We start from the raw sequence: 54,508 nt of genomic DNA, 5'->3' as shown, positions 1-54,508 counted from the left end.
AGCCACTCCCGGTGGCGCTCGACGGGCCATCCCCTCCATCAAGGGCTGGCCCCGGAAGGTCGCGTCAGCAGAGGCCCAGGTCTTGCCAGACTCCCCATTCGGAGGGCGCGGGCGTCTCGCCCTGCGTCCACCACTTGGCGCGCCACTCGTGCCCGCCGTGCGACACCGTGTTCCCGCCCACGTAGACCGCCGACGCGCTCCAGGCCGCCGAGGCGCACGCGTCACCCGGCGGGTCGGTCGGCGGGTCCGTCGGCGGATCGGTGGGCGGGTCCGTCGGGTCGGTCGAGCCGCCGTCCTCCACGGGACCCGGCGTCCCGCTGCCGAGCACGCCCTGCAGGGCGCCGGTCAGCGTGCCGGACCGGTCGCCCGACAGGTCCCACCACATGGCCCCGCCCAGGCCCTGCGCCCGGATGTAGTTCGCCTTCGTGGTGATCGACTGGGCGTTGTCGTACGACCACCACGTGTTGCCGTCGTGCCGCCAGGCCGCCCCGAGCTCGGCGTCGTAGTACCCGGTGCCGACGTTCTTGATGACGTCGTAGTCGTTGATGCCCGCCTCCCACTGCCCGGGCGCAGGACCGGTGGCGGTCCCCCACGGCTCGGACGACGTCGCGCCGGTCCAGCCACGCCCGTACATCGCCAGGCCGAGGCCGAGCTGCGCCGGGTCGATCCCGGCGTCCACGTACGACTGCACGGCGAGGTCGGCGCTGAACTGCCGCGCGGGCTCCCGCGGGTCGTCGGGGTCGTGGTAGAGGTTGCCCTGGTGCCCGGTCAGCGCGGGGTCCCAGGCCCCGTGCAGGTCGTAGCCCTGGACGTTGCCGAAGTCGAGGGACTGGAAGATCTGCGGGTCGTTCCAGCCGCCGTCCTCGATGTCGGCGGGGTTCGCCGGCAGGAACGCGGAGAGCTGGTAGTGCTTGCCCGTCGTCGCGCCGAGGGCATCGAGCTGCTTGCGGAACTCGGCGAGCAGGAGCTTGAAGTTGCGCGCGTCGTTCACCTCGTCGACGTGGTTGCCCACGTTGCCGTTCTGCGAGCCGGGCCACTCCCAGTCGATGTCGAACCCGTCGAAGACGCCTGCGGCGGCACCGGCGCCGCCGCGGCCGTCGATGACCGGCAGGTTGCCCTTGATGAACATGTTGATGCAGCTCGACACGAGCTTCTGGCGCGAGGCGTCCGTCGCGGCCGCGAGCGAGAAGTTCTTGGACCAGGTCCACCCGCCGATCGACATCATGACCTTGAGGTCGGGGTGCTTGGCCTTGAGCTGCTTGAGCTGGTTGAACGAGCCGGCCAGCGGCTGGTCCCAGGCGTCGGCGGCTCCCGACACCGAGTTCGCGGCCGTGTAGCCCATGCCGTAGTCGGCCCAGGCGTCGCCCGCGCCGTCGGACCCGGTGGGGCCCTCGCCCTGCGCCTTGTTGGCCTCGAAGCACTCGAGGTTCTGGTGGTGGATGTTGGCGAAGGCGTAGTTGATGTGGGTCAGCTCGTCGGCCACGCCGGACGTGTCGACCTGCTTGACCTGGTAGCCACGCCCGTACACGCCCCATTGCGTGAAGTAGCCGACGCTGCGGAAGCCGTTGATCGCGGAGTCGCGGGTGGCGGTCTTCGCGGGCTTGTCCTTGGCCTGGGCAGCCTCGGACAGGCTCGCCCCCGCAACGACGGCGGAGGCCGCCACGGCGAGCGCGGCCGCTCCCGCGAGGATTCGTCGGGTGAGCCGTCTCGTGCCCGACGGCGGAGCGTAGGTCGGTCCCATGTGCGTCCCTCTCGTCTGCGGCCCGGTTGGCCGGCATCCCTAAAGTAAGGACACCTCGCATAACCGGGGAATGAGGGAAATCCCCTACGTAGGTAGTCGTGCGGCCGATATTGCAGATCCGGTCAAAAGTCGCAGGCCGAAGTTGATGCGGGTGAAACCTCTGACGGTCATACTTGCGAGCACCGTGAACGAATCCGGGAGGCTCGACGATGACCGCGCTGCCGCTGCAAGTCGTTTTTCCGCTCGCCCTCGGTGACCGCACCGTGGCACCCCACGTCGCGTGCGAGCTCAGCCGAGTCGTGGGTGACGAACCTGGATGTGTGGACCAGACAGCCCGGATGCTCGACGAAGAGCATCTCCTCGGGACGGCGCTGATGCCGGACCCGCTCCCCGCCGCGCGCGCTGTCCGCGAGGCAGCAGGCCCGCTCGGCCTCGACGACGACGCGCGCCGCGTGCTGCTCGTCGCCGCCGTCGCCGTGGTGGACCGCACCGAGGTGCTGCTCGCCGCGTCGGGCATCGACATCGACACCCTCATGGCCGGCCCCGCCGGGCGCCACCTGCACCTGGTCGGCGGCCGGTTCCGGTTCCACCATCCGCGCATCCGCTCGATCGTGCACGAGGACGCCGACCTCGCCACCCGCACCGCCGCCCACGTCGCCCTGGCCGACGTGCACCGCAAGGCCGACGAGCCGCTCATCGCCATCTGGCACACGGCCCTGAGCACGCTCGCGGGCGACCCTCTGCTCGCGGACGGCCTGGTCGAGCTCGCCGAGCAGCACCTCGCGCGCGGCGACGTCCACCGCGCGCACGAGGTGGCCCGCGAGGCTGCGAGCCACGGCACCGACACGGTGCGGGCCCGTGCCTTCGCCGTGGCCGGCCGGGCCGCGCTGTGGGCGGGGCACGTGCACGACGCCGTCGTGCACCTCCGCCGCGCCACCCACCCCTCCGGCAACGTCGGGCCCGCGGGCGGCGCGCCCGACGCCGCCCGGCCGCTCGGCATCGCGCTCTCCCTCCTCGAGGGCCGGCCCGACGCCGTACTGCCCGGCGACGCGAGCGGGCCCGACCGTGCGGCGATCGCCGCCGCGCGCAAGACGATCCGCCTGCTCGACGCCGCCCCCGGGGACGCCGCGGCGATCCTGTCCGAGGTCGCGGAGCTCGCCCCCGCACGACCTCCCGGCTGGTGGTTCGACGGCCCGGACGAGGCCATGACGCCGCTCGCGGAGGCGCACCTCCGGGTGGCGCAGTCGTACCTGGCCCTGCGCCTCGGCGACGTCACCGGGGCTGCGTCCGTGCTCGACGACGCCGTCGAGCGCCTCCCCGTGGCCCTCGCGTTCGGCGGGCTCGGCATCGCGCTCGCGCGCCGCCTCGACCTGGTCCGGGAGGGGCACCTGAGCCGGCCGACCGCCGCACTCGAGGCGTCGGTGCCGGGACAGGTGGCGCCCGTCGTGCGGGCGGCGACGCTCGGCGACCGGGCCCAGACCGCAGTGTTCGACGGCCGCTGGGTCGAGGCCGCCACCCTGCTGGGTCTCGCCGCCGAGCGCGGCGGCGACGACCTGCGCCGGCTCTGGCTGCCCACCCCCGACCCGGTGGAGCTGCTGGTGCTCGCCGGCCAGGACCGGGCGGCCCGCCGCACGCACGAACGGCTGCGGCTGCGCGTGCTGCCGTCCGTGGGCCCGGAGGCGACGGGCGGCCACCCTGGCGGCCCGGCCGGCTCCGCACTGTCCGGGGGCGGGTCCGCGAACGGGTCCGCGGGGACCAGCCTGCCCGGCGGCGCCGGGATCTCGGGCGGCCCGGTGCGCCGACGTCGGCTCGACCTGGCTCGCGCCGAGCTCGCCCTCGCCGACGCCTCCGGCGTCAACCGGGCGCGCGAGCGCGCCGTGGAGGCGTCGCTCCGCGTGGGCTCCACGTTCGAGCGCGGCCTCACCGAGCTGGTTGCCGCCCGGGCATTCGCGCGCCTCGGCCTGCCCGGCGACGCCGCCGCCCACCTGCTCGGCGCGCACGAGCTGTTCGAGGAGTCCGGCGCCAAGGCGTGGGAGCACATCGCCGAGCGCGCCCTGCAGGCGTCGGGCTTCGTACCCGGCGGCCGGGTCTCGACAGGCTCGACCACCGAGGCCGCGGGCTCGTCCACCGGTCCCGCCGAAGCGCAGGGCGAGACGGCGGGAGACCCCGCCGTCGGGCAGGAGGAGCTCTGCGGGCAGTGGAACGGCCTGCTCACCGAACGGGAGCTCGACGTGGCGCGGCTGGTGGTGCAGGGCCGGACCAACCGGCAGGTGGCCGCGAGCCTCTATGTGTCGGTACGCACCGTGGAGGTGCACCTGGGGCGGGTCTTCCGCAAGCTCGGGGTGCGCTCCCGCACGGAGCTGGCGGTGCTGGCGCTGCGCGGCTGAGCCGGCGGACGGCCCGGCGGGCGCGGGCTCACGCCTCGAGCAGGATCGTCACCGGGCCGTCGTTGACGAGCTCCACCCGCATGTCGGCGCCGAACCGCCCGGTCTCGACGGTCAGCCCGCGCTCGCGGAGCGCGGCGACGACGGCGTCCACCAGCGGCTCGGCGACCGGGCCCGGCGCCGCCTGGTTCCACGTCGGGCGGCGCCCCTTGCGGGCGTCGCCGTAGAGCGTGAACTGGCTGACGACGAGCACCGGCGCGCCGACGTCGGCCACGGACTTCTCGTCGTGCAGGATCCGCAGGTCGGCGATCTTGCGGGCGATCGTCTCGACCTGGGCCGCGCCGTCGTCGTGCGTCACGCCGACCAGCGCCAGGATGCCGGGCTTGTCGATGGCGCCGACCACCTCGCCGTCGACCACCACCGACGCGCGGGTGACGCGCTGGAGCACGGCCCTCATCGGCGGCCCTCGGGGTAGCCGTCGGCGAAGACCGCCCGGACCTCCCCGACCGGTCGCCCGCCGCCGAGCACCGGCATGCGGCCCAGCCCGTCCAGCCCGCCCGGGTACACGCCCGGCAGGCCCGCCGCGCCGGCCGCGCGCAGGGCGGCGGCGAGGATGGCCGGGCGGGCCCGGGCCGAGCCGTCGAGCACCTTGAACGCGATGGCGGAGCCGTCGGGCAGGCCGGCGGCGTAGACGCCCTCGGCGCCGTCCTTGGCGACCAGGCCCGGCACGGCCTGCATCGCGAGCGTGACGTCGCGGCCGGTGCCGCCCACCATGTCGGGGTGCGCGGAGATCGCGCGGGCGGCGCGCGCCTCGTGCGAGCGGACGTCGACCGTGGGCGCGGCGCCCAGGATCGAGAACGCGCGCGCCAGGCCCAGCAGCGTCGTGGAGAACAGGGGCGCGCCGCAGCCGTCGACGGTGGTGCGCATGACCACCTCGGCGTCGCCGGTCATCTCCAGGACGGTGGCGCGGACGGCCCGCTGCAGCGGGTGCTCGGGCGACAGGTAGGTCTGGATGTCCCAGCCCTGCGTGAGGCAGGTGGCGAGCATCGCCGCGTGCTTGCCCGAGCAGTTCTGGGCCAGCGACGCCGGGCCCGGGCCGCCGGCCAGCGGCGCCATGTGCCACTCGAGCGCGGCGGGCGGGTAGATCGGCAGGTCGGGCGCGTTCTGCAGCGCGCCGGGGCCGAGCCCCACGGAGCCGAGGATCTGCAGCACTCCCTCCAGGTGGAAGGCCTCGCCGTTGTGGCTCGCTGAGGCGAGCGCGAGCAGGCGGTCCGGCAGCTCCAGCCCGGCGCGCAGCATCGCCACGAGCTGCACCGGCTTGAGCGACGACCGCGGCCAGACCGGCGTGGTCGGGTTGCCCACCTGGACGACCGGCCGGCCGGAGGGGTCGAGCACCACGAGGTGCCCCAGGTGCACCGACTCCACGAGGTCGCCGCGGATCACCTCGGCCAGCGGCGCGGCGTCGTCGAGCACGCTGCCCGACCCCGGGCTGCCGGTCCGGGCCATCGTCGCCCCCACCCGGCCGGACGCCATGTTGGCCGTCACCATCCGCCCTGCGGGCCGCGCGGCTTGTTGCCCGTGCCGTACGGCTGCAGGCGGGGACGCACGTCCGCCCAGTAGATGATGGCCGGGACCACCGCGATCACGTTGAGGAAGGAGTCGGCCGTGAAGTAGCTCGGCGGCAGCCCGAGCAGGCCGAAGACGGCCGCGGCACCGAGGATCGCGAGCCATATCGGCTTCGAGAGCTTGCCCTCGGACTTGTAGGCGTGGGCAGGGCGGCGGGCCGCGTCGACCAGGGCGACGACCTGGACCGCGAAGACGATGAGGCCCAGCCCGATGAACACGAACTGTTGGAGAGCTCCGAACACGGGACGAGCCTACGGCAACAGAGCGGGCGAAGTCCCTGGTCCGACGGCGGGGCGGAATGCCGTCCGCCCCGCCGCCGTGCGGGTCAGACGGACGCGCGGTAGGCCCGGAAAGCGCCAGTGGCCAGCCACGTCATGATCAGCACCGCCGCGGCGAGCAGGCCGAGCCGGCCGCCCACCAGGGCCCAGTCGGCCGAGCCGGAGAGCGCCTCGCGGCCGGCCACCACCGCCCAGTCGAACGGGTTGAACCGGGCGGCGGTCTCGACCCAGCCGGCCGACAGCCGCGTGTCCATCACCGCCGACGACAGGAACATCAGCGGCAGCACGATGAGCTGCGACAGCCCGATCACGGGCCTCCTGCGACCGCGCCAGCAGCGCGAACGCGTTCGACATCGCCGCGAACAGGCAGGTGAGCAGCACCGCGGCGAGCAGGAGGACCAGGATGCCGAGCGGGCCGCCGTCGAACCGCGCGCCGCACAGCCAGGCGACGCCGAGCACCACCAGCCCCTGCACCAGGGCCACGGCCGCGTACCAGACCATGGTCGCGACCTGCATGGCGGCGCGGCTGGCCGGCGAGGCGAGCAGCCGGTCCATCACCCCGCGGTCCATGTCCTGGATGAACGACGTGCCGGCCCACGCCGCGCCGAACATCGCGGTCATCATGACCACGCCCGGCGCGATGAACTCCAGGTAGGTGTCGCCGGGCGCGGCGAACCCCGGGATCTCGACGACACGACGGAAGAGCTGCCCGAACAGCAGCAGCCAGATCATCGGCTGGACGAGGTTCATCACCGCGAACACGGGGATCCGGATCGTCCCCCGGTAGGCCCGCCCGAAGAGCAGCCCGGCATGCACGACGGCGCTCATGCCGCCACCCCCCGCTCGTCGAACACGCGGCCGGTGTGGTGCAGGTACACGTCGTCCAGGCTCGGCCGGGTCGCGCCGTCGCTCTGGAGCCGGTCCTTGAGCTCGTCGGGCGTGCCTCTGGTGACCACGCGGCCCTCGTCGACGATGACCACCTGGTCCGAGAGCCGGTCGGCTTCGTCCAGGTAGTGGGTCGTGAGCAGCACCGTCATGCGCTCGTGGCGCGCCATGGCCTCGATCTCGGCCCACAGCTCGGTGCGCGCCTCGGGGTCGAGGCCGGTGGTCGGCTCGTCGAGGAACAGCACCTGCGGCCGGTGGACCAGCCCGACGGCGACGTCCAGCTTGCGCGCCATGCCGCCCGAGTAGGTGCGGACCAGGCGGCCGGCGGCCTCCGTCAGCCCGAACCGGGCCAGCAGCTCGGTGGCTGGCCCGGTCCCCCGCCGCGCGGCGGGACAGGCCCTGGATCCGGCCGGCCAGCACCAGGTTCTCGTGGCCGGTGTCCATCGGGTCGCAGACCGGCTTCTGGGCCACGTAGCCGATGGCCCGGCGCACGGCCGCCGCGTCGCGGACGACGTCGCACCCCGCGACGCGCGCCGTGCCGGCGTCGGGTGCGGACAGCGTGGCCAGGATCTTGACGGTGGTGGACTTGCCTGCCCCGTTGGGGCCGAGCAGGCCCAGGACGGTGCCGGGCTCGACCCGTAGGTCGATGCCGGCGAGCGCGCGGACCTCGCGGCCGCGCGAGCGATAGGTCTTGGTCAGGCCGGCGACCTCGATCGCGGGCCCCTTGTCTTGGGAAATAGAGTCTCTGGACATGTTTCTCCCTCGGTGGGGAGCCCCGCGCGCACCCGTAGGCTGGGAGTGCGTCTCGCGTCCGGTCACGCACCGGGCTCGGATTGCGGTCCCCGGGCGATGGCAGTCGCCCGGGGGCCTTTTCTTGCCCGACGTCGGCGGTGGCAGCCGTCGACGTCGGAAGTTCAGTTCTTGCTCTGCTGGCCGAACAGCATGCGGGCGAGCACGAGCATGAAGACGACGAAGCCGACAGCCGCCGGAACACCCGCCCACAGCCAGCCGACAGCAAGGCCGACGATCAGGCAGGCGAGGCCGGAGAGCGTCCAGATCACCAGCGCGTAGATGCCGAACCGGGCGGCGGCGGCCGGGTCCTCCTCGAAGCGGTTGGTCGCCTGGAGTGCGGCGTCGGCCTGCAGCACCCACGGCTTCTTACGGTTCGTCTGCGTGGTCAGGAGGTAGACGAGGTAGGCGAGCCCGAGCAGGACCCACACCGCGCCGCCGATCACGACGCCCGCCAGCCGCCCGGTCATGAGGTACAGGTACCCGCCGAGCATCAGGCCGATCACGACGAGCGCCGCGGCGACGCCGTACGCGGCCGCCCGCCGCCGCGGGAGGGCGTAGTTGGTCGAGGTCTCGCGCGCCAGCGACGACGCGACGATCCACCCGGTGGCCGGCCCGGCGATGGCCATCAGGACCGGGACACCCCAGATCACCTCGGGCTCCACCTCCCGCCGCAGCACACCGACAAGCAGCGCGGCCGCACCAGCCACGGCCAGCAGTATGATCAGCGACGCGCCGACGACTCCGGCCACGTAGCGCGGTGATGGCGTCACGTGATTCCGGTGCGCCAGCTCGGCGAGCGTCTCGCGGCGGGCCGGGCCGTGCTCAGGGACGCCCGAGCCGAGTTCAGCGCCCGCGTCCGTCGTCGCGCCCGTTCCGAGCAGCTCGCGCACGTCGCCCAGCTCGTCCACCGCCCGCCGGGCGGCCTCGCCGGGCGCGACGCCCGACGCTGTCAGCTCGCTGACGCGGTCCAGCAGGTTCGCCCGGATCTCCTCCTTGAGGTCCTGGGTCTCCGGCGTCATCTCGACGTCGGCGAACGCCTCGTCGAGGAGCCGGTGCACGGTGTTGTCACTCATCGGCTTTCGCCTTTCAGGTCGAGGAGGGAGTCGATGGTGCGCCGCGTGACCACCCACGCGTCCACGTTGCGCCGGTACACGGCCCGGCCCGCATCGGTGATGCGGTAGTACTTGCGGCGTCCGCCCTGGGACTCGTCGCCCCAGTAGGCCTCGACCAGCCCGTCCTTCACGAGCCGCCGGTAGGCCGCGTAGAGCGTGGCCTCCTTGATCTCGTAGTCGCCGCCGGTCGCGTCGCGGATCGCCTTGTAGATCTCGAACCCGTAGCGGTCCCGGCGCCGCAGCACGCCGAGCACGATCGTGTCCGTGTGGCCGCGCAGGAGGTCGGCGGCGAAGGCGTCCGCCCCGCCGTCCGACGTCGAACCGCTCGCTTTCTGCATCACAGCAGGTACTGTATCTGATCAACTACCTGATGACAACAAGTCCAGACTCCTGACCTTGGTTCAACAGGCCCGGGAGAACCAGAAAGAGCTCAGCAATGGTCGCCGGCGACCTGTTGAACCTGAGTCAGCGCGGGACGCGCCCGGCTACAGCGCCGGCAGCGCGGGACCCGGCTACAGCTCCGGCAGCGCGGCGCGCGCCTCGCCCGGGGAGGCGCCCGCGGCCTCCAGCGCGTCGACGACCGGCGAGCGCAGCAGCATGACCAGCGACTGCACCTGCCAGTCGCCCTCCCCGACGGTCCGCGGGTCCACGCGGGCCGCCACGGTGGTCAGCGCCTCGCGTCCGCGGGCGCCGTCCGCCCCCGATCCGACGTCGGAGGCGAGCTGCCGCGCACCCGTCGCGAAACCCTCGACGAGCCCGGCGACCGGCTGCACGTCGTGCTCGCCCTCGAGCACGGGAAGCACGCGGCGGGCCAGCACCCGCACCGACCGCATGGTCCGGTCCACCAGTACCGCCTGTCCCTCCAGCCGGGCGAGCTCCCCGCGGTACACCCGCCCTACGGAGATCCGCGCGAGCTCGCGGGCGTCCCGGGCCGCCTCCTGCCACTCGGCGAGCACGGGCTCGGAGGCCCGGCCGCGCACGAGGGCGGCCTGGACGTCGTCGATGTCGCGCGAGCGCAGGCCGCGGGCGAGCGTCTCCAGGGTCTCGGCGAGCTCGGTCACGGCCCGCTCGGCGAGGGCGCGCGGACGGCGTCGGGTGTCGCCGGGCGTGAGCAGCGCGACGAGGAGGGCGACGGCGCCGCCGACCAGGGCGTCGGTCCAGCGCCCGAGCGGCCCGCCGGAGACCGAGGGCAGGCCGACCACGATGATCGCCTGCACCCCCGCCTGCGTGACGAGGAGGGCGCCGCGGTCGATGAACCGGGCGGCGATCGCGGAGATGAACAGCACGAGGGAGAGCTGCCACCAGCCTGATCCGATGAGGTGCACGATCAGGTCGCCCATGGCGACGCCGACGGCTACCCCCACGGCCAGCTCGGACACCCGGCGGACGTCCCGCTGCGCGGAGAAGCCGAGGAGGACCCAGGCCGCGACCGGCGCGAAGAAGGGCTGCTCGTGCCCCAGCAGGTAGCGCGCGACGAGGTAGGCGGCGCCGGCGGCGAGCGATGCCTGGGCGATGGGGATCAGGCCCGCTCGCGCGCGCGTCCAGCCCTGTCGCAACCGGGTGCGCAGCATGAGCGTGCGCATGGCCTGGCGCCACATCTCGTCGGCCGAGCCGGGCAGTGAGGTCACGGGTGCATCCTCGCACCCACCCACCATCAGTTGAGTGCGGGCTATTTGCGCTCTTCGGTGTGCCAGAAGCGCAAATAGCCCGCACTCAACGGGGTCGACTGGGTCAGATCAGGCTGGTGGGGCCGCGCAGGCCTCTCGTGAGGGGGCCGTGGGACTCCGGGCGGTCGACCGATACGCCGTCGCCCGGGACCACCACCTCCTGGGCCGCCGTCACCTCGATGCCCTGCCCCGAGATCTCGCCGGAGACCAGCAGCTCCGCCTCCTCGGGGACGCTGCGCTTGAGCACGGCGAGGCCGATCGGCCCCAGCTCGTGGTGGCGGGCCATCGAGGTGAGCATCCCGACGACCTTGCCCGCGCCGCCGTCCGACGCCGGGAGGCGCACCTCCGCGCCCGGCTCGGGGAGGAGGTGCTGCGAGCCGTCGAGGTGCAGCATCACGAGCCGGCGCGGCGGCCGGCCGAGGTTGTGCACGCGCGCGACGGTCTCCTGGCCGCGGTAGCAGCCCTTGTTGATGTGGACGGCGGTGCGCAGCCAGTCCAGCTCGTGCGGGATCGTGCGCTCGTCGACCTCGCGCGCGTACCGCGGGCGCCACGCCTCGACGCGGAGGGCCTCGGTGGCCCAGGTGCCGGCGAGCGGCCAGCCGGCGGCCTCGCGCGCCGCGACCTCGGCATCCAGGTCCGCACGGGGCACCAGGACGAGGCGCCACGGGCGCGCGGAACCCGGGTGCTCGGACTCGGGCGGCCCGTACCGGGTGCCCCCGCCGACGACGTTCGGCCAGGTGTCGTGCCAGGTCACCGGCTCGCCCTCGATGCCGTCGGCGGCGACGGGCTCGCCGATGGCGGCCCACTCGTCAGTGGCGTCGGTGATCTCGACGCGGAGCATGAACTTCATGCGGTCGAGCCAGCCGGCCAGGCCGGGCGCCGACGCGCGCTCGGTGATCAGCCAGGTGGCCTCGCCGTCGTCCACGACGCCGGCCGCGTGCTCGATGTGGCCCTGCGGCGACAGGACGAGCAGCTCCGTGCTGACCCGGGGCGCCAGGCCTTCGAGCTGCTGGGAGGTGATCGAGTGCAGCCAGCTCAGCCGGTCCGGCCCGGCGACCTTGACGATCCCCAGGTGCGACTGGTCGACCACGGCGCCGCCGCGCGACAGCGCGCGCTGCTCGGCCGTCGGGTCGCCGTAGTGCCAGGCGACGCCGGCGTCGGGACCAGAGGCGGCGACCGCGCCGTGCCGGCTCAACAGGGGGCTCTCGTAATCCATGCTCACCTCAGGTGCAGCGTCGTGAACGGACGAGGCATTCCCGCCCGCGATACTCACTGCCGGTCCAGCTCCGCCGACGCGTACGAGCGCAGCGGCTCGCCGAACGCGGCGAGCTCCTCGACCCACAGCAGGCGGCCCTGGACCAGCCCGTACAGCCGCTTCGACGCACGCACCTCGGCCGCCGTCGATGTCCGCGCTATCGCGTCCGACGCCAGGTCGATACGTCCGTTGCCCGCGGCGCCGACGTAGACCGCGATGCGCCCGGAGGCGTCGGCCACGAGCACCTCGAGCGCGTGCTTGTCGTCCTCGAGCCCGTCGGGCCGGTCCGTGGACACGCGCCAGTAGCCGGTCTCCGTGGACCAGACGGTTGCGGCCGCCGCGATGTGGGCGGGCTCAGCGGGTTCCGGAGCGACGACGTCGGACTCGGTCGGGTCCGGCACGGGGGCCGGCCACTCGCCGGGACCGGGCAGCTTGTCCGGGACGGCGCCGTCGAGCACGCGCAGCGTCGACTCGAACCGGAGGTACGGGCCGCCGTCGTGGTCGAAGACCAGGTCCTGCACGAACGTCTTCTTGCCGATGCTCGGGTACTCGATCACACCCTCACCACGCCATCGGCCGACCAGCCAGGCCAGCGGGTACACCTCGGGCGAGAGGCCGTCAGGGAAGGTGAACGCCATCAGCGCTGGCCGGTGTACAGCTTGTAGACGACGTAGCCGGCGAACCAGGCGACAGCGACGGCTACCGCCACGATGAGGCCGGTGAAGATGAGCTCAAGGGCATGGATCGACATGCTGCCGATCCTAACGGTCGACGGCATACAGTCAGCGGCATGCGCCAGCTCGTGATCAAGACCACTGCAGGCCTGGACCGGCCCGAGGCCACCAACCAGGCATTCACCGTCGCCGCGGCCGCGGTGGCGTCCGGGGCCGAGGTGAGCCTCTGGCTCACCGGGGAGTCGGCCTGGTTCGCGCTGCCCGGCCGGGCGGCGGACCTCGCGCTCGAGCACGCGACGCCGCTGCCCGACCTGCTCGACGTCATCCTGGCCGCCGGGACCGTCACGCTCTGCACCCAGTGCGCCGCGCGCCGCGACATCACCGAGGCGGACGTGCTGCCCGGCATCCGCATAGCGGGCTCGGCTCTGTTCACGGAGGAGATCCTCCGCGACGGCGCCCAGGCTCTGGTCTACTGACCAGTACGCCGTCCGCTCAGGCTCGGACCAGGCCCGACCGGCGCATCAGCAGGTAGAGCTCGCACCCGAGGCACAGGCCGACGACGGCGTTCAGCGCCGCGGCGACGAAGGCCACGGCAGCCGCGATCGGCACCGCAGGGAGCACCCCGAAGAAGCCGAGGATCACGCCCACCGCGGTGACGAACAGGCCGACGCCCTGCGCGAAGCGCGGCGGCCGCCGGTCCTCCATCTCCGCGGGCGGGCCGAGGCGCGGGCGCACGAACTTCTTGAACAGCAGGCCCTGCCACGAGCCCTCGGCACCGCGCAGCGTGCCGAGCAGGAAGCTCAGCATGACGAACGTCAGCAGCCACAGGCCGGCCGGGCTCGGGCCGAGCAGCACCACGGCCGCCAGCAGCACCGCCGTGATGCTCGCCCCGACGCGCGGTCCGCGCGGGTCGATCCCCTTGCTCACACTCATGACTGTCCTTCCCCGTCTGCTTCGGCCACCGCAGTGGAGACCCGGTTCAGTGCTTGACGTGCCTGGGTGTCGGAGACGACGCCGCTCATGCGGGCCACCTCGCGCCCGCCGCCGTCGACCACGAGCACCGTGGGGGTGCGCAGCACGCCCAGGGTGCGGACGAGGTCGAGATGATCGTCCACGAGCAGCTCACGGTGACCGACGTCGGGGCTCGACCCGGTGAGGCCCCCGAGGACGCGGGACGTGGACCGGCACGCGGCGCACACCTCGGCCGAGAACTGCACGAACGTCACCCGGTCCGCGAGTGCGATCCCCGACGCCGACCAGTCGATTCCGGCCGGGGTTTCCCGGGGTGCGCGCACAGCACCCTGACGTGCTGACCACCACACTCCGAGCGCGGCTGTACCCAGCACGAGCACTACCAGCGCTATGACCTGTCCCAACATTTGACCCACGATGCCGTGAGTTGCTCGTCCAGACAAGTCCTCACCTGCAATGACGCCCGTCACACTGCGGACGCCCAGCTTCCTCGCTCACCCGAACGGGTGAATTCCTTGACAGGACCACCAGCCAGAGCAGTATTTCTCGTGCCGAAATGTCCACCAACGTGATGCCATCCCGGTGGTAGCGTTGATGCATCCGCATATATGGGAGAAATTGCTAAGATGGAAGTTTTGCCAACTCGCACCTGGAATGGGATCACCATTCCGGCCGCCGGTATCTACACACTCGACCAGAACCACAAGCGGCTCGGCTTCCTCGCCATGCACATGATGGTCAGCCCGGTGCGCGGCGAGTTCGCCGAGGGCGAGGCCACGGTCGTCGTCGGCGAGGACCCTCTCCTGTCGCGGGTGACCTGCACCATCCAGACGGCGTCCATCGACACGCACGTGGCGGACCGCGACACCCACCTGTCCGGCCCGGACTTCCTCGACGCCGAGAACCACCCCACCATCGAGTTCCGCAGCACGGGCTTCCGCATGCAGACGCAGATCGACCCCATCTTCTCGTGGGCCCGGCTCAAGGCCGGCACCGCGGGGCGGCGTCCGCACGACCCGCAGCAGCCCGACGGCTCGTTCACGAAGTTCGTCATGGACGGCCTGCTCACGGTGCGCGGCGTCACGCGCCCGGTCACGCTCGAGTGCGAGTTCGGCGGCGTGGGCCACGACCCCTACGGCCAGGACATCTTCGGCTTCCACGGCAGCTGCGACATCGACCGCGAGGAGTGGGGCCTGCTCTGGAACGTCGCGCTCGAGGCGGGCGGCGTGCTGGTCGCCAAGAAGGTCCGGATCGAGATCGCCGGCGAGATGATCCGTCAGTCCTGACGGGGCCCGACGGCGTCGTGGGCGCCTCAGAGGATGACCATGCGGCCCACGACGAACACGAAGATGCCGCACACCGCCACGGGCAGCGCGCTCGCCGCGAGTCCGGCCAGCCGTGCACCGTGGGCCGGCAGCCGTTCCAGCAGCAGGTGCAGCGCACCCACCACGACGCCCGAGACGAGGCCGCACCACAGGCCGCTCACTGTGTCGATGTTCGGCAGGAGCGTCCCGGCCGCACCGCCCACCACGACGGCGGCGACCGCGGAGATGCCCAGCGCCACCCAGCCGCGCACCGGCAGCGCGGACACCGCCGCCGCGACGGCCAGCGCCACTGCGCTCGTCACGACGAGCGCGGCCCCGGCGTCGGACCGGGCGGCCGCGATCCAGCCGGAGGTGGCGATGGCGGCGACGACCCCCGCGACCGTCCCCGACACGGACTCGGTGAGCTGAGGCCGCCCGTCTCGGCGCAGCATCTGCGCGATGAACGCGAGCACCACCGCGCCGGCCAGGACCGTCGGCAGGTTCCGCAGCACCGGCTCGCCCTGGGTGAAGTAGGTGGCGACAGCACCGCCGACGCCACAGAGCGCCACGACCACGCGCGTGCTTCCCGGCGCGGGGAGCCGCAGCAGCGACGGCCAGCCCAGCGCGACGAGAACCACCAGGACCACGACCGCCGCCACGAGGGGCAACGGCCGGGGCTGGACGTAGGACGCGGCGGCGACGAGGGCTGCGAGCGCAGCGGTCGTCACGGCACGGCTGGAGACGGACACGACCCAGAGTTTTCCAGAGTCTGCGCGGGTTCCTTCAATCGCAGGGGCTCAGCGGCAGAATTCGAGGCAGGAGAGAGACGGGCAACACTCGCGTCATGTGAGCGTCACGGGTCCTGAGCAGCATGGTGGTGTCCAGGAAAAGGGCGTGTAACATGCACGCAACAAGCAACAGGGCAGACTTCCGCAGAGCCAGTTGGACGCGACGGGACGTCTCGCGACAGCGAGACCCGAGCCAGGGACGGTTGCAAGACGCCGGTTCCGAGAGGAGGTGCGTCAATGGCAGAGCTGTTGATCCTCACACCCGCCACCGGCGGGTCGGCCGAGGTGCTGCCCGCACTGGGGCTGCTGTCCCACCGGGTGCGGGTGCTCCCGATGGAGCCCTCGGCGCTCGTCGATGCCCCCGATGCGGACGTCGTCCTGCTGGACGCCCGCCGCGACCTGGTCGCCGCCCGCACCACGTGCCGCCTGCTGCACGCGACGGGTCTCACGGTGCCGCTCGTGCTGATCCTCACGGAGGGCGGCCTCACTGTCGTCACCCACGAGTGGGGCGCTGACGACCTGCTGCTGGAGTCCGCCTCGCCGGCCGAGGTCGAGGCCCGGCTCCGCCTGGTGGTGGAGCGCTCGGCGCGCGGCCCCGCCGAGGAGTCCCAGCAGGAGATCTCCGCGGGCGAGCTCGCCATCGACGCCGGCGGGTACACCGCCCGGCTCCGTGGCCGGCCGATCGACCTCACCTACAAGGAGTTCGAGCTCCTCAAGTACCTCGTGCAGCACCCGGGCCGCGTGTTCACCCGCGCCCAGCTGCTGCAGGAGGTCTGGGGCTACGACTACTACGGCGGCACCCGCACCGTGGACGTCCACGTGCGGCGGCTGCGGGCCAAGCTGGGCCCGGAGCACGAGCAGCTCATCGGCACCGTGCGCAACGTCGGCTACCGGTTCGACCCGCCCAAGGAGCGTCCGGTCGAGGAGCCTCCCGCACCCCCGGCGGCTCCGGTGTCGGCCGGCCTGCCGAGCGTGTCCGTCGACGCCTCGGCGGCCACCGCCCCGGCGTCGGACCCGAACACCACGGACGACCCCAACGCGGGACCTGCGGGGAAGCGGGTCGCGCAGACGGGCCACTGACGGGCGCGCGCCGAGCGCAGAGCGCCGCGCGGACCCGGCACGGAGCGCGTAGGTTCTTGTCTGTGACCGCACTCTCGGCCAGACCGGCCGTACGCACGGCAGCCACCAGCGACTACACGTGCGCCCTGGTCGACGGGCCGTGGCAGCACGAGTTCGTCGCGTCCGGCGGTTCCCGCTTTCACGTGGCGGTCGCCGGCCCTGAGAACCGCTCAGCTCCCCTGGTGCTCCTGCTGCACGGCTACCCCCAGTTCTGGTGGGCGTGGCGCGCGCAGATCCCCGCGCTCGCCGACGCCGGCTACCGCGTCGCCGCGATGGACGTGCGCGGCGTCGGCGGGTCGGACAAGCCGCCGTCGGGCTACGCGGTGCCGGCCCGGGCGGCGGACGTCGCGGGTGTCGTGCGCTCTCTCGGGCGCGAACGCGCGGTAGTCGTGGGGCACGGCACGGGCGGCACGCTCGCCTGGGCCATGGCGGCCCTGCACCCCGGCACGACGGCGGCCGTCGCCGTCCTGGCGAGCCCGCACCCCGCCCGGGTGCGCCTCCGCAGCCGGGCCGCCTTCACGACGGCGGCCCTGCGCGAGCTGGCGTACCTGCAGGTCCCGACGCTGCCGGAACGCGCGCTGGCCCGGGGCGACCTCGTGGAGCGCACCCTCGCGCTCGGCGCCGCCACCCCGCTGCCCGACGACGTCGTGAAGCTGTACCGGAGCGTCATGCGCATCCCGTTCGCCGCGCACTCCGCCGCCGAGGCGCTGCGCTGGGCCGTGCGGTCCACACCCCGGATGGACGGACGCCGCTTCGGCACCGCGCTGCGCCGTCCGCTCGAGATGCCCGTCCTGCAGCTGCAGGGCGGGCGTGACGGGTTCGTGCGCTCCGAGCGCGCCGACCTCGACGCCGTAGCGCTCGCGCCGGACCTGCGCTACGAGCTGATCCCGGGCGCGGGGCACTTCCTCCCGGAGGAGGCCCCGGACCGGGTCAACGAGATCCTGCTGAACTGGCTCACCCGCGTAGCCCCAGTACCGAGGTAGGGCGCCCTACTTCGGCGGGACGAGGGGTAGGCCTGCAGACGGTGAGCGGTCCGGCGCCGGGCGCACCAGCTTCGCCGCCTTGCCGGGGTCGGTCTCGCCCGTCCCGTACGACGGGCACAGGTGCGAGATGCTGCAGGCCCCGCACGCCGGGTTACGGGAGACACACACCCGGCGCCCGTGCCACACGAGGTGGTGGCTGAGCATGGTCCAGTCCTTCTTGGGAAACAGCTCCCCCACCTCGGCCTCGACCTTCACCGGGTCCTCGTCGGTGGTGAGGCCCAGCCGGCGTGCCACCCGCCCGAAGTGCGTGTCCACGGTGAGCCCCGGGACCCCGAACGCGTTACCGAGCACCACGTTCGCCGTCTTGCGCCCGACGCCCGGCAGGGTCACCAGGTCCTTCAGCCGGCCGGGGACCTCGCCGTCGAACCGCTCGACGAGCGCCTTGCCGAGCCCGATCACCGCCCTCGCCTTGGCCCGGAAGAAGCCGAGCGGCCGCAGGATCTCCTCGAGCTCGTCCGGGTTCGCCTCCGCGTACGCCTGGGCGTCCGGGTACATCACGAACAGCTCGGGCGTGGTCGCGTTGACGCGGACGTCGGTGGTCTGCGCGCTCAGCACCGTCGCGATCAGCAGCTCCAGCGGCGTCGTGAAGTCCAGCTCGGCCCGGGCGTCCGGATAGGTCTCCGCGAGCTCGCGGTTGATCCGCCGCGCCCGGCGCACGAGCGCCAGCTTGCTCTCCGGCGCATCCTTGGCGGCCTTCTTGGGTTCGCTCTCGCTGACTGAGGTCACGCCGCCACACTAACGATCCCCACTGACATCCGGTCGCCGGGCCGGATACCGGTGTCAGACCCGGTCGATAGGTTGGCCGCCACAGCTGAGCCGGGAACCGGCGCGGGGTTGAGCTCGTGTACCTAGTACGCGGAGTATGAGAAGGTCGAGGGCCTTGGACCCCACGACGGTCCACGTGAATCGAGGAAGAGTCACCATGCCGTACACGCACCACCTGCGCGTCTACCCGTCCGCCGAACCGCTGAAGCGCACCGACCAGCTCGCCTGGAAGCTCGCGGAGCTCGCCACGGACGACGTCGAGCCCACCGCCGAGGTCACCGACATGGTGATCAACCGCGTGATCGACAACGCCTCCGTCGCAGCGGCCAGCCTCACCCGCGGGCCCGCCGTCGCCGCCCGCTCGCAGGCCCGCGCGCACCCGTACCGGCCCGGGTCCACCGTGTTCGGCCTGGACCCCGAGGCCACGAGCAGCCCCGAGTGGGCAGCGTGGGCCAACGGCGTCGCCGTGCGCGAGCTCGACTTCCACGACACGTTCCTCGCCGCCGAGTACTCCCACCCGGGCGACAACATCCCGCCGATCCTCGCCGTGGCGCAGCACGCCGGCCGCACCGGGCGGGACCTGGTCCGCGGCATCGTGACCGGCTACGAGATCCAGGTGGACCTGGTCCGCACGATCAGCCTGCACAAGCACAAGATCGACCACGTGGCCCACCTCGGCCCGTCGGCGGCTGCCGGCATCGGCACCCTGCTCGGGCTGGACACGGAGACGGTGTTCCAGGCGATCGGCCAGGCCCTGCACACCACCACGGCCACCCGGCAGAGCCGCAAGGGCCAGATCTCCACGTGGAAGGCGCACGCCCCCGCGTTCGCGGGCAAGCTCGCGATCGAGGCGGTGGACCGCGCGATGCGCGGCCAGACCTCCCCCGAGCCCATCTACGAGGGTGAGGACGGCGTGGTCGCCTGGCTCCTGGACGGGCCGGACGCCGCCTACGACGTCGTGCTGCCCGAGCTCGGCGAGCCGCGCACCGGCATCCTCGACACGTACACCAAGGAGCACTCGGCGGAGTACCAGGCGCAGGCCATCATCGACATGGCCCGCGCACTGGGCACCGAGCGCCCCGAGCTGCGGGACCCGGCGAACGTCCGGAGCATCGTGCTGCACACGAGCCACCACACGCACTACGTGATCGGCTCGGGCGCGAACGACCCGCAGAAGTACGACCCGACGGCGTCGCGCGAGACCCTCGACCACTCGGTCCCCTACATCTTCACGGTCGCGCTGCAGGACGGCGGCTGGCACCACGTGGACTCCTACGCTCCTGAGCGCGCCCAGCGCCCCGACACGGTCGAGCTGTGGCACAAGGTCACCACCACCGAGGACCCGCAGTGGACGCGCCGCTACCACTCGACTGACCCCGCCGAGAAGGCGTTCGGCGGCCGCGTCGAGATCACCCTCGCCTCGGGCGAGGTCGTGACCAGGGAGATCGCCGTCGCCGACGCCCACCCGCTGGGCGCCCGCCCGTTCGCCCGAGCGAACTACGTCGCCAAGTTCCGCACGCTGGCCGACGGCGTCCTGGAGGAGGCCGAGATCGAGCGCTTCCTGGACCTGGCCGAGCGCCTACCCGAGCTCACGCCGGCCGAGGTCCGCGAGCTCACGATCGTCGCGGCGCCGGGCGTCCTGGACGCCGTCCCGGCCCCGACGGGCCTCTTCGAGCTGGGGCGGGCCTGATGCTCTACTCGAAGCTCACCGCCGCGGCCAAGCGCCGCGCCTTCCGCGAGGCCCTCGCCGGGCCGGAGATCCTGCGGCTCCCGGGCGCGTTCAACCCGCTCAGCGCCAAGCTGATCCAGGACAAGGGGTTCGACGGCGTCTACGTGTCGGGCGCCGTGCTCTCCGCGGACCTCGGCCTGCCCGACATCGGTCTGACCACCCTGACCGAGGTGGCCGGCCGGGCCGGGCAGATCGCCCGGGTCACCGACCTGCCCGCCCTGGTCGACGCCGACACCGGGTTCGGCGAGCCCATGAACGTGGCCCGCACGGTCCAGACCATGGAGGACGCCGGCGTGGCCGGCATCCACATCGAGGACCAGGTCAACCCCAAGCGGTGCGGCCACCTGGACGGCAAGGAGGTCGTGGGGCTCGGCGACGCCGTCCGCCGCATCCGGGCCGCCGTCGACGGCCGCCGCGACCCCGACTTCCTCATCATGGCGCGCACCGACGTGCGCGGCACGGAGCCTGGCGAGCGCGGCCTGCGGCTCGCGATCGACCGCGCCAAGGCCCTGGCCGACGCCGGCGCCGACGCGATCTTCCCCGAGGCGATGAAGGACCTCGCGGAGTTCGAGGCGGTCGCCTCGGCCCTCGACGTCCCCGTGCTCGCCAACATGACGGAGTTCGGCAAGTCCGAGCTCTTCACCGCCAAGCAGCTGCACGACGCCGGGGCGCAGCTCGTGATCTATCCCGTCACCCTGCTGCGCATCGCGATGGGCGCCGCCGAGCGGGCGCTGGACCAGATCGCGGCGTCGGGCACCCAGGACGCGCTGGTGCCCGAGATGCAGACCCGCGCGCGGCTCTACGAGCTCACCGACTATGCGGCGTACAACCACTTCGACTCGAACGTCTTCACCTACAAGCCCTGACCCGGTCTCGACAGGCTCGACCACCGGTGGTCGAGCCTGTCGAGACCCCGCAAATCTCGACACAAAGGAGTGCGCATGCCCGAGACCACGGAGATCCGCAAGGGTCTGGCCGGCGTCGTCGCCGACACATCGGCGATCTCGAAGGTCAACCCCGAGACCAACTCGCTGCTCTACCGGGGCTATCCCGTGCAGGAGCTGGCCGCCAGGAAGACCTTCGAGGAGGTCGCCTACCTGCTGTGGCACGGCGAGCTGCCGACACCCGCGCAGCTCACCGAGCAGACGGCGACCGAGCGCGTGCACCGCGAGCTACCGGACAACGTGCGTGACGCGATCCTCGAGCTGCCCACCGACTGCCACCCCATGGACGTGTGCCGCACCGCGGTGTCGATCCTGGGCGCTCATGACCCGCAGGCCGAGGACTCCTCGGTCGAGGCGGAGCTCGCCAAGGCGCTGCGGCTGTGGGCGGTCCTGCCCGCCGTCGTCGCGCTGGACCAGCGCCGTCGGCACGGCCAGGAGCTCGTGCACCCTCGCGAGGACCTCGGTTACTCCGCGAACTTCCTGTGGATGACGTTCGGCACGGAGGCGGAACCCGCCGTCGTGCAGGCCTTCGAGGCCTCGATGGTGCTCTACGCGGAGCACTCGTTCAACGCGTCCACGTTCACGGCGCGCGTCATCACCTCGACGCTCGCCGACCTGCACTCGGCGGTCACGGGCGCCATCGGCGCCCTCAAGGGCCCGCTGCACGGCGGCGCCAACGAGGCGGTGCAGGAAACGTTCGAGGAGATCGGCTCGGCCGACAAGGCAGAGGCGTGGCTCGAGGACGCGCTGGCGAACAAGAAGAAGATCATGGGGTTCGGCCACCGGGTCTACAAGCACGGCGACTCGCGCGTGCCGACCATGCGGGCCGTGCTCGGTGACCTGGCCGAACACTTCGGGCAGACCGAGGTGCTCGACCTGTACGACACCCTCGAGAACGCCATGGGCAGCGCTAAGAACATCAAGCCGAACCTCGACTACCCGGCGGGCCCGGCGTACCACCTGATGGGGTTCGACACGAACATCTTCACGCCGCTGTTCGTGGCCTCCCGCATCACGGGCTGGACCGCCCACGTCATGGAGCAGCGCGCCGCCAACGCGCTGATCCGTCCGGTCTGCGAGTACGTGGGGCCGGAGCAGCGCGAGGTTCCCTGACGGAACATGGACGCCCGTTCCGTACTCCCGGATGACACCCCTAGGATTTATGGACGGGCGTCCTACTTCGCGCCAGAGCATTGCCGACATCCCGCATGAGGCGGACGATCAGATCGTGCTGCACGCCACGCGGACGCCGCGAGAGACACCGATGACCCGGCAATCTCGTGACATTGAGGCAGACTGAGAGGTGGAAAAGACTGATGGACGAAAGTCCCCGACACGTGAGGACACCACTGGTGGACGACGAAGTCGTACTCTCTGCCCCCCTCTTCGCGGACATGGAAGGCGAGGAGACGCGCGCGCTCTTCGAGTCCATGGTGCCCGTGGAGCTGGTCCGGGGTGATGTGCTCTTCCGCGAGGGCGAACCGGGTGACCGGCTCTATGTCATCGCGCAGGGCAAGATCAAGCTGGGTCGCCGGTCGAGCGATGGCCGCGAGAACCTGCTGTCGATCCTTGGCCCGGGCGAGATGTTCGGTGAGCTGTCCCTGTTCGACCCGGGACCCCGCACTGCTTCGGCGTCGTCCGTGTCGGACTCCGTGGTCTACGAGCTGCGGCACGACTCGCTCGTACGGTGGATCGCCGACCACCCCGGTGTCGCCACCCAGCTGCTCGGCGCGCTGGCGCGCCGGCTCCGCCGCACCAACGAGACGCTGGCGGACCTCGTGTTCTCCGACGTCCCGGGCCGCGTCGCCAAGGCGCTGCTCGACCTGTCGACCCGCTTCGGCGAGCCGAACGACGACGGCATCCGCGTCGCGCACGACCTCACGCAGGAGGAGCTGGCGCAGCTCGTCGGCGCCTCGCGCGAGACCGTGAACAAGGCCCTTGCCGACTTCGCGACCCGCGGCTGGGTCCGCCGCGAGGGCCGCGCTGTCGTCCTGCTGGACCTGGACCGTCTGGAACGCCGGGCGCGCTGAGACCCAGATTGAGGTCGGTAAAAAGTCAGGTGATCGGCAGCTCGGGCTGCCGATCACCTGACTTTTTGCCGATGACACGCATCGCGCGCACCAACTACGCGACCCGGGCCGTCAGCGTCATCAGCGTTGCCTCCGGGCGGCACGCGAAGCGGACCTGCGCGTAGCGGGACGTCCCGGCACCCGCCGAGACGTGCAGCCACGTCGAACGTTCGCCGCCCTCGCGGTCGGGCCGAGGGCCAGGCCAGCCGTGCAGGCCGGACGCGCGGCCGCGGTCCAGGTCGCAGTTCGTGACGAGCGCCCCGTAGAACGGCAGGCAGAGCTGCCCGCCGTGGGTGTGGCCCGCGATGATCGCGTCGACGCCGTCGTCCTTGAGCTGGTTCAGCGCCCGCTTGTACGGCGCGTGCACGACGCCGAGGCGCAGCACCGCGTGCTCCTCACCCGGCACGCGTCCCGGCTCGGGCATGAGATCGCGCTCCATGTGGGGGTCGTCCATGCCGACCAGCCCGACTGTGCGGCCGTCGCGCAGCTCGACGAGGCCGCGGCTGTTGTCCAGGTCCACCCAGCCGGCGTCGGTGAACGCCTTGGCGAGGGAATCCGTGGGCAGCGGCACCTTGTCCTCGCGCTCCATCCGGGCGTCCGGCAGGAGGTACCGGGCCGGGTTCTTGAACGTCGGCGCGTAGTAGTCGTTCGACCCCATGACGAACGCGCCAGGGATGTCCATCAGCTGCCCGAGGACATCGAGGAGCGGGGCCAGCGACCGCTCATGCCCGAAGTTGTCGCCCGTGTTGATCACGAGGTCGGGCTCGAGCCCCGCCAGCGACCGCACCCAGGCCTGCTTGGTGCGCTGGCTCGGCGTGAGGTGCAGGTCGGAGACGTGGAGCACCCGGATCGGACGCTGCCCCGCGGGCAGCACCGGCAGGGTCACCCGTCGCACGCGGAACAGCTTGGTCTCCAGGTGCGCGTACGCGATCCCGGCGACGGCGACGCCCGCGGCGATCCCGAGAGCCTTGCCGACGTTACCCAGCGTCCCCATACAGATCAGTCATTCCCCTTGTTGCCGCCGCCGGGGCCGGTACCGGTCCCGGTCCCAACGGAGTCGCCCCCGACGCCACTAGTGTCGCCCGAATCCGCAGAGCCTCCGCTGTCGGAGTCGCCCTCCTTGGTCTCCGGCTTCGGCGGCTTCGGCGGAGCCGGCTTCTTGCCCACGAGGTTCGGGTCGGGCGCGGGGAAGGCCGTCTTCGGCAGACCCACCACAGCCTGGTCCATGTACCGGCGCCACGTGGGCGCGGCGGCGGTACCGCCGTACAGCGGGCCGATCTTGGCCGACGGGTTGTACCAGCCCGTCGACGGCAGGATGACGTTCATGTGGGGGGTCTCGCCGCTGGCCTCACCCACCCAGACCGACGTGGACAGCTCGGGCGTGTACCCGGTGAACCAGCTCTGGGTGGCACCGTTCGTGGTACCGGTCTTGCCCGCCACCGGGCGGCCGTCCTCGAGACCGGGTGCGATCGACCAGGCCGTGCCCCACGGGTTCGTGCTGAACACCTTGGTCATGGCATAGGCGACAGTGTTGGCGACCTTGGGCTCCAGGGTCTGCTTGCAGTTGGCCGAGGGCACCTTCATCTTCTTGCCGTCGTGGTCCTTGACCTGGACGATCGCGATGGGCTCGCAGTAGGTCCCGCCCGAGGCGAAGGTGGCGAACGCGGCGGCCTGGTTGAGGGGCGTCGAGGCCTGGGTGCCGAGCGTCATGGACGCGAAGACATCGATGTCCTTCTGCTGCGGCTGGTCGATCGTCCGGAAGGTGCCTTCACCCTCGTAGGTCAGAGCCGACGTCATCGGCCGGAAGCCCACGTCCCACGCGGTCTTCTGCAGGTTGCAGAGGTCGAGCTGCTGCGACATGCGCGCGTAGACCGTGTTGAGCGACTGGAACGTGCCCTGGAGCACGCTGACGTTCCCGGAGGTGGACCCTTCGACGTTACCCACGTCCCACCGCTTGTACGGGAAGTTGTGGACGCAGCCGTTCGCCGTGAATTCCGTCTGGTAGGGGGCGTAGCCAGCAGCGCTCACCGTGTCGTAGAGCTGGTGGCCGCTGCGCAGCCACTCGGCGAGCACGTACGGCTTGAAGTTGGACCCCACCGGGAACCCGCGCGAGTTGCCGTGGTTGTAGTCGGCCGAGTAGTTCTGCGCGGTCGTGCCCGGATCAGGCTCGGCGCTCACGTCGTAGGGGAGGTTCTGCGCCATCGACTTGATCTGGCCGGTGCCCGGCTCGACGGACGTCACCGCCGCCTCCAGGCCGAAGGCGTTGTCCGCCGGGACGCCCTCGACGACGGTCTTCTCAGCGGCCGCCTGCATCTTGGTGTCCAGCGTCGTGACGATGTGCAGCCCGCCGCGGTACAGGAGGTCGTAGCGGTCGTCCCGGGTCTTGCCGAACTCCGGGCTCGACATGATCTCCTTGATCACGTAGTCGCAGAAGAAGGCCGCTCCGCCCGCGGAGTCACACCCGACATCCAGCGGCTGGACGTCAAGGGAGTCGGAGATCTTGGTCGCCTTCGCCTCGTCGCGCTCCTCGGTCGTGATGTAGTTGAGCTGCCACATCTTGCCGATCACGAGGTCGCGACGTTCCTTGGCGTCCTTGGGGTTCTGCACCGGGTCGAACTTGCTCGGGGCCTTGGTGATGCCGGCGATCGTGGCCGCCTCGACCACCGACAGGTCCTTCGCGGACTTGTTGAAGTAGTGCTGCGAGGCCGTCTCGACGCCGTACACGCTCCAGCCGAACTGGGCGATGTTGAGGTAGCCCTGCAGGATCTCGTCCTTGGACATCCGCTTCTCGAGCGCGATGGCCAGCTTCGCCTCGCGGAGCTTTCGGCTGAGCGAGTCCTCGCGGGCCTCCATGACGCCGAACGTGTTGCCCGTGCGGTCGGCCTCCTCGATGAGCACGTTCTTCACGTACTGCTGCGTGAGGGTCGAGGCACCCTGGGTGTCGCCGCCGCCGAAGTTCTTCACCGCGGCGCGCGAGATGCCCTCGGGGTCCACGCCGCCGTGCGTGTAGAAGCGCTCGTCCTCGATCGCGATGACGGCGTTCTTCATGTTCTGGGACACCTTGTCGAGCGGCACCACGATGCGGTTCTGCGCGTAGAACGTGGCCAGCTTCGTCTTGCCGTCGCTCGCGTAGATCTGCGACTGCTCCGACAGCGGCCCCGGAACCAGCTCCTCAGGCAGCTCGTCGAAGACCTCGACGCCCGTGTCGACGGTGGTGTCCACGCCCGAGGCCAGCGGAATCACCAATCCGGCCGCGATCACGCCACCAGCGCCTGCGGTGAGCACGAATGCGAGAAGGAGTCCGATGAGCTGTGCCGCGGGAATGGTCCGAGTGATCCGGCGCGGCTCGCGAGGGTTCGCCATGGCCATGCGCCCAGGTTACGGGGTGTCCCTGACAGGGCGCGCCGAAAACTGGATCCGCCCGTGTGCAGGTCTCGTGCGGAATCGCCAGCCGCGATCGCCGTCGTCGATCGCGGGCTAGCATCACTGCCATGGCAACGAAGTGGGAGTACGCGACGATCCCCCTCCTCATTCACAACACCAAGGCGATCCTCGATCAGTGGGGCTCGGACGGCTGGGAGCTCGTGCAGGTGGTCCCCGGGCCCGACGGCACCGGGCTCGTCGCCTACCTGAAGCGACCCAACGGCGGCGACGCATGAGCCACGAGAAGCGGCTCGCCGAGCTGGGCATCACGCTCCCTGAGGTGGCGGCTCCCGTCGCGGCGTACGTGCCGGCCGTGCAGACCGGCCGCTACATCTACACCTCCGGCCAGCTCCCCTTCACCGAGGGCGCGCTGCCTGCCGCCGGCAAGGTCGGCGAGGGCGAGGGCCTGGTCTCCCCCGACGACGCCGCGCGCTACGCCCGCACCTGCGCACTCAACGCGCTGGCCGCCGTCCGGTCGGTCACCGGCTCTCTCGACGCGATCTCCCGGATCGTGAAGGTCGTCGGCTTCGTCGCCAGCGACCCTGCCTTCACCGGCCAGCCCGGTGTGATCAACGGCGCCTCCACGGTGCTCGGCGAGATCTTCGGCGACGCCGGCCTGCACGCCCGCTCCGCCGTCGGCGTGGCGGTTCTTCCGCTGGACTCGCCGGTCGAGGTAGAGCTCGTCGTCGAGCTGGCGTAACGACCCCGCAGCGGCCCGGAACGGGCGTGATCGGACCCACTGTGGATTCGGTTTCCGTTCCGGGCCATGCGTCGGCTATTCTGAGCAGGCTTCCGCGGAAAGGCTTCGTGCCTGTCGTGCGGTGGAATCCATCGGGGTGTGGCGCAGCTTGGTAGCGCGCTTCGTTCGGGACGAAGAGGTCGCAGGTTCAAATCCTGTCACCCCGACCATGTGAAAAGGCCCTCTGACCAGCAGAAATGCTGGGTCGGAGGGCCTTTTCGCTTCTCAAGAGCCCTTGGTCGAACGGCCCAGGGAGACCAGTTGGGGGATCCGACGTCATCCAGGGAACGAGCCGTCCTATTTACAATACAGAGCAGACCTGTATCGTAATGATCATGAGTACCGAACCACGACCCCCTGGCCGCCCGCGCAACGCGGACGCCGACGCCGCCATCCTCGACGCAGCCCTCGGCCTGCTGATCGAGCGCGGCGCGGAGGCCGCCAGCATCGAGCAGGTGGCTCGGCGCGCCGGGGTCACCCGGGCCACCGTCTACCGTCGCTTCGCGGACAAGACCCGGCTCCTGATCGCCGCGGTCGAGTCCGCCTACGGCAACCCGCCGCCGACGCCGGAGATCCGCGACGTGGAGCACCTCCTGACCGGCTGGGCCTCCGTCCTCGCCGACCCTCGCCAGCGCCGGCTCCTGCGCCGGCTCTACGCCACGTTCGAGGACTACCCCGAGGTCGCCGACGTCTACCAGAAGCAGCTCGGCGACCAGCGCAGCGATACCCGGATGAAGGTGTTCGAAGGGGCCCGCGACATCGGGGAGCTGCCCCCCGACACCGACCCGCAGGTCCTGCTGGACATGCTCACCGGCGCGGGCTGGCAGCACCTGGTCACCCGCCCGGACACCAGCACGCCCGCCGACGTCGAGCAGTACCTGCGCGCCGTCCTCCACCAGGCCGGATACCGGCCGCAAGCCCCACGGGACCACGCGCCCCGCCGAACCAAGGAGTAGGCACCATGTCATCAGCCAAGGTCTCCGCCTCCGTCGAGGCGCAGCTGCGCACGCGGGCCTTCGCCCGCGTCATCGGCCCGTACGTCGCGACCTTCACTCTTCTGTACGCGTTCCGCCTGCCCGATCAGCTCTGGCTGATCGACGCCCTGTTCTCCGAGCCCGCCCTGGTCTTCATGCTCGGCGCCCTGATGATCGGCGGAGGGCTGGTCATCATCGGCGGGCATCGCAGCTGGCGCGGTCCGCTCGCGATCACCATCTCGGCGTTCGGCTGGTTCGTCGCCCTGCGCGGACTTCTCCTCGTCGCCGACCCCACCGCCGTCCAGGCAGCCGTTGACGCGACCATGCTCTCGCCCACCGCGACGCTCCTGGCCCGTGTCTTCTTCGGCCTGCTCGGGGCTGCGGGCCTGCTGCTGACCTACGCCGGCTGGTTCACGAAGCCGGCGTCCACGGAACCCGCCATGCGCCCCGCCGCGGCCTGACCGGGACGGCTCCGGCCGGCTCGCGAGGGACTCCTTTCACCGTCCCAGGGCTTGCCATTCGGGAGCGAGAACCGCCCAGACCTCCTTGTCGTAGCGCCTGCCCCCGTACGGCCACGCCTCGCGCCGCACGCCCTCGAGCGTCATGCCGAGCCGCTGGGCCACCGCCGAGCTGCGGTCGTTTTCGGCCCGGCAGTGCCACTCGGCCCGGTGCAGCCCGCGGGACGTGAACGCCCAGTGCAGCAGCACGCCGGACGCCTCGGTGATCAGCCCGTGCCCCTCGGCAGACGGCTCCAGCCAGCATCCGATCTCGCACACGCCGAAACCGGCGTCGAAGTCGGTGAACATCACGCCGCCGACCAGGACCCCGTCCCGCCAGATGCCGTACAGGCGACCGCCGTCCTCAGCCTGGCGCTCCGCGTACCGCTTGAGCGTGCTCCGCGCCCCGTCCAGACCGTCGGTGACGAACGTCGGACCGACCCACGGCCGGATGTGCTCACGAGCCCGGTCCATGTGGGCCGCGAACTCCTCGGCATGCCAGACCTCCAGCGGGGCGAGGCGAGAACCGTCGCGCAGCACCAGCGAGAACATAGGAACTCCTCAATTCGCATAACAACCGTTGCGGCAATGTACCGTGGCAGCATGCCACGTCCCAAGGGAGACCACGAGGCCCGTCGCCGCGAGGTGTCCGAGGCGGTCTGGCAGGTGATGGCCACACGCGGCTTCGCCGGCCTCACGCTGCGCGCCGTGGCGACCGAGCTCGGCGCGACCACCGGTCTGCTCACGCACTACTTCCCCACCAAGCAGGCCCTCGTCGCATACGCACTCGACCTGCTCGAACGGCGGACCATCGCACGCCCGCGCCGCCCCGCCGGCAAGGGTCTGACCGCCCTGCGGCACGCGCTGATGGACATCCTGCCCCTGACCCCGGAGGCCACGGTCAGCAACCGGATCTGGGTCTCCTCCTGGGACGCCGCACTCTCCGACGGCGACCTGCAGGCCGACTACGCCCGCAAGTACGCCCAGAGCCGCGACGCGTTGCGCGAGCGAGTGGCAGCGGCCCAGGAGCTCGGCGAGCTTCCCCCAGGCGACCCGGCGGACATCGCGGCCGGAGCCCAGTCCTTCACCCTCGGCCTGGTGGTCCAAGCCCTGCTCGACCCGGCGACGTTCACACCGCAGCGGCAGGTCGAGCTCCTGGACGACCACCTGGCCGCCCTGACCACCTCCCGCTCATCCGACGCTCGCCCCTGATCCTGATTCACCGCGCACAATCGGCGCTGGGCCGACCAGATGACCGGCCCGCACCCGGGTGCAAGACTGGGCGCCTACCCCCAATCCGGGAGGCGACGATGGATCCGCTCGTTCTGGTCGGCGGCGGGCTGACCACAGCCCGCGCCGCCGAGGCCCTGCGAGACGGCGGTTACGACGGCGACGTCGTGGTCGTCACGACGGAGCCCCACCACCCGTACGAGCGTCCGCCGCTGAGCAAGGACTACCTGCGCGGCGAGTCGGAGCGTGATGTCGTCTTCCCGCTCGACGACGCCTGGTACGCCGAGCACGACGTCACGATCCGCACCGGCGAGACCGTCGTCGGGCTGGACCCGGCCGGCCACACCCTCACGCTGTCCGACGGCGCCACGCTCACGTTCGCGAAGGTGCTCCTCGCCCCGGGGTCCACGCCGCGCGCGCTCGACGTGCCTGGCACCGACCTCGCCGGAGTGCACTACCTGCGCACCATCGACGACTCCGACCAGATCTCCAGCACACTGCTCAATGCGTCCCTGGAGGGCATCGGCCGGCTCGTCGTCGTCGGCGACGGGTGGATCGGGCTCGAGGTGGCGGCCTCGGCGCGCACGCTCGGCCTGGACGTCACGGTGGTGGGCCGGGGCGCCCACCCGCTCGGCCGCGCGCTCGGGCCCGAGATGAGCGACTTCTACGCGGGCGTCCACACCGAGCACGAGGTGCGCCTGCTGCGGAACGCATCCGTCGCTCAGCTGCGCGGCGCCGACGGCCGGGTCACCGGCGTCTCCCTGTCGGACGGCACGCACATCGAAGCCGACGTCGTGGTGATAGGGGTGGGTGCCGCGCCGAATGTCGGCCTCGCGGAGGCGGCGGGGCTCGACCTCCGGCCCGCCGCGCAGGGCGGCGGCGTCGTCGTGGACGGCACCCTGGCGACGTCGCATCCCGACGTCTTGGCCGCGGGCGACATCGCGAGCATCCCGTCCCTCCACTACGGGCGTCCCCTGCGCGTGGAGCACTGGGCCATCGCACAGGAGAGCGGCGCGCACGCGGGTCGCGCCATGCTCGGCGACCTCGACCCGTACGACAAGCTGCCGTACTTCTACAGCGACCAGTACGACGTCGGCATGGAGTACACCGGGTGGGTGGACGTCCAGGCCGGGTACGACGACGTGGTCGTCTCCGGCGACACCGGCAAGCGGGAGTTCGTGGCGTTCTGGCGCGTCGACGGCCAGGTCATGGCCGGCATGGCCGTGAACGTGTGGGACCAGATGGAGCGCGTCGAAGAGCTGATCAGGTCCCGGCGGAAGGTGTCGACTGCCGAGCTGGAAGGCTTCGTGGGCTGACTGCCCGGCTCAGGCGGCGAACAGCAGGCCCGCGCTGACCAGCATGACGACCGCGGTCGCGAAGTGGACCCCGAACGCGACGGCCTTCGTGCCGCCGTGGCGTAGCACGATCACGGCGTCGCCGAACGGGATCAGTGTCGCGGTGAGCATGAACCAGGCTTCGGCATGGGCCCCCGCGAGGACGAGGAGCACCAGGCCGATGACGCCGAGGGTGGCGTCCCGCGAGCCCTTGATCATGAGGTAGGCGTGGTCCTTCATGGCGGGCACGCCGTACCCGGCCGCGGCGACGTAGGGCCTGAGCAGGAAATTCACCCCGATGTACACGACGAACAGGTTGAGTACTGCGGCCAGGGCGTACGCGGCGACGGTCATGTCAGATCTCCTTGCTAGCGCCGATAGATGATGTAGCGACGCTAGCATAGCGAGGACAGATTGCCTAGCAATGCTAGGATTTGACCATGACGACTCAGACGCGCCGGGAGCGCGAGCGGGCGCAGCGCGAGCAGCAGATCGTCGCGGCGGCCCGGGAGCTGGCGGAGACGGAGGGCTGGGAGGCGGTCACGACGCGGCGGCTCGCCGCCGAGATCGAGTACAGCCAGCCCGTCCTGTACAGCCACTTCAAGGGCAAGGGCGCCATCATGACGGCGGTCGCCGTCCAGGGCTTCGAGGAGCTGGTCGACGAGCTGCGCGTCGCGCGCACTGCGGCCCGCGCAGGCCGCGATGCCCTCGCTGCGGTGGCGGCGGCATACCTGGGCTTCGCCCAGAAGCGCCCCGCCCTCTACGACGCCATGTTCACCCATGCGGTCGACCTGCCGTTCGCCAGCCCCGACACCCCGGCCCTTCTGCGCAACGGGTTCGACGAGCTGCTTCAGGCCGTGCGGCCGCTGGCCGGGGACGACGACCCTGGCATCCTCACCGAGACCTTCTGGGCGAGCCTGCACGGCCTGGCCATGCTCGAGCGCAGCGGCCGCCTGCCCCCCGAGCTCCACGGGCACCGGCTGGACCTGCTGATCGGCCGCTTCGCACCCGCGGCGACCTGACGCGGCGCTAGCGCCCGGCCGCGGCCGCCTCGGCGTCCGCGGCGAGGTGCGCCAGCCAGCCACCCGATGCCGTGATGTCGCGGGCCCCGTCGAGGGCTGCCGGCTCGCACAGGAAGCCGGGGACCTCGGAGCCGTCGGCGAGCAGGACCTTGCCGATCGCCATGGGCGCCGGGACCGACGCGACGAAGTCGCCGAACCCAGCCGCCGACAGCTCCCACACCTCGGCCTTGATCGGGGCGCCGCCGTCGGCCACGCGGACCAGGCCCGGCTTGGCCGGCGTGATGTCCAGGGCGAAGAGCCGGTAGGCGGGAGCGGTGGTGGTCGTCGCGACCAGCCGGCCGCCGCGGTCGACGAGCTGATGGTTGAGCGGCTGCCCGCTCAGGTGCGCCCCGACCACGGCGAGCGGCACCGATGCCCGCGAGACCGCTGCCTGCGGCACCGATCCGGGCCGCACCGGCTCGGAGCTCTCCGCGAGAAGCTCGGCAACGCCCGCGAGCAGGCCGTCACTGAACGCCGGCCCCACGAGCTGCACACCGAACGGCAGCCCGTCCGCCTCCCCTGCCGGCACCGCCAGCGCGGCCATGTCCAGGAGGTTCGCGAAGTTGGTGAACCGGCCCAGGTCGGAGTTCACGCCCACCGGGTCCGCCGCGACCTCGGCGAGCGTGGGGTGCCGCGTCGTCGTCGGGAGCAGCAGGACGTCCGTGCCCGCGAGCGCCGTGCGGGCGGCCAGGCCCAGCTCGTCGAGCCGGGCCATGTCCGCGAAGAGCTCGTGCGCCAGGGGCGCGGCGGCCTTGCCGATGATGGCGCCGACCACGGGGTCGACGTCGTCGGGGTGGCTCGCGACGAAATCGCCGACGGCGGCGTACCGCTCGGCGACGAACGCCCCGTCGTACAGCAGCCGGGCGGCGGCCAGCAGGGGCGCGATGTCGACCCGGCGCACCTGCGCGCCCGCGTGGGCCAGGCGGTCGACCGCCGCCTCGAAGGCCTCCGCCCAGCCGGGCGCGAGCGGGCCCAGCGCCTCCGGGGACGGGACCGCGACGACGGGCGGGCCGCCGTCGCCGCCACCGGGACGGACCGCGTCCCAGCCCGGCGGCAGGTCGCGCGCCAGGGGGTCGACGCCGTCGGGCCCGGCCAGGCTCAGCAGGGTCCGGCGCGCCGTGGCCAGGTCCTGGGCCAGCACGGTCACGCAGTCGAGCGAGCGGCACGCGGGCACGACGCCGGTCGCGGGCACCACGCCACGCGTCGCCTTGATCCCGACGAGCCCGTGCAGCGCCGCAGGCACCCGGCCCGAGCCGGCCGTGTCCGTGCCGAGCGCCACGTCGACGATGCCCAGCGCCACCGCGACGGCGGAGCCGCTCGACGACCCGCCCGAGATCCGCTCCGGCGCCGTCGCGTGCCGCACCGCGCCGTGCGGGCTGCGCGTCCCCACGAGGCCGGTGGCGAACTGGTCGAGGTTCGTGGTGCCGAGCACCAGCGCCCCCGCCGCACGGAGGCGGGCGACCGCCGTCGCGTCGCCGTCGGGCGTGTAGGCGAAGGCCGGGCAGGCCGCCGTCGTCGGGAGCCCGGCGACGTCGATGTTGCCCTTCACCGCCGCGAGCAGCCCGGCCAGGGGGAGCTCCTCCCCTGCCTCGAGCCGCCGGGTAACCTCGTCGGCGTCGGCCAGGACGTCGGCGCGCGGCCGGAGGTCGATCCACACCTCGGGCCGGTCCACCTCGGCGACCCGGGCATACGCGGCCTCGACGCGCTCGCGCAGGCCGCCCAGCGCGCTCACGCCGCCATCTCCTGCGCCACGACCACGAGCACCCGCCCCGGCCCCACCTGCTCGCCGGTCTTGACGTGCACGGAGCTGACGACGCCGTGGGCGGTCGCGGTGACTGGTGCTTCCATCTTCATGGCCTCCAGGGTGATGAGGGTGTCGCCGGGCGCTACCGCGTCGCCCGGCTCGACGTCGACGCGGAACACCGTGCCGACAAAGGGCGCCTCGACGCCGTGCGCGCCCGGCGGAACCGGCACGCCGACGGCGGCGGGCGCGGCTACCGGCTCCGGTCGGGGTTCGAACTCCCCCGCCGCCGCCCAGGCGTCGCGCTCTGCCTGGAACGCGGCGGCCTGCCGCTCGCGGAACCCGGCGATCGGGCCCGCGTTCTGCTCGAGGAACCGCTGGTACTCGGCGAGTGCGAACTCGCCCTCCTCCACCCGCAGCTCGAGCCGGCCCGCGGCGGCCTGGTCGCGCAGCTCGCCGAGCTCCTCGGAGGACACGGGGTACCAGCGGATCCGGTCGAAGAACCGCAGCAGCCACGGGGTTCCGGGCCGGAACGAGCCGCGCTGCGCGTGCGTGGACCACACCTGCGTGGTGCGGCCCACGAACTGGTAGCCGCCTGGGCCTTCCATCCCGTAGATGCACAGGTAGGCGCCGCCGATGCCCACGGCGTTCTGGGGCGTCCAGGTGCGCGCCGGGTTGTACTTGGTGGTCACGAGCCGGTGGCGCGGGTCGAGCGGGGTCGCCACGGGTGCGCCGAGGTACACGTCGCCCAGGCCCAGCACCAGGTACTCGGCGTCGAAGACCGTCCGGTAGACGTCGTCGACCGTGTCCAGCCCGTTGATCCGGCGGATGAACTCGATGTTCCACGGGCACCACGGGGCGTCGTCGCGCACGCCGGCCATGTACCGGCGGATGGCCTCGCGCGTGGCCGGGTCGTCCCACGACAGCGGCAGCCACACGGTGCGCGAGGGCACCACGAGCTCGGCGGTGGGCGGCAGCGCGGCGTCGACCTCGCGGACCAGGTCCAGCGCCTGCCGCAGGGTGAGGACCGCAGGGTCGAGGTGCACCTGCAGGGACCGGATGCCGGGCGTCAGGTCGAGGACGCCCGCGGACCGCAGCGCGCCGGCCACCGCCGGGTCGTAGGTGCTCGCGGCGTCGCGCGGCACGCCGAGCCGCTCGTACAGGCCCTCGGCCAGCGCGTGCACGCGCATGCGCGTCGCGACGTCGAGCTGCATGGGCCCGTACTCGACGAGCAGGTTGTCGTCACCGCTGCGCCGGTAGGTGACCTCGGGCGACACCTGCGTGCCGCCCTGGGTGACGGCCGGCACGCGGGCGAGCACGCCGCCGTCGGACACGGCGGCGCGGTCCGGGGCAGCCGGAAGCAGCGGCGCGGCGCGCAGGGCGTCCGCCTGCGCCTCGCTCACGGGGACGAAGCGGACCGTGTCGCCGGGCCGCAGCTGGCCGAGCTTCCACAGGTGGCCCACCGCGACGGTCGCCGGGCAGGTGAAGCCGCCCAGGCTGGGCCCGTCGGGTCCCAGGAGGATCGGCAGGTCCCCCGTGTAGTCGACGGCGCCGACGGCGTACGGCGTGTCGTGGATGTTCGACGGGTGCAGGCCCGCCTCACCGCCGTCGGGCCGCGCCCACGTGGGCCGGGGGCCTACGAGCCGCACGCCCGTACGCGCCGAGTTGAAGTGCACCTCCCAGTCGGTGGCATAGAACTCGGCCATGTCCTCGATCGTGAAGAACTCCGGCGCCGCGTGCGGCCCCTCCAGGGCCGCGACCTGCCACCGGTCCGGAAACTCGGGTCGCTCCTCCGGTGGCACGGGCACCGGTTGCCCGACGCCGGACGGATCGCCCAGGCGCACCACGTCACCGGTGCGCAGCGGCGCCCCGGTGGTGCCGCCGATCTCGCCGAGGTCGAACGTCGCCGCCGAGCCCAGGACCTGCGGGGCGTCGAGCCCGCCCGCCACCAGCACGTAGGTGCGCATGCCGCGGTCCGGGGCGCCGACGTCGAGCACGGCGCCCGGCTCGAGAACGAGCGGCTCCCACTGGGGCGCCGGGACGCCGTCGACGGTCACCGGAGCGGGCGCGCCCGTGACCATGACGGTCGCGGCAGTGCGGAACCGCAGCGCCGGGCCGTGGAGCGTGCACTCCAGGCCGGGCGCGCCCTCCGGGTTACGCAGGGCCCGGTTGCCGAGCCGGAACGACAGGTCGTCCATCGGCCCCGACGGCGGGATGCCCACGTGCCACAGCCCCGTGCGGCCCGGCCAGTCCTGGATGGTGGTCAGCATGCCGGGCCGCACCACCTCGAGCCGCGGCGAGGCGTCCGCCACGTGGGCCAGCGTCCCCGTGTCGTGCCGTGCGGCGACGACGTCGGGGTGGTCCGGCAGCGCGGCGAGCAGGCCGAGGTTGGTGGCCACGCCGTCGATGCGGGAGCCGTCGAGGCCGCGGGCGAGCGCGGCCCAGGCCTGCTCGCGGTCGTCGCCATGCGTGATCACCTTGGCGAGCAGCGGGTCGTAGTGGGCCGAGACCGTGGTGCCGGCCTCGACCCAGGTGTCGACGCGGACCTCCGCCGGGAACGCGGCGTGCGTGATCGTGCCCGCGCTGGGGGTGTTGTCCCGGTCGGGGTTCTCCGCGTACACGCGGGCCTCGACGGCGGCGCCGCGGGGGGCGCGCGGGGCGTCGAGCCACTCGCGCACCATGCCGGCGTCGCCTCCGGCGAGCCGCAGCATCCAGGCGACGAGGTCGACGTCGTAGACGGCCTCGGTGACGGGGTGCTCCACCTGGAGGCGCGTGTTGACCTCGAGGAACGAGGCCTCCTCGCGCTCGGCGTCGTAGACGTACTCCACCGTGCCGGCCGAGCGGTAGCCCACGGACGCGGCCAGGTCGCGCGCGGCGTCGGCGATCCGGGCGCGGACGGCGTCCGGGAGGTGCGGCGCGGGCGCCTCCTCGACGACCTTCTGGTTCCGGCGCTGCAGGGAGCAGTCCCGGTCGCCCAGCGTGACGACGCCGCCCGCGCCGTCGCCGAACACCTGCACCTCGACGTGACGCGCGCGCTCGACGAGCCGCTCCAGGAAGACGTCGGCCGTGCCGAACCCGGCCGCCGCTGTGCGGCGCACGGCGTCCCAGGCGGCGACCAGCTCGTCGGCGTCCCGGCAGGCCCGCATCCCGATCCCGCCGCCGCCTGCGGTGGCCTTCAGCATCACCGGGAACCCGATCCGCCCGGCCTCCGCGACGGCATGCTCGACGTCGGCGAGCAGGCCAGTCCCCGCGAGCAGGGGAACCCCGGCCGCCTGCGCGGCGGCCCGCGCCGTGTGCTTGGCGCCGAACAGCTCGAGGTGCTCCGGCGTCGGCCCGACGAAGGCGAGCCCGGCCGCCTCGGCCTGGCGGGCAAAGCCCGCGTTCTCGGACAGGAACCCGTACCCCGGGTGGATCGCGCCCGCACCGGTCCGGAGCGCGGCCTCGACCACCAGATCGCCGCGCAGGTAGCTCTGCGCGGCGGGGGCGGGCCCGAGCGGCACGGCCTCGTCGGCCAGGTGCACGTGCAGGGCCCCGGCGTCGGCCGCCGAGTGGACCGCCACAGTGCGCAGGCCGAGGGCGCGCGCCGTCCGGATGATCCGCACCGCGATCTCGCCGCGGTTGGCCACGAGCAGCGTTTTGTAGGGCTGGCCCGTCATGGTGTTGTGGGGCAGGACCGTCATGCGCGCGTCACGATCACCCGGACGGGCGTCGGGTCGAACCCGTTGCACGGATTGTTGATCTGCGGGCAGTTGGAGATCAGGACGAGCACGTCGCGCTCCGCCCGCACCGAGACGGCCAGGCCGGGGGCGGAGATGCCGTCCACGATGCCGAGAGCGCCGTCCGGGTCCACCGGCACGTTCATGAACCAGTTGATGTTGGAGACCAGGTCGCGCTTGCCCAGGCCGTGCCGGGACCCGCCCAGCAGGAAGTTCTCCACGCAGGCGTGCTGGGCCCGCGTGTGGTGCCCGTAGCGCAGGGTGTTGGACTCCTTGGAGCAGGCACCGCCCAGGGTGTCGTGGCGGCCGCAGGTGTCGGCGACGACGGTCATGAGCGGGCCGTGCTCGGCGTCGCGGAGCACGCTGCCGGTCGTGAGGTAGATCGTGTCCTGGCCCTGCAGGGTGTCGGGTGCGCTGTACCGGAGCTCGGTGTCGTGCGCGTCGTAGACCAGAAAGTCGACGGCCTGGTTGCCGCCCACGTCCACCATCGTGAGCGTGTCCCCGGCGGTGATCACCCGGGTCCAGGGGTTGCGGGCGGCCACGGTCTCGTCGTGGATCACGACGGCGTCCGCCGCGACCTCGGGCGGGACGATCGCGAGCGGGGCGGCGGTGGCTGGGACTGTGGCTGCGGTCATCGGTCGGCTCCTCGCGTGCGGCGGTGGGCTGTCGAGTTCTCGTACGCGCGGCGCCCCTCGGGCGTGGCGTCCCATGCGGGGTCGCCGGGCACGGTCGGTGCTCCGGGCCAGGCCACGACATCGAGCGGGCCGGCGGTGAACTCCGGCCGGGGGTCGAGCGGGTGGGCGGTGCTCGCGAGCAGCACGATCAGCGGCAGCTCGGCCACCAGGGTGATGCTCGCGGGGCCGGACGATCCCGCGAAGGCAGGCCGCCCGGCGTCGGACACCGACACGCCCTCGAAGAAGGTGACGCTCGGCGGGAGGTCGCGCCTCGACAGCCCGTGCTTGGCGGCGGCGAGCGCGAAGAGCTCGCGTCCGGCGGGGCTGGGGCCGAAGACGTCCCCGCTGCCGTAGCGCTCCGCGTTGCGGGCGAGCGTGGAGGTGCCGAACAGGGCGTCGTGGCGCGGCGCGTCGGCGCGGTTGCCCGCCGAGTCCTCGACGATCGTCGCGAGCGCACGACCCTGGTCGGACAGGAGCAGGTGGCCCGCGGTGAGGAAGGCCTGCCACTGGACCTTGACCGTGTCGGCGACGTTGAGGCGCTCGGTGGGCTGGTCGGCATGGAACGCCAGCAGGTGCGCGCACGCGTCGCCGGTCGTGTCCCGCACGCGGACGCGGGTGCCGGCGGCGACCACCAGGCTCGTGTACCCGCCTGGCGGCACGGTCTCGGCCCAGACCAGGTCGGCCGCGGCCACCCCCGGGGGCAGGTCGCCCGCGTAGGCGGACGCGGGGTGGAGCACGCGGGGCAGCTCGGCTGCGGCCGCCGGCTCCTGCTCGCGGGCGTGAGCCTTCGCGCCCGCGGTGGTCGCGGTGGTCATGACGCCTCCTGGGTTTCTCCATGGGGTTTCTGTCGGATGACAGGAATAGATTTTCGCCCCAGTGTTTCCCCCGGGCGCACGGCGAGGTAAATCCTGAGTTACACCAGGTAGCGTCAGGCGGGTGACCTCCTCGATCGCCGACCAGGGCGCAGCTCCTGCGCCGCGGCGCCCTGGCCGCCCCCGCGCTGACGGCGCATCGCCCAGCGGCCGCGGCACCGAGTCGGACCTCCTGTCAGCGGCCGCGCGCCTCTTCTGCACGGTGGGCTACACGGCTACATCGACCCGCGCGATCGCCGACGCCGCGGGCGTGCGCCAGGCCTCGATGTACCACTGGTTCGGCACCAAGTCGGCGATCCTCCAGCGGCTGCTGCTCGACTCGGTCGAGCCCTCGCTCGAGTCCGCGCGGCTGCTGCTTGCGCGGCCGGAGGAGCCGGCGGTGCGGCTCTGGGCGCTCGCGCGGCTCGACGTCGAGCTGCTCTGCTCGGGCGACCTCAACATCGGCGCGCTATACCTGCTGCCCGAGGTGGCCGGGGCCGGGTTCGAGACCTTCCGCGAGCATCGCGAGCAGCTCCGGGCCGCCTACGGCGACCTGGTCTCGGGAACGCTCGGTCCCGACGCCGGGCACGACGACGGCGCCATGGTCCTGACCTTCGTGGAGAGCGTGATCCTGCGTCGCCGCGACGAGCCGGAGCTCGACGCCGCGCGGGCCGGGCAGCGGTACGCGGACCTGGTGCTCCGGCTGCTGGGCCTGGACGACGACGCCGTCGCCCAGGCCCGCGAGGCGGGCTTCGCACTGGCGGAGGAAGCCCGACCGAAGAAACCTGTCGCCCGACAGAATTAACGCAGTCGTTCCACACGCGCGACACGGGTGTGACGCGCGGCGAGGTGAATGGGTCCTGCTACCGGACCCCATCCATCCACCGCGCGCCACGCGGTCCTCGTTCGAGGAGCCACCCATGATCATCGCAGGTATCGGCGTGACGGTGCTCGCCGTCGTCGTCATCGGAATAGTCGTCGCCCGGAAGGTCGACGGCGACTCCGCCAACTATCTCGTCGCAGGACGCCGCCTCGGCGTACCGCTCGTCGGGGCGTCGCTCATGGCGGCCGCCGTCGACTCCAACGCCACCGTCGGGAACACCGACCTGACCTCGCTGTTCGGCTTCTGGTCGGGGGCGTCCCTCGCCATCGGCCTGGCGATCTGCCTGCTGCTGACCGGCCTCTTCCTGGCCAGGCGGCTCAACGGCATGGGCCTGTACACGCTCGCCGACTACTACCGGAAACGCTACGGGCGCGGCGTCGAGGTCGCGGCATCGGTGCTGATGATCTTCGCGTTCGCGATCCTCATGGCCGGCAACCTCGTGGCGTGCGGGTTCCTCCTGGAGCACTTCGCCGGGCTGCCGTACTGGGCCGGCGTGGTGACTGCCGTGGTCCTCGTCCTGATCTACACCGTCGGTGGCGGCATGTTCTCCGACGCCTACACGGCCGCCGTCCAGATCACCATCACACTGGTCGCCACCGCCACGCTCGTCATCTGGTTCGGGGCGACCTTCGGTTTCCAGATCCCCGAGGGGATGGGGCCGTTCGACCTGGAGCAGCTCACCTCCACCGACGTCGGCGCGCCGATCAACTGGGCCACGCTGATCTCGCTCGGCATCGGCGACATCGTCGCCATCGACTTCATGCAGCGCATCTTCTCCGCCCGGACGCCGCAGATCGCGCGTCGCGCCTGCTTCACCGCCGCCGCAGGCACCGCCGCGATCGGCGTCGCGTTCGCGATGGTGGCGCTCGGTTCGGCCGCGATCGGGATCGACGCCACCGACGGGCCCATGCTGTTCACGCTGCTCTCGGACCACGCGCCCGTGTGGCTCGCGGTCCTGGTGCTCTCGGGCATCGTCGCGGCGTCGTTCTCCACCGCTTCCGGCGCGATCCTGGCCACGTCCGCGGTGGCGGTGCGCAACATCCTGGGCGTGCGCCGCGTCGCTCCGTCCGACGGGACGTACGACCCCCTGCTGCGCTGGACGCGGCTCGCGATGCTGCCGATCGTCGTGGTCGGGACCGTGATCGCGCTGACCGTGGCGCAGACCGGGATCCTGCTCACCCTCGCGTTCGACCTGATGCTGGCCTGCCTGGCGGTCCCGTTCCTGCTCGGGGTGTTCTGGAAGCGCGGCGGCAATGCCGCTGCGATCGCCGCGATGGTCACCGGGCTCGTCGTGCGGTTCGGCCTGTTCGTGCTCACGCCCACCATCTACGGCGTGCCCAACGACATCGCGTACATCCCGAACGACCTGGTCCCGGCGACGTTCGACGGCTGGCCCACGATCTACGGTGCGGTCGTGTCTGTAATGGCGTACGTGGTGGTGGCGCTCGCACGGCCGGCGTCCGCCCCCGTCGAGCCGGAGCCGGAAGCGGAGCAGGAGATGGAGCCGGCGACGGTGTGACGGTCGCTGACCAGCCAGCGTCGCCGTCGAGCAATCCAGTGGTCCGCTTCGAGAACAACCTTAGGCACCGATTTGAGCAGGATTCAGTGCCTGAGGTTGTTCTCGAAGCGGACTTCCGCGAGGTCGGCAGTCCGTTCAGGCATCGCACGCCTCCTGCATGGCCTTGCCCATGCGATCGATGTCTTCCCGGCCGCTCACCCAGAGCGTCCCCCGGTACGGCATGTTGACATCGCGTTCGACACCGAGGGATCGGATCCTTAGTGGCGCGCCCTCGTAGCCCTGCCAGGTGTCGTTGCCCAATTGCACGTCGCCCTGCGGATTCACGATCCACATGGCCACCGATCGACCCGGCGGGATGATGACGGCGCTCTGGGTGCCGTCGGGGGCACCACCGTCGGCAGAGCGGTTGGCAAACCTGGTGTCGTCCAGGCGGCGGTCGTCGCCCACGGGCTCGAACCGGTAGACGTCTGGGTCAGTGCTGATCACCGTGACGGGCCAGGGCGACGGGTTCCGCACCGTATGCGCCACCACCACGTCGTCGTCGCCACCGAACAATGTCCAGTCGTCGCCGGAGGGAAGGCAGTCCGGGAGGCTCGTGCCAAAGGAGCTCGTGGACGAGCCCGTCTCGACCCGACCGATGCGGGCCACGCCCTGCCATGCGGCGATGCCGACGAACAGCGCCACGATCACCGTGACGGGAATCCAGCTCCCGCGGCGCCGGCGCGGCGACTCTGTCTCGGTGGCCTCAGCCGGATCCACCGCATCGACGCTGGTCATGCGCAGAGGTTAGGCCCGCAGTGCGGCCACCACCAGCAAAAGGGCTGGTGAGCGAGCCGATGCCGGCGAAGTGCCGTGCAAACGCAAGCCTGGAGAGTCTGCTGTCGCTAGCGTAGAAGTCATGCGGACGCGAGCCTAGAAGGCGCGGCACTAGGATCCGTGTCCCATGAGGCACCCGCTGCACCACTCCTTTCGGATCCCCGCGACGTTTGCCGCGCTGGCCGAGTTCCTCATGGACGGACTGGATCCCGGGGACCCGAACGTCTGGCGCTACGCCTCCTGGCTGGACAGGGGTGGGGACCTCTTCTGCGGCGACATCGATTCCGGCCTTCTTGGTGAGCCCGTCCCCGGCGACGATCCGGCGGCACTCTGCAGAGAGCTGGGGTACAGCTCACCGCCGCTCGAGATCCTCCCGTTCTGCTGGAACGGCGGGGACGGGCTGCACTACGGATGGGCCGTGCTCGCACCGGAGCTGGACGCCGCTGACCACCCGTGCGTGTCGTACGCCCCCGGCGAGGACTCGGCGCGCTGGCTCGGCGACAGCACGAAAGAAGCTCTGGAGAACCTTCTCGTCGGCGCGATAGCCAACTGGGCGGAGCGGGGACCTGGGCAAGGACTGCCGTCGCCCGCCGAGGACGAACGTTGGGCGGCGGTGTGCGGCGCTCTCGACCTGCGTCCCGACGTCGGCTCCCCCGCGATCGGGCCGGGAGCCCGCTCGCGCCTGAGGATCAGACCCGAGGTTCCCGCTGGATGGCGGTATGAGCCGACCGGTGATGGCATCGGCGTGCTCGCCGAAGCTGCCGCGTTCGCGCCCGAGACCGTGCAGGTCGACGACAGCGGGGACGACGAGGAGTACCTGCCCGTGGCCAGGAGATATCTCGCCCGCGGTTTCCCGGCCTCAGCACTGTGCGTGCTCAAGTCGCTCTCGGGTCACGGGCACGAGGTCGTGGAGCTGATGTGCGAGGCGTATCAGCAGCTCGGTCGGGGGCTCCTCGTCGAGCGCGCCGAGCTGTGGTTGCGGCTCAACCCGTCGGATCGCTGAAGCAGGCTGCGGCGCGGCCGCATGAACGCCCCCGGCGGTCGAGCTTGCCGAGACCGGGGTCTCGACAAGCTCGACCAGCGAGGTGGAGCTCGACCAGCGAGGTGGAGCTCGACCAGCGAGGTGGAGCTCGACCAGCGATGTGGAGCTCGACCAGCGCTGTCGAGCTCGATCTGCGACGACGTCAGGTCAGCCGCGCCGCTCGCGAACCGCCTTCGCGAGCTCGCGGAGCAGGTCCTCCGTCGTGTCCCAGTCCATGCACTTGTCGGTGACCGACTGGCCGTAGGTGAGCTCGGACAGCGGAGCCGGCTTCTGCGCGCCGGCCTCGATGAAGCTCTCCATCATGAGGCCCGTGATGCCCCGCTCGCCGTCGGCGATGCGGTTCGCGATCTCGTGCACGACGCCGGCCTGGCGCACGTGGTCCTTGCCCGAGTTGCCGTGGCTCGCGTCCACGATCACGCCGTTCTCGACGGCGCCGCCCAGCCCTGAGGTGCGCGCCACGCGCAGGGCGTCGGCGACGTCCTCGGTCGAGTAGTTGGGGCCCGAGCGCCCGCCGCGCAGGATGACGTGGCAGTCCGGGTTGCCGGTGGTCTCGACGGCGGCGGCGCGACCCTCGCCGTCGGCCCCGAAGAAGGTGTGCTCGCTCGCGGCGGTGATGCAGCCGTCGACGGCGATCTGGACGTCGCCGTCGGTGGCGTTCTTGAACCCGACCGGCATGGACAGGCCGGAGGCGAGCTGGCGGTGCACCTGCGACTCCACGTTGCGGGCACCGATCGCGCCCCAGGTCACGGCGTCGGCGATGTACTGCGGGCTGGTGGGCTCGAGGAACTCGGCCCCGGCGGGCACGCCGGCGTCGAGCACTCCGAGCAGCACCTCGCGGGCGAGGTTCAGGCCGTGCCGCACGTCGTGCGAGCCGTCCAGGTGCGGGTCGTTGATGAGACCCTTCCAGCCCACGGTGGTGCGCGGCTTCTCGAAGTACACCCGCATGACGACGACCAGGTCGTCAGACAGCTCGCGCCGGAGCGTGGCGAGCCGGTTGGCGTAGTCGAGCGCGGCGACCGGGTCGTGCACCGAGCACGGGCCGACGATCGTCAGCAGCCGGTCGTCCTCGCCGGTCAGGACGTCGCGCACCTCGCGGCGGGACGTCGTGACCAGGTCGCTGCGGGCGGTGCCGAGCGGCATCGACGCCAGCAGGCTGTTCGGGGCGGGCAGCGGGTCGAGAGCGCGAATGCGCAGGTCAGAAGTGCGGGTACCGAGGTCGGAGGCCTCGGTGCTGGGTTCCGCGGGGGTAATGCTCATCGGGATCGGGGCTCCTGGTAGGCGGGTCTGGTTCGAGGAACCGGACGGCCCGCCACCGACTCCTGGTCCGGAGCGGCCCGTCTCGGTCAAGACGAAGGGCCTGGACGCGATCGGCGTCCCAGGCCCTGGCTCCGGGTGGAAAGTTGGTCAGGCGTGCGCCCGCCGAGCTCCACCAGGAGCCGACGTAAAGCGCCAATACCAACGAATGTCCACGGCCAAACCGTAGCCCCGGCCCCGGCGGCTGTCCACCGGGTACCAGGATGCGGTCCGTCACAGCTGGGCGTAGCGCTCCACGAACGCCCGCAGGATGCGCATCGGCTCTGCGACCGTCACCATGGCGACCCGCTCGCGCAGCCGCTCCGCCTCCTCGCTCGGGAAGTAGCCGTAGTCCCGGTAGACGACTATCCGCTGCTGCATCCCCAGGACGTCCAGCTCGGGGTGGAACTGCGTGGCGTACAGGTTCTGCTTGATCCGGAACATCTGCACCGGGCAGCCGGCCGACGACGCGAGCAGCACCGCGTGGTCCGGCAGCTTGCGCACGGCCTCCTTGTGCCCCACGTACGCCGGGAACGTCGGCAGCACCCCGGCCAGCAGCGGGTCCGACGCCGCGTCCGGCGTGAGCTCCACGGTGACCGCGCTCGGCGCCTCGGCGAACGTACCGTCGATCACCGCGCCCTGGTGCGCGCCCAGCGTGCCGACGCCGTAGCAGGCGCCCAGGAACGGGAAGTCGCGCGCGACGATCTCGTCGAGCAGCGCCGCGAGCTCCGCCTCGACGCGGAGCTGCACCGGGCCCTTCAGCTCCGGCGGCGTCGACGAGTTGAACGGCCCACCGCCGACGAGCACCCCCGAGTAGTCGTCGAGGTTCACCGGCGGCAGGGGGTCGCGCTCGAGGCGCACCCGGTGCAGCTGCTCCGGCTCGAGGCCGCCGTACTGGCAGAACGCCGCATACTCGCCGTCCGCGGCGATGTCCTCCCCGCGCGTCGCCAGCAGCAGAAACGGCTTCATGACAAAAGCGTAGGGGAGATCACTCCCAGCGGAAGGGCTTCACGCCGAGCAGGGTTCAGCGGGGTCGTACGGGTGCCGTGCGGAGCAGGGCGTGGAGCACGACGGCGGCGAGCACGACGGCGAGCACGGACCCGCCGACGCCGAGCAGCAGGATGGCGATGCCGTCGGCCGGGGGCACCTCGGCGTGGTCGATGTCGGGCCGGAGCTCGACGTTGGCGATCGTACCCACCACGCCGGTCCGGGTGGCGAGGTCGACGACCACGGCCGGCAGCGCGAGCGGGACGACCAGGAGCGCGCCCCAGGCGCGCGCGTGCACGAAGCCCACCCCGATGCACGCCCCGACCAGGATGTAGGTGGCCACGACGAGTCCCTCCGCCACTCCGGTGCCGAGCACCGTGAGGGGTGAGTCGAACGGCAGGGCGCCGAGCCGGCGCCACGTCATCCCGAGCGACGCGCTCAGCAGCCGTTCACCCAGCAGGGCGAGCACCGTGACGACGCCGTAGCCCGCGCCGAGCACGAGGGCACACCGCGTCACTCCCCCGGCCAGGGACCGGCGGCTGCCACCCGTCGCCACGTGCATGGTCAGCAGGCTGGTCGTGGCGACGACGCCGAGCGAGAGCGCCGCCCAGCGCTGCGCGCCGAGCGTGGCGTCGAGTGCGCTGATCTCCAGGTCGTTGCCCGCGAACGCGTTCCCGACGGTAATCCCGACCGCGTACACCGCGTAGATCGCCCAGAACCAGATCCCGACCACGGCGCCGGACCGGCGCAGCCGCCGGTCGGCGGCGGTGACGCCACGCACCTGGCCGGCTCGGGCGAGCTCGGTGCGGCTCATCGCGGTCTCCTCGACGGTCGTTGCAGACATCTGGGGTCCTCCTCAGGCGGACGGCCGCAGCGCGACCGTCCGCAGCGGCATGCGGAACAGCCAGGCGGCCATCGCGACGGTGACGAGCCCGCCGGCGAGGGCCAGCAGCACGCCGCCGACACCGCCGGGCAGGTTCCGCGGGCCGACGATCAGGGCCGTGACGCCGGTGTGCGTCGCGAGGTCCACGAGTGCCGCCGGGACGAGGGCGACGACGACGTAGAGCGACCCCGGGACCGCGCCGAGATGGCGGTAGCCGGCCGCGATCGTGGCTCCTACCAGGTAGTACGTGGCGACGACGAGGCTCTCGGTCAGGACGGTCAGGACGATGCCCGCCCAGCCGTCCGCCGGCGGCCCGAACTCGCGCGTCCACGTCAGGTCGAGCGCGGCGAACAGTGCGCGCTCGCCGGTCAGGTAGACCGCGGTGATCGCGCCGATCAGCAGTCCGCCCGTCAGCGCGCCGCGGACGGTACCGGCCACGAGCGTGGCGCGGGTGCCGCCGGCGGCGAGGTGCAGCCGCAGGTACGCGGCCGGGACGACGAGCCCCAGCACCAGCACGACCCACCGGGAGGATCCGCCCATCTGGCTGTCGAGCACCGCCTCGTCGAGCCCCGAGCCGTACCGGGTCATGAGCACGACGATCGTCGCCGCGACCACCGCGAAGATCGCCCAGTACCAGCCGCCGATGGTGCGGATGACGCCGACCGTGGCGCCGGCCGCGGCCCGGACGGCGCGTCGCTCGGCGTCACGGACCAGCCTGTCCCGATCGGCGCTTGCGGCGACCGTGCCGGTCGTCGTCATGACGGCACGCTCCTCGGGTCGGTCAGGCGGACGAACAGGTCCTGGACCGGCACGGCACCGACCTCGACCCCGGCCCGCCGGGCCGCGGTCAGCTCGGCCTCGCCGAGCGCGCCCTCCAGCGTGACCTGGACCGTCGTGCCGAGCTGTTGCCGGTGCAGGACCCGGCGTCCGCCCGCGATCCGCTCGACGGCGTCCCCGGTGCCGGTGAGGCTGAACCCGCGCGCCCGCATCTGCTCGGCAGGCTCCGCCAGGAGCACCCGCCCGCGATCGATCACGACGACGTCCTCGAACAGCCGCTCGACCTCCTCCACCAGGTGGCTGGAGAGCAGGATGGTCCGCGGGTGGGCGGCGTAGTCGGCGAGGAGCTCGTCGTAGAATGCGTACCGCGTGGGCGCGTCCATGCCGAGGTACACCTCGTCGAAGATCGTCAGCGGGGCCCGCGTGGCCAGGCCGATGGTGGCCCCGACCGCCGACCGCTTGCCGCGGGACAAGGCCGACGGGCGCTTGCGGACGTTGACCTCGAACAGGTCCAGCAGCCGCTCCGCCGTCTCGGCGCTCCACCCGGGCCGCATGTCGGCGTAGTACTTGAGCGAGGTCGAGACCTTCTCCTCGTTCATCAGGTCGCCGCTCTCGCGGACGAGCTGCGTGCCCGAGGTGATCCAGGGGTTCTCCCACGGGTCCTCCTCGCCGCCCTCGGGCCCGACGACGACGGTGCCGCTCGTCGGCCGGTTGAACGCCGCCAACAGCGAGAGCATCGTCGTCTTGCCCGCACCGTTACGGCCGAGCACACCGGTGATGGTCCCGGGCCGGATCGTGAGGCTGGCTCCGTCGAGCGCTGTACTGGCCTCGTCCTTGACCAGGGTGCCGTTCGGCAGCACTCTGCGACTCTTGCCGAACTGGACGACGACGTCATCCAGCCGGGCGCCGAAGGGCGCGGTCGTCGTCATGGCTTCTCCTCGGTTGGCTTGTCGCTGCGACGCTTGGCGTTCGTGCCGAGGACGTAAGCCACTACCTCGTCGGTCGGGATCCCGAGGATGTCCGCCTGCTGCAGAGCCGGCGCCAGGACCTCCTCGAAGTAGCTCTTGCGGTGGTCATCGAGCATGCGCTCCCTGGCGCCCGGCGCGACGAACATCCCGAGACCGCGGCGCTTGTAGAGCACGCCCTCCTCGACCAGCCCCGCGAACGCCTTCTGTGCGGTTGCCGGGTTGATGCGGAACGTCGTCGCGAACTGTGTGGTGGACATGACCTGCTCCTCCTCCTTCAGCTCACCGGCGAGCACCTGCGCGCGGATCATCTGCGCGATCTGGAGGTAGATCGGCTCGGGTCCGTCGAACACCGGCTCACCCCCTTCGTTGGTTCGTTACTTGACTAATGAACCATACGACGGCCTGGTGCGCAAGGCCGTGCAGAGACGCGAACGAGGGGCGGGGGAGCGTGCGTGGATGCACGCACTCCCCCGCCCCTCGTGGCGGCCGGGTGGGTCAGGCGTCCTCGGCGGCGTCCAGGGTGGCGAGCTCGGCCAGGTCGGCCGCTATCAGCTCGGCGATCTGGATGGTGTTCAGGGCTGCGCCCTTGCGGAGGTTGTCGTTGCTGACGAACAGGACCAGGCCGCGGCCGTCCGGTACGGACTGGTCCTGCCTGATGCGGCCCACCAGGGACGGGTCGATGCCGGCCGCCGCGAGCGGCGTCGGGACGTCGGCGAGCTGCACGCCGGGGGCGTCGGCCAGGAGCTTGCGGGCCTCGTCCGGGGTGATGGGGCGCGCGAACTCCGCGTGGATCGACAGCGAGTGGCCGGTGAACACGGGCACGCGCACGCAGGTGCCTGCCACGGCCAGGTCGGGCAGGCCCAGGATCTTGCGGGACTCGTTGCGGAGCTTCTGCTCCTCGTCGGTCTCGCCCGAGCCGTCGTCGACCAGGTTGCCGGCGAACGGCAGCACGTTGAACGCGATGGGCGCCACGTAGGCCTTGGGGTCGGGCAGGTCCACGGACCCGCCGTCGTGCACCAACCCCTCGATGTCCTGCCCGACGGCGGCCCGCACCTGGCCGGCCAGCTCGGCCACCCCGGCCAGGCCCGAGCCGGACACGGCCTGATAGGTCGCCACGCGCAGCCGCTCCAGCCCCGCCGCCTGCGCGAGCGGCGAGAGCACAGGCATCGCGGCCATCGTGGTGCAGTTCGGGTTGGCGATGATGCCCTTGACGGCGTCCGCTATCGCCTCCGGGTTGACCTCGGACACGACGAGCGGGACCTCGGGGTCACGCCGCCACGCCGACGAGTTGTCGACGACGACGGCGCCCGCCTCGGCGAACCGCGGCGCGTGCTCGCGGGAGGTGCCGCCACCCGCGGAGAAGACGGCGATGTCGATGTCGGCGAGGTCGTCCGTTGCGGTCGCCGCGACGTCCTCGACCGGGACGTCCACCCCGGCGAACGGCAGGGTGGTGCCCGCGGAGCGGGCGGAGGCGAAGAACCGGACCGACGCCACGGGGAACTCCCGCTCCTGCAGCAGCCGGCGCATCACGCCGCCCACCTGGCCGGTGGCGCCGACGACGGCGACGTTCACGCCGTACTCGGAGATCTGGACCATGTCAGCGCCCCGTTCCCGCGTAGACGACAGCTTCGCCGTCGGCGCCGTCGAGCTCGAACGCGGTGTGCACGGCGCGCACGGCGTCGTCCAGCGAGTCCTCGCGGGTGACCACCGAGATGCGGATCTCCGAGGTCGAGATCATCTCGATGTTGATGCCGGCGTCCCGCAGGGCGCCGAAGAGCCGCGCCGAGACACCCGGGTGCGACTTCATGCCGGCGCCCACGAGCGACAGCTTGCCGATCTGGTCGTCGAACTGCAGGGAGTCGAAGGCCAGCTCGCTCTGCACGGCGGTGAGGGCGGCCATGGTGGCCGGGCCGTCGCCGTCGGGCAGCGTGAACGAGATGTCGGTGAGGCCCGTGGCCGCCGCCGACACGTTCTGCACGATCATGTCGATGTTCGCGCCCGCGCCGGCCACCACCTCGAAGATGCGGGCGGCCATGCCGGGGACGTCCGGCACGCCGATCACGGTGATCTTGGACTCGGACCGGTCGTGCGCGACACCGGAGATGATCGGGGCTTCCATGGCGTTCTCCTTCGACATCTTGTCTGCCGCGACCACGAGCGTGCCGTCGTGGGCGCTGAACGAGCTGCGGACGTGCAACCGCACGTTGTACCGGCGCGCGTACTCGACGCTGCGCAGCGCGAGCACCTTCGCGCCGCAGGCCGCGAGCTCCAGCATCTCCTCGTAGGAGACCTGGTCGATCTTCCGCGCGGCGGGCACGATGCGCGGGTCGGCCGTGAACACGCCGTCGACGTCGGTATAGATCTCGCAGACGTCGGCGTCCAGGCCGGCCGCGAGCGCCACGGCCGTCGTGTCGGAGCCGCCGCGGCCGAGGGTGGTGACGTCGTTCGTGGACTCGGTGACGCCCTGGAAGCCGGCCACGATGGCGACCTGTCCCCTGTCCAGCGTCTCGCGGATGCGGTGGGGCACGACGTCGACGATGCGTGCCCGGCCGTGCACCGCGTCGGTGATGACGCCCGCCTGCTGGCCCGTGTAGGACTTGGCCTTCACGCCCAGGTTGGTGATCGCCATGGCCAGGAGCGACATGGAGATGCGCTCGCCGGCGGTGAGGAGGATGTCGAGCTCCCGCTTGGGCGGGAGCGGGGTGATCTGCTGTGCGAGGTCGAGGAGCTCGTCGGTGGTGTCGCCCATGGCGCTCACCACGACCACTACGTCGTTGCCCGCTCGCTTCGCCTCGGCGATCCGCTTCGCGACGCGCTTCACGCTGCGCGCGTCCCCGACCGAGGATCCACCGTACTTCTGCACGACAAGAGCCATGCGCCTGCCTTCCGTTGCCGGCCTCCGTCTGTCTCAACGGCCCGCCGGGTGGTTGGGTTTGCAGATCGATGGTACGACGGCGGGAATCCCGGGCGCTGCGGAAGTTCACCGTGCGGGACGGTGCGCCCTATCCGGCGAAGACGTCCCAGGCCAGGCGGGCGATCAGGGCGCCCACCACGACGACGAACACGATGCGGACGAACTTCGAGCCCTTGGCCACCGCCATCCGTGCGCCGATGTAGGCGCCGACCAGGTTGGCCACGCCCAGCCCGAGGCCGAGGGCCCAGATGACGGCGCCGCTCGGGACGAAGAAGATCAGCGCGCCCAGGTTGGTGGCGAAGTTGACGATCTTCGCGATGGCCGACGCCGGGAGGAACGAGTACCCGAGGAAGCTCACCAGGCTGATCACCAGGAACGTGCCCGTGCCGGGCCCGAGCAGCCCGTCGTACGCGCCGATGAGCAGGCCGATCACGGCGGCGATGCGCTTGTGCCCGTTGCCGACCCAGCGCAGGTTGTCGTGCTGGCCGACGTTCGGCTTGAGCAGCGTCCAGGTCAGCACACCGACGAGCACGACGAGGATGATCGGCTTGAAGAGCTGGGCCGGGATGTGTGAGGCACCGACCGCGCCGCCGAACGCGCCGACCAGCGCCGCGAGCGCCATCGGGCCGGCGGTGCGCATGTCCGGCTGGACCCGCCGGTAGTAGGTGATGGCACTGGTGGAGGTGCCCATGATGCTGCCGAGCTTGTTCGTCGCCAGGGCCTGCACGGGGCTGATGCCGGGGACGAGCAGGAGTGCGGGCAGCTGGATCAGGCCGCCTCCGCCCACGACGGCGTCGACCCACCCGGCGGCGAGGCCTGCGAGGAGGAGCAGGACGATGGTGAGGAGGTCGAGTTCGGGCACAGGTGCATTGTGCGCGAAACGATCCGATCTCCCGGCGGTGTCTCGGTCAGGAGGACGCCGCGGTCGCGGCCGTGCTCACATCCGCGTTCCGCGGCGGACGGTCACGGGCGAGCCGTCGGCGATGAAGGCGGAGACCGGTTCGGCGGCGAGGCTCTCGACGAACTGGCGGCCGTAGACCTGCTCGACGTCGCACTCGAGGCCCGGGTCGGTGGCCTGCCAGACGTGCCAGCTCGGGTGCTCGACGCGGTACTCGACCGAGCCGCCGCCCCGCTGCGCGGCGTAGCCCCAGTAGTGCTCGGTGATGAACTGCTCCTGGGAGCCCTCGGCGGGCGGCCGCGCGTTGCCCTGGGCGGTGGCCCGGACGTGGTGCCACGCCCCGGCGTCGCGCCAGGAGTACTCCACGACGCCGTTCGGCGTGTCGCGGTCGGCGGCGAGGTCGATCCGGTGCCGCATCGGCCGGGCCACGTACTTCTCGCCGTAGGCGACGCGTGCGACGGTGGCCAGGGCCCTGCGGGGCACGATCTCCTTGACGAAGACGACGCCGCGCCGCCAGCCGTCGTCGGCCCGGCGGCGCACGTAGAACCGCAGGTTGATCTCGTCGAAGTCGCGGTGGAACGGGACCGGGACGCCGAGCAGGCGCGTGTCGAGGAACTGGAACCCGACCACGCTCACGAAGTGCCGGCCGCCCCACGTGTCGAGCTCGACGCCGCGCGGCACGAGCGGCCGGAGGACTGTCGGGTCGATCTCGTAGTTGAGCATCACCAGCCGGCGCCACTGCGCCGTGAGGAACTTCCCGGTCCGCACCTCGGGTCCTGTCACGCGGGGGAACGTACTCCCGATCTCACACACCGGCTACTCCCGATCTCACACACGGGGATGTCGGTGCCGACCCGTAGGCTGACCTCTTGTGTACGAAGGCGCGGTCCAAGACCTGATCGACGAGCTCGGCCGGCTTCCCGGCGTCGGGCCCAAGAGCGCGCAACGCATCGCGTTCCACCTGCTCGCGACGGACAACCAGGAGGTCAAGCGGCTGGTCGACGCGCTGACCGAGGTGAAGCTGCGCGTCCGGTTCTGCGAGCTCTGCGGCAACGTCGCTGAGGCGGAGCGCTGCCGCATCTGCCTCGACCCGCGGCGCAGCGACGACGTGATCTGCGTCGTCGAGGAGCCCAAGGACGTGGTCGCGATCGAGCGCACCCGGGAGTTTCGCGGGCGCTACCACGTGCTCGGCGGCGCCATCAATCCGATCGATAACGTCGGCCCGGACGACCTGCGCATCAGCGAGCTCATGGCCCGGCTGGCGGACGGGACGGTGCAGGAGGTCATCCTCGCCACCGACCCGAACGTCGAGGGAGAGGCCACGGCGACCTATCTTTCCCGACTGATGGCCCACATGGGTATCACTGTCTCGCGGCTGGCCTCTGGTCTCCCCGTGGGTGGAGACTTGGAGTACGCGGACGAGGTGACGCTCGGCCGCGCGTTCGAAGGCCGCCGTGTCATCGGCAACGACAAGTAGGTGGGACCACGATGAGTGAGATAACCCCCGGCTCGGACCTCAGCGAGGTCTCGGACCAGGTGTCGGCACAGGCACGGACGTTCCTGTCGACGGTGACCCAGGTCGCGTCCGGAGGGATGCCGGGGGCGGAGCTCTCGCTGCTGGTTCTCGCGACGTCCGACCTGCTGGCCGCCGGGGCGCGGCTCGCCGCGATCGTGGACGTCGTGCCCAAGGAGCGGTACGAGCCCGACGCCGGCCCCGACACCGACCTCGACCCCCTGCGCGAGGCCCTGTCCAAGATGTTCGACGGGTTCGACGACTACACCGAGGTCGTGGACCCGGTGCTGGGCGAGGACGTCGGTGCCGCCTCGCTGTCGGGCGACCTCGCGTGCGTCGCGGAGGCGCTGGCCAAGGGCCTGCAGCACTTCGACAGCGGCCACGAGCTCGAGGCCCTGTGGTGGTGGCAGTTCTCGTACTTCTCGCTGTGGGGCGAGCGCGCGGCGTCCGCGCTGCGGGTGCTCCAGGTGCTGCTCGCGCACGTGCGCCTGGACGTGGAGGACGACGTCGCCGCCGAGGCGGAGTACGACGCCCTCCACTCCTGACGCGGCACGCTGGTCGAGCGTGTCGAGACCAGGTCTCGACACGGGCGCGGAGCTCCCGGATCACCGGGTCGTCGGTGGGGCCC

55 protein-coding genes, 1 tRNA gene and 1 pseudogene are annotated in these 54,508 nt (G+C 72.0%); 22 read left to right on the top strand and 35 right to left on the bottom strand.

Annotation, left to right across the window (positions count from 1 at the left end; translation table 11 throughout):
- Positions 1-64: 64 nt before the first annotated feature.
- Positions 65-1,741 (bottom strand): glycosyl hydrolase family 18 protein, encoded by a 1,677-nt coding sequence (locus tag ACFT2C_RS18970; protein ID WP_377208624.1) that lies wholly within the window; start codon positions 1,739-1,741, stop codon positions 65-67.
- Positions 1,742-2,061: 320 nt separating this feature from the next.
- Between ACFT2C_RS18970 and ACFT2C_RS18965 the strand changes: the two genes are divergently transcribed.
- Positions 2,062-4,128 (top strand): LuxR C-terminal-related transcriptional regulator, encoded by a 2,067-nt coding sequence (locus ACFT2C_RS18965; protein ID WP_377208623.1) that lies wholly within the window; start codon positions 2,062-2,064, stop codon positions 4,126-4,128.
- 28 nt (positions 4,129-4,156) lie between these two features.
- On the opposite strand, the gene dtd is transcribed toward ACFT2C_RS18965, so the two are convergent.
- The 11 genes and pseudogenes from dtd to ACFT2C_RS18910 all read right to left on the bottom strand — a co-directional run bounded on the left by dtd (position 4,157) and on the right by ACFT2C_RS18910 (position 12,378).
- On the bottom strand, positions 4,157-4,582 hold the full coding sequence (dtd, locus tag ACFT2C_RS18960; RefSeq protein WP_377208622.1) for a D-aminoacyl-tRNA deacylase: 426 nt from the start codon (positions 4,580-4,582) through the stop codon (positions 4,157-4,159).
- Positions 4,579-5,631 carry an asparaginase gene (locus tag ACFT2C_RS18955; protein ID WP_377208628.1) on the bottom strand — a complete coding sequence of 351 codons (1,053 nt, stop codon included), beginning with the start codon at positions 5,629-5,631 and terminating at the stop codon, positions 4,579-4,581. Before ACFT2C_RS18955 ends, dtd begins: the two co-directional genes overlap by 4 nt.
- 35 nt (positions 5,632-5,666) lie before the next feature.
- A complete protein-coding gene (locus ACFT2C_RS18950) occupies positions 5,667-5,993 on the bottom strand; it encodes a DUF2516 family protein (RefSeq protein ID WP_377208621.1) in 327 nt (108 codons plus the stop codon).
- Positions 5,994-6,002: 9 nt separating this feature from the next.
- Complete coding sequence (locus tag ACFT2C_RS18945) at positions 6,003-6,857, bottom strand: ABC transporter permease (RefSeq protein ID WP_377208627.1); 855 nt, start codon at positions 6,855-6,857, stop codon at positions 6,003-6,005.
- Positions 6,854-7,231: an AAA family ATPase gene (locus ACFT2C_RS18940; protein ID WP_377208626.1), complete on the bottom strand. Its 378-nt coding sequence runs from the start codon at positions 7,229-7,231 to the stop codon at positions 6,854-6,856. Before ACFT2C_RS18940 ends, ACFT2C_RS18945 begins: the two co-directional genes overlap by 4 nt.
- Before the next feature lie 124 nt (positions 7,232-7,355).
- Positions 7,356-7,667 (bottom strand): annotated as a pseudogene (locus ACFT2C_RS18935) (ATP-binding cassette domain-containing protein); the annotation flags it as partial.
- Positions 7,668-7,828: 161 nt separating this feature from the next.
- Entirely contained in the window at positions 7,829-8,779 is a 951-nt protein-coding gene (locus tag ACFT2C_RS18930) for a permease prefix domain 1-containing protein (RefSeq protein ID WP_377208620.1), read from the bottom strand.
- Positions 8,776-9,156: a PadR family transcriptional regulator gene (locus ACFT2C_RS18925; protein WP_377208625.1), complete on the bottom strand. Its 381-nt coding sequence runs from the start codon at positions 9,154-9,156 to the stop codon at positions 8,776-8,778. The genes ACFT2C_RS18930 and ACFT2C_RS18925 overlap by 4 nt, the downstream gene beginning before the upstream one ends.
- Before the next feature lie 174 nt (positions 9,157-9,330).
- Entirely contained in the window at positions 9,331-10,446 is a 1,116-nt protein-coding gene (locus ACFT2C_RS18920; protein WP_377208619.1) for an aromatic acid exporter family protein, read from the bottom strand.
- Positions 10,447-10,549: 103 nt separating this feature from the next.
- Complete coding sequence (locus ACFT2C_RS18915) at positions 10,550-11,701, bottom strand: YgfZ/GcvT domain-containing protein (RefSeq protein ID WP_377208618.1); 1,152 nt, start codon at positions 11,699-11,701, stop codon at positions 10,550-10,552.
- Between the two features lie 53 nt (positions 11,702-11,754).
- A complete protein-coding gene (locus ACFT2C_RS18910) occupies positions 11,755-12,378 on the bottom strand; it encodes an FABP family protein (protein ID WP_377208617.1) in 624 nt (207 codons plus the stop codon).
- A 152-nt stretch (positions 12,379-12,530) separates the two neighbouring features.
- On the opposite strand from ACFT2C_RS18910, the gene ACFT2C_RS18905 reads away from it, so the two are divergent.
- A complete protein-coding gene (locus ACFT2C_RS18905; RefSeq protein WP_377208616.1) occupies positions 12,531-12,890 on the top strand; it encodes a DsrE family protein in 360 nt (119 codons plus the stop codon).
- Between the two features lie 16 nt (positions 12,891-12,906).
- On the opposite strand, the gene ACFT2C_RS18900 is transcribed toward ACFT2C_RS18905, so the two are convergent.
- Both ACFT2C_RS18900 and ACFT2C_RS18895 read right to left on the bottom strand, forming a co-directional pair.
- The gene (locus ACFT2C_RS18900) at positions 12,907-13,347 is read right to left on the bottom strand and encodes a DUF4395 domain-containing protein (protein ID WP_377208615.1); all 441 of its coding nucleotides are present in this window, start codon (positions 13,345-13,347) and stop codon (positions 12,907-12,909) included.
- Positions 13,344-13,793, bottom strand: coding sequence for a thioredoxin family protein (locus ACFT2C_RS18895; RefSeq protein ID WP_377208614.1), 450 nt, complete (start codon positions 13,791-13,793; stop codon positions 13,344-13,346). Before ACFT2C_RS18895 ends, ACFT2C_RS18900 begins: the two co-directional genes overlap by 4 nt.
- A gap of 219 nt (positions 13,794-14,012) precedes the next feature.
- Here ACFT2C_RS18895 and ACFT2C_RS18890 point away from each other — a divergent pair, with 219 nt between their 5' ends.
- A complete protein-coding gene (locus ACFT2C_RS18890; RefSeq protein WP_377208613.1) occupies positions 14,013-14,672 on the top strand; it encodes a YceI family protein in 660 nt (219 codons plus the stop codon).
- A gap of 26 nt (positions 14,673-14,698) precedes the next feature.
- Here ACFT2C_RS18890 and ACFT2C_RS18885 read toward each other — a convergent pair whose 3' ends face one another.
- Positions 14,699-15,439 (bottom strand): hypothetical protein, encoded by a 741-nt coding sequence (locus ACFT2C_RS18885; protein WP_377208612.1) that lies wholly within the window; start codon positions 15,437-15,439, stop codon positions 14,699-14,701.
- 276 nt (positions 15,440-15,715) lie between these two features.
- Here ACFT2C_RS18885 and ACFT2C_RS18880 point away from each other — a divergent pair, with 276 nt between their 5' ends.
- Entirely contained in the window at positions 15,716-16,558 is an 843-nt protein-coding gene (locus ACFT2C_RS18880) for a winged-helix domain-containing protein (RefSeq protein ID WP_377208611.1), read from the top strand.
- Positions 16,559-16,620: 62 nt separating this feature from the next.
- Positions 16,621-17,580 carry an alpha/beta fold hydrolase gene (locus ACFT2C_RS18875; RefSeq protein ID WP_377208610.1) on the top strand — a complete coding sequence of 320 codons (960 nt, stop codon included), beginning with the start codon at positions 16,621-16,623 and terminating at the stop codon, positions 17,578-17,580.
- Between the two features lie 6 nt (positions 17,581-17,586).
- Here the strand turns inward: ACFT2C_RS18875 and nth are convergent, their stop codons facing one another.
- Positions 17,587-18,366 (bottom strand): endonuclease III, encoded by a 780-nt coding sequence (gene nth / locus ACFT2C_RS18870; protein WP_377208609.1) that lies wholly within the window; start codon positions 18,364-18,366, stop codon positions 17,587-17,589.
- 196 nt (positions 18,367-18,562) lie between these two features.
- Between nth and ACFT2C_RS18865 the strand changes: the two genes are divergently transcribed.
- The 4 genes from ACFT2C_RS18865 (at position 18,563) to ACFT2C_RS18850 (ending at position 23,108) form a co-directional block, all read left to right on the top strand.
- Positions 18,563-20,095: an MmgE/PrpD family protein gene (locus tag ACFT2C_RS18865; protein ID WP_377208608.1), complete on the top strand. Its 1,533-nt coding sequence runs from the start codon at positions 18,563-18,565 to the stop codon at positions 20,093-20,095.
- A complete protein-coding gene (gene prpB, locus ACFT2C_RS18860) occupies positions 20,095-21,000 on the top strand; it encodes a methylisocitrate lyase (RefSeq protein WP_377208607.1) in 906 nt (301 codons plus the stop codon). The genes ACFT2C_RS18865 and prpB overlap by 1 nt, the downstream gene beginning before the upstream one ends.
- Before the next feature lie 75 nt (positions 21,001-21,075).
- Complete coding sequence (locus ACFT2C_RS18855) at positions 21,076-22,191, top strand: bifunctional 2-methylcitrate synthase/citrate synthase (protein WP_377208606.1); 1,116 nt, start codon at positions 21,076-21,078, stop codon at positions 22,189-22,191.
- 239 nt (positions 22,192-22,430) lie between these two features.
- On the top strand, positions 22,431-23,108 hold the full coding sequence (locus ACFT2C_RS18850; protein ID WP_119141697.1) for a Crp/Fnr family transcriptional regulator: 678 nt from the start codon (positions 22,431-22,433) through the stop codon (positions 23,106-23,108).
- Between the two features lie 94 nt (positions 23,109-23,202).
- Here ACFT2C_RS18850 and ACFT2C_RS18845 read toward each other — a convergent pair whose 3' ends face one another.
- Positions 23,203-24,141: a metallophosphoesterase gene (locus tag ACFT2C_RS18845; protein ID WP_377208605.1), complete on the bottom strand. Its 939-nt coding sequence runs from the start codon at positions 24,139-24,141 to the stop codon at positions 23,203-23,205.
- Positions 24,142-24,146: 5 nt separating this feature from the next.
- The gene (locus ACFT2C_RS18840; protein ID WP_377208604.1) at positions 24,147-26,516 is read right to left on the bottom strand and encodes a transglycosylase domain-containing protein; all 2,370 of its coding nucleotides are present in this window, start codon (positions 26,514-26,516) and stop codon (positions 24,147-24,149) included.
- Between the two features lie 122 nt (positions 26,517-26,638).
- Here ACFT2C_RS18840 and ACFT2C_RS18835 point away from each other — a divergent pair, with 122 nt between their 5' ends.
- From ACFT2C_RS18835 to ACFT2C_RS18815, 5 genes are all read left to right on the top strand, one after another.
- Positions 26,639-26,806: a DUF4177 domain-containing protein gene (locus tag ACFT2C_RS18835; protein WP_129786122.1), complete on the top strand. Its 168-nt coding sequence runs from the start codon at positions 26,639-26,641 to the stop codon at positions 26,804-26,806.
- Positions 26,803-27,270: a RidA family protein gene (locus tag ACFT2C_RS18830; RefSeq protein WP_377208603.1), complete on the top strand. Its 468-nt coding sequence runs from the start codon at positions 26,803-26,805 to the stop codon at positions 27,268-27,270. Before ACFT2C_RS18835 ends, ACFT2C_RS18830 begins: the two co-directional genes overlap by 4 nt.
- A gap of 132 nt (positions 27,271-27,402) precedes the next feature.
- A tRNA-Pro gene (locus ACFT2C_RS18825) sits at positions 27,403-27,479 on the top strand.
- 165 nt (positions 27,480-27,644) lie between these two features.
- Positions 27,645-28,265 (top strand): TetR/AcrR family transcriptional regulator, encoded by a 621-nt coding sequence (locus tag ACFT2C_RS18820; RefSeq protein ID WP_377208602.1) that lies wholly within the window; start codon positions 27,645-27,647, stop codon positions 28,263-28,265.
- Between the two features lie 5 nt (positions 28,266-28,270).
- The gene (locus ACFT2C_RS18815) at positions 28,271-28,744 is read left to right on the top strand and encodes a hypothetical protein (protein ID WP_377208601.1); all 474 of its coding nucleotides are present in this window, start codon (positions 28,271-28,273) and stop codon (positions 28,742-28,744) included.
- 36 nt (positions 28,745-28,780) lie between these two features.
- Here the strand turns inward: ACFT2C_RS18815 and ACFT2C_RS18810 are convergent, their stop codons facing one another.
- Entirely contained in the window at positions 28,781-29,332 is a 552-nt protein-coding gene (locus ACFT2C_RS18810) for a GNAT family N-acetyltransferase (RefSeq protein WP_377208600.1), read from the bottom strand.
- A gap of 51 nt (positions 29,333-29,383) precedes the next feature.
- Here ACFT2C_RS18810 and ACFT2C_RS18805 point away from each other — a divergent pair, with 51 nt between their 5' ends.
- Together ACFT2C_RS18805 and ACFT2C_RS18800 are read left to right on the top strand one after the other, a co-directional pair.
- Entirely contained in the window at positions 29,384-29,992 is a 609-nt protein-coding gene (locus ACFT2C_RS18805; RefSeq protein ID WP_377208599.1) for a TetR/AcrR family transcriptional regulator, read from the top strand.
- A 98-nt stretch (positions 29,993-30,090) separates the two neighbouring features.
- Positions 30,091-31,326, top strand: coding sequence for an NAD(P)/FAD-dependent oxidoreductase (locus tag ACFT2C_RS18800; RefSeq protein WP_377208598.1), 1,236 nt, complete (start codon positions 30,091-30,093; stop codon positions 31,324-31,326).
- A 9-nt stretch (positions 31,327-31,335) separates the two neighbouring features.
- Here the strand turns inward: ACFT2C_RS18800 and ACFT2C_RS18795 are convergent, their stop codons facing one another.
- On the bottom strand, positions 31,336-31,698 hold the full coding sequence (locus tag ACFT2C_RS18795) for a DUF4267 domain-containing protein (RefSeq protein WP_377208597.1): 363 nt from the start codon (positions 31,696-31,698) through the stop codon (positions 31,336-31,338).
- 86 nt (positions 31,699-31,784) lie between these two features.
- Here ACFT2C_RS18795 and ACFT2C_RS18790 point away from each other — a divergent pair, with 86 nt between their 5' ends.
- Positions 31,785-32,366 carry a TetR/AcrR family transcriptional regulator gene (locus ACFT2C_RS18790; protein WP_377208596.1) on the top strand — a complete coding sequence of 194 codons (582 nt, stop codon included), beginning with the start codon at positions 31,785-31,787 and terminating at the stop codon, positions 32,364-32,366.
- Positions 32,367-32,373: 7 nt separating this feature from the next.
- Here ACFT2C_RS18790 and atzF read toward each other — a convergent pair whose 3' ends face one another.
- From atzF to ACFT2C_RS18770, 4 genes are read right to left on the bottom strand one after another with little or no spacing between them, the layout of a single operon-like run.
- Entirely contained in the window at positions 32,374-34,137 is a 1,764-nt protein-coding gene (gene atzF, locus ACFT2C_RS18785) for an allophanate hydrolase (RefSeq protein ID WP_377208595.1), read from the bottom strand.
- Positions 34,134-37,826: an urea carboxylase gene (gene uca / locus ACFT2C_RS18780; protein ID WP_377208594.1), complete on the bottom strand. Its 3,693-nt coding sequence runs from the start codon at positions 37,824-37,826 to the stop codon at positions 34,134-34,136. The genes atzF and uca overlap by 4 nt, the downstream gene beginning before the upstream one ends.
- Entirely contained in the window at positions 37,823-38,497 is a 675-nt protein-coding gene (locus ACFT2C_RS18775; RefSeq protein ID WP_377208593.1) for an urea amidolyase associated protein UAAP2, read from the bottom strand. The genes uca and ACFT2C_RS18775 overlap by 4 nt, the downstream gene beginning before the upstream one ends.
- The gene (locus tag ACFT2C_RS18770) at positions 38,494-39,351 is read right to left on the bottom strand and encodes an urea amidolyase associated protein UAAP1 (protein WP_377208592.1); all 858 of its coding nucleotides are present in this window, start codon (positions 39,349-39,351) and stop codon (positions 38,494-38,496) included. Before ACFT2C_RS18770 ends, ACFT2C_RS18775 begins: the two co-directional genes overlap by 4 nt.
- 121 nt (positions 39,352-39,472) lie before the next feature.
- Here ACFT2C_RS18770 and ACFT2C_RS18765 point away from each other — a divergent pair, with 121 nt between their 5' ends.
- Both ACFT2C_RS18765 and ACFT2C_RS18760 read left to right on the top strand, forming a co-directional pair.
- The gene (locus ACFT2C_RS18765) at positions 39,473-40,192 is read left to right on the top strand and encodes a TetR/AcrR family transcriptional regulator (protein ID WP_377208591.1); all 720 of its coding nucleotides are present in this window, start codon (positions 39,473-39,475) and stop codon (positions 40,190-40,192) included.
- Between the two features lie 115 nt (positions 40,193-40,307).
- A complete protein-coding gene (locus tag ACFT2C_RS18760; RefSeq protein WP_377208590.1) occupies positions 40,308-41,789 on the top strand; it encodes a sodium:solute symporter family protein in 1,482 nt (493 codons plus the stop codon).
- A 135-nt stretch (positions 41,790-41,924) separates the two neighbouring features.
- Here ACFT2C_RS18760 and ACFT2C_RS18755 read toward each other — a convergent pair whose 3' ends face one another.
- Positions 41,925-42,566 (bottom strand): hypothetical protein, encoded by a 642-nt coding sequence (locus ACFT2C_RS18755; RefSeq protein ID WP_377208589.1) that lies wholly within the window; start codon positions 42,564-42,566, stop codon positions 41,925-41,927.
- Between the two features lie 166 nt (positions 42,567-42,732).
- Between ACFT2C_RS18755 and ACFT2C_RS18750 the strand changes: the two genes are divergently transcribed.
- Positions 42,733-43,608: a hypothetical protein gene (locus ACFT2C_RS18750; RefSeq protein ID WP_377208588.1), complete on the top strand. Its 876-nt coding sequence runs from the start codon at positions 42,733-42,735 to the stop codon at positions 43,606-43,608.
- A 186-nt stretch (positions 43,609-43,794) separates the two neighbouring features.
- Here ACFT2C_RS18750 and ACFT2C_RS18745 read toward each other — a convergent pair whose 3' ends face one another.
- The 10 genes from ACFT2C_RS18745 to ACFT2C_RS18700 form a co-directional block, all read right to left on the bottom strand.
- Positions 43,795-44,904, bottom strand: coding sequence for a 3-deoxy-7-phosphoheptulonate synthase (locus ACFT2C_RS18745; protein ID WP_377208587.1), 1,110 nt, complete (start codon positions 44,902-44,904; stop codon positions 43,795-43,797).
- A gap of 270 nt (positions 44,905-45,174) precedes the next feature.
- Complete coding sequence (locus tag ACFT2C_RS18740; protein ID WP_377208586.1) at positions 45,175-45,909, bottom strand: glutamine amidotransferase; 735 nt, start codon at positions 45,907-45,909, stop codon at positions 45,175-45,177.
- A 55-nt stretch (positions 45,910-45,964) separates the two neighbouring features.
- On the bottom strand, positions 45,965-46,771 hold the full coding sequence (locus tag ACFT2C_RS18735; protein WP_377208585.1) for a hypothetical protein: 807 nt from the start codon (positions 46,769-46,771) through the stop codon (positions 45,965-45,967).
- A gap of 12 nt (positions 46,772-46,783) precedes the next feature.
- Positions 46,784-47,569, bottom strand: coding sequence for a hypothetical protein (locus tag ACFT2C_RS18730; protein WP_377208584.1), 786 nt, complete (start codon positions 47,567-47,569; stop codon positions 46,784-46,786).
- A complete protein-coding gene (locus ACFT2C_RS18725; RefSeq protein WP_377208583.1) occupies positions 47,566-48,516 on the bottom strand; it encodes an ATP-binding cassette domain-containing protein in 951 nt (316 codons plus the stop codon). Before ACFT2C_RS18725 ends, ACFT2C_RS18730 begins: the two co-directional genes overlap by 4 nt.
- Complete coding sequence (locus ACFT2C_RS18720; RefSeq protein ID WP_377208582.1) at positions 48,513-48,905, bottom strand: GntR family transcriptional regulator; 393 nt, start codon at positions 48,903-48,905, stop codon at positions 48,513-48,515. Before ACFT2C_RS18720 ends, ACFT2C_RS18725 begins: the two co-directional genes overlap by 4 nt.
- Before the next feature lie 145 nt (positions 48,906-49,050).
- Entirely contained in the window at positions 49,051-50,151 is a 1,101-nt protein-coding gene (locus tag ACFT2C_RS18715) for an aspartate-semialdehyde dehydrogenase (RefSeq protein ID WP_377208581.1), read from the bottom strand.
- A 1-nt stretch (position 50,152) separates the two neighbouring features.
- Positions 50,153-51,430: an aspartate kinase gene (locus ACFT2C_RS18710; protein WP_377208580.1), complete on the bottom strand. Its 1,278-nt coding sequence runs from the start codon at positions 51,428-51,430 to the stop codon at positions 50,153-50,155.
- Between the two features lie 127 nt (positions 51,431-51,557).
- Positions 51,558-52,331, bottom strand: a complete 774-nt coding sequence (locus ACFT2C_RS18705) for a TSUP family transporter (RefSeq protein ID WP_377208579.1) — start codon at positions 52,329-52,331, stop codon at positions 51,558-51,560.
- A 75-nt stretch (positions 52,332-52,406) separates the two neighbouring features.
- Complete coding sequence (locus tag ACFT2C_RS18700) at positions 52,407-53,150, bottom strand: YqjF family protein (RefSeq protein WP_377208578.1); 744 nt, start codon at positions 53,148-53,150, stop codon at positions 52,407-52,409.
- An 88-nt stretch (positions 53,151-53,238) separates the two neighbouring features.
- Here ACFT2C_RS18700 and recR point away from each other — a divergent pair, with 88 nt between their 5' ends.
- Together recR and ACFT2C_RS18690 are read left to right on the top strand one after the other, a co-directional pair.
- On the top strand, positions 53,239-53,844 hold the full coding sequence (recR, locus tag ACFT2C_RS18695; RefSeq protein ID WP_377208577.1) for a recombination mediator RecR: 606 nt from the start codon (positions 53,239-53,241) through the stop codon (positions 53,842-53,844).
- Between the two features lie 11 nt (positions 53,845-53,855).
- Positions 53,856-54,425 carry a DUF5063 domain-containing protein gene (locus ACFT2C_RS18690; protein WP_377208576.1) on the top strand — a complete coding sequence of 190 codons (570 nt, stop codon included), beginning with the start codon at positions 53,856-53,858 and terminating at the stop codon, positions 54,423-54,425.
- Positions 54,426-54,508: the final 83 nt, after the last annotated feature.

It is taken from the genome of Promicromonospora sp. NPDC057138 (assembly GCF_042670845.1).
GTDB lineage: Bacteria > Actinomycetota > Actinomycetes > Actinomycetales > Cellulomonadaceae > Promicromonospora.
This window is presented reverse-complemented; position numbering and strand designations above follow the sequence as displayed.

Excerpts from the sequence above, each read along its gene's own strand:
- ACFT2C_RS18970 (WP_377208624.1), bottom strand. The coding sequence starts at position 1,741 with ATGGGACCGACCTACGCTCCGCCGTCGGGCACGAGACGGCTCACCCGA.
- dtd (WP_377208622.1), bottom strand. The coding sequence starts at position 4,582 with ATGAGGGCCGTGCTCCAGCGCGTCACCCGCGCGTCGGTGGTGGTCGAC.
- ACFT2C_RS18955 (WP_377208628.1), bottom strand. The coding sequence starts at position 5,631 with ATGGCCCGGACCGGCAGCCCGGGGTCGGGCAGCGTGCTCGACGACGCC.
- ACFT2C_RS18945 (WP_377208627.1), bottom strand. The coding sequence starts at position 6,857 with ATGAGCGCCGTCGTGCATGCCGGGCTGCTCTTCGGGCGGGCCTACCGG.
- ACFT2C_RS18930 (WP_377208620.1), bottom strand. The coding sequence starts at position 8,779 with ATGAGTGACAACACCGTGCACCGGCTCCTCGACGAGGCGTTCGCCGAC.
- ACFT2C_RS18925 (WP_377208625.1), bottom strand. The coding sequence starts at position 9,156 with ATGCAGAAAGCGAGCGGTTCGACGTCGGACGGCGGGGCGGACGCCTTC.
- ACFT2C_RS18915 (WP_377208618.1), bottom strand. The coding sequence starts at position 11,701 with ATGGATTACGAGAGCCCCCTGTTGAGCCGGCACGGCGCGGTCGCCGCC.
- ACFT2C_RS18910 (WP_377208617.1), bottom strand. The coding sequence starts at position 12,378 with ATGGCGTTCACCTTCCCTGACGGCCTCTCGCCCGAGGTGTACCCGCTG.
- ACFT2C_RS18905 (WP_377208616.1), top strand. The coding sequence starts at position 12,531 with ATGCGCCAGCTCGTGATCAAGACCACTGCAGGCCTGGACCGGCCCGAG.
- ACFT2C_RS18900 (WP_377208615.1), bottom strand. The coding sequence starts at position 13,347 with ATGAGTGTGAGCAAGGGGATCGACCCGCGCGGACCGCGCGTCGGGGCG.
- ACFT2C_RS18895 (WP_377208614.1), bottom strand. The coding sequence starts at position 13,793 with ATGTTGGGACAGGTCATAGCGCTGGTAGTGCTCGTGCTGGGTACAGCC.
- ACFT2C_RS18890 (WP_377208613.1), top strand. The coding sequence starts at position 14,013 with ATGGAAGTTTTGCCAACTCGCACCTGGAATGGGATCACCATTCCGGCC.
- ACFT2C_RS18880 (WP_377208611.1), top strand. The coding sequence starts at position 15,716 with ATGGCAGAGCTGTTGATCCTCACACCCGCCACCGGCGGGTCGGCCGAG.
- ACFT2C_RS18865 (WP_377208608.1), top strand. The coding sequence starts at position 18,563 with ATGCCGTACACGCACCACCTGCGCGTCTACCCGTCCGCCGAACCGCTG.
- prpB (WP_377208607.1), top strand. The coding sequence starts at position 20,095 with ATGCTCTACTCGAAGCTCACCGCCGCGGCCAAGCGCCGCGCCTTCCGC.
- ACFT2C_RS18855 (WP_377208606.1), top strand. The coding sequence starts at position 21,076 with ATGCCCGAGACCACGGAGATCCGCAAGGGTCTGGCCGGCGTCGTCGCC.
- ACFT2C_RS18845 (WP_377208605.1), bottom strand. The coding sequence starts at position 24,141 with ATGGGGACGCTGGGTAACGTCGGCAAGGCTCTCGGGATCGCCGCGGGC.
- ACFT2C_RS18840 (WP_377208604.1), bottom strand. The coding sequence starts at position 26,516 with ATGGCCATGGCGAACCCTCGCGAGCCGCGCCGGATCACTCGGACCATT.
- ACFT2C_RS18835 (WP_129786122.1), top strand. The coding sequence starts at position 26,639 with ATGGCAACGAAGTGGGAGTACGCGACGATCCCCCTCCTCATTCACAAC.
- ACFT2C_RS18830 (WP_377208603.1), top strand. The coding sequence starts at position 26,803 with ATGAGCCACGAGAAGCGGCTCGCCGAGCTGGGCATCACGCTCCCTGAG.
- ACFT2C_RS18820 (WP_377208602.1), top strand. The coding sequence starts at position 27,645 with ATGAGTACCGAACCACGACCCCCTGGCCGCCCGCGCAACGCGGACGCC.
- ACFT2C_RS18815 (WP_377208601.1), top strand. The coding sequence starts at position 28,271 with ATGTCATCAGCCAAGGTCTCCGCCTCCGTCGAGGCGCAGCTGCGCACG.
- ACFT2C_RS18810 (WP_377208600.1), bottom strand. The coding sequence starts at position 29,332 with ATGTTCTCGCTGGTGCTGCGCGACGGTTCTCGCCTCGCCCCGCTGGAG.
- ACFT2C_RS18805 (WP_377208599.1), top strand. The coding sequence starts at position 29,384 with ATGCCACGTCCCAAGGGAGACCACGAGGCCCGTCGCCGCGAGGTGTCC.
- ACFT2C_RS18800 (WP_377208598.1), top strand. The coding sequence starts at position 30,091 with ATGGATCCGCTCGTTCTGGTCGGCGGCGGGCTGACCACAGCCCGCGCC.
- ACFT2C_RS18795 (WP_377208597.1), bottom strand. The coding sequence starts at position 31,698 with ATGACCGTCGCCGCGTACGCCCTGGCCGCAGTACTCAACCTGTTCGTC.
- ACFT2C_RS18790 (WP_377208596.1), top strand. The coding sequence starts at position 31,785 with ATGACGACTCAGACGCGCCGGGAGCGCGAGCGGGCGCAGCGCGAGCAG.
- uca (WP_377208594.1), bottom strand. The coding sequence starts at position 37,826 with ATGACGGTCCTGCCCCACAACACCATGACGGGCCAGCCCTACAAAACG.
- ACFT2C_RS18775 (WP_377208593.1), bottom strand. The coding sequence starts at position 38,497 with ATGACCGCAGCCACAGTCCCAGCCACCGCCGCCCCGCTCGCGATCGTC.
- ACFT2C_RS18770 (WP_377208592.1), bottom strand. The coding sequence starts at position 39,351 with ATGACCACCGCGACCACCGCGGGCGCGAAGGCTCACGCCCGCGAGCAG.
- ACFT2C_RS18760 (WP_377208590.1), top strand. The coding sequence starts at position 40,308 with ATGATCATCGCAGGTATCGGCGTGACGGTGCTCGCCGTCGTCGTCATC.
- ACFT2C_RS18755 (WP_377208589.1), bottom strand. The coding sequence starts at position 42,566 with ATGACCAGCGTCGATGCGGTGGATCCGGCTGAGGCCACCGAGACAGAG.
- ACFT2C_RS18750 (WP_377208588.1), top strand. The coding sequence starts at position 42,733 with ATGAGGCACCCGCTGCACCACTCCTTTCGGATCCCCGCGACGTTTGCC.
- ACFT2C_RS18745 (WP_377208587.1), bottom strand. The coding sequence starts at position 44,904 with ATGAGCATTACCCCCGCGGAACCCAGCACCGAGGCCTCCGACCTCGGT.
- ACFT2C_RS18740 (WP_377208586.1), bottom strand. The coding sequence starts at position 45,909 with ATGAAGCCGTTTCTGCTGCTGGCGACGCGCGGGGAGGACATCGCCGCG.
- ACFT2C_RS18735 (WP_377208585.1), bottom strand. The coding sequence starts at position 46,771 with ATGTCTGCAACGACCGTCGAGGAGACCGCGATGAGCCGCACCGAGCTC.
- ACFT2C_RS18730 (WP_377208584.1), bottom strand. The coding sequence starts at position 47,569 with ATGACGACGACCGGCACGGTCGCCGCAAGCGCCGATCGGGACAGGCTG.
- ACFT2C_RS18725 (WP_377208583.1), bottom strand. The coding sequence starts at position 48,516 with ATGACGACGACCGCGCCCTTCGGCGCCCGGCTGGATGACGTCGTCGTC.
- ACFT2C_RS18715 (WP_377208581.1), bottom strand. The coding sequence starts at position 50,151 with ATGGTCCAGATCTCCGAGTACGGCGTGAACGTCGCCGTCGTCGGCGCC.
- ACFT2C_RS18710 (WP_377208580.1), bottom strand. The coding sequence starts at position 51,430 with ATGGCTCTTGTCGTGCAGAAGTACGGTGGATCCTCGGTCGGGGACGCG.
- ACFT2C_RS18690 (WP_377208576.1), top strand. The coding sequence starts at position 53,856 with ATGAGTGAGATAACCCCCGGCTCGGACCTCAGCGAGGTCTCGGACCAG.